Origin of the sequence: Sulfurimonas sp. HSL3-1, from assembly GCF_039645995.1 — a bacterium.
GTDB classification, from domain to species: Bacteria; Campylobacterota; Campylobacteria; order Campylobacterales; family Sulfurimonadaceae; genus Thiomicrolovo; species Thiomicrolovo diazotrophicus.
In genome coordinates, this window is record NZ_CP147920.1 from 1,802,746 (window position 1) to 1,860,416 (window position 57,671).

At 56.3% G+C, this 57,671-nt stretch carries 51 protein-coding genes, 2 tRNA genes and 3 rRNA genes (2 of these 56 only partly in view); 24 read left to right on the top strand and 32 right to left on the bottom strand.

Annotated features, from left to right (window positions below):
- Positions 1 to 151, top strand: the final stretch of a protein-coding gene (gene tpx / locus WCY31_RS09300; RefSeq protein WP_345972172.1) for a thiol peroxidase. It extends 410 nt beyond the left edge of the window; the window shows 151 of its 561 coding nt (coding positions 411–561); the start codon falls outside the window, past its left edge; the stop codon is at positions 149 to 151.
- A gap of 201 nt (positions 152 to 352) precedes the next feature.
- Here tpx and acs read toward each other — a convergent pair whose 3' ends face one another.
- The 8 genes from acs to WCY31_RS09340 all read right to left on the bottom strand — a co-directional run bounded on the left by acs (position 353) and on the right by WCY31_RS09340 (position 10,726).
- Positions 353 to 2,326, bottom strand: coding sequence for an acetate--CoA ligase (acs, locus tag WCY31_RS09305; RefSeq protein ID WP_345969523.1), 1,974 nt, complete (start codon positions 2,324 to 2,326; stop codon positions 353 to 355).
- Positions 2,323 to 2,952, bottom strand: coding sequence for a 3'-5' exonuclease (locus WCY31_RS09310; protein ID WP_345972174.1), 630 nt, complete (start codon positions 2,950 to 2,952; stop codon positions 2,323 to 2,325). Before WCY31_RS09310 ends, acs begins: the two co-directional genes overlap by 4 nt.
- A complete protein-coding gene (locus WCY31_RS09315; RefSeq protein ID WP_345972175.1) occupies positions 2,952 to 4,769 on the bottom strand; it encodes a putative nucleotidyltransferase substrate binding domain-containing protein in 1,818 nt (605 codons plus the stop codon). The genes WCY31_RS09310 and WCY31_RS09315 overlap by 1 nt, the downstream gene beginning before the upstream one ends.
- A 154-nt stretch (positions 4,770 to 4,923) precedes the next feature.
- Positions 4,924 to 6,573 (bottom strand): cation acetate symporter, encoded by a 1,650-nt coding sequence (locus WCY31_RS09320; RefSeq protein WP_345972176.1) that lies wholly within the window; start codon positions 6,571 to 6,573, stop codon positions 4,924 to 4,926.
- Positions 6,570 to 6,902, bottom strand: a complete 333-nt coding sequence (locus WCY31_RS09325; RefSeq protein ID WP_345969527.1) for a DUF485 domain-containing protein — start codon at positions 6,900 to 6,902, stop codon at positions 6,570 to 6,572. Before WCY31_RS09325 ends, WCY31_RS09320 begins: the two co-directional genes overlap by 4 nt.
- A gap of 13 nt (positions 6,903 to 6,915) precedes the next feature.
- Positions 6,916 to 8,319, bottom strand: a complete 1,404-nt coding sequence (locus tag WCY31_RS09330; RefSeq protein ID WP_345972177.1) for an OprD family outer membrane porin — start codon at positions 8,317 to 8,319, stop codon at positions 6,916 to 6,918.
- A gap of 138 nt (positions 8,320 to 8,457) precedes the next feature.
- Positions 8,458 to 9,117, bottom strand: coding sequence for a response regulator transcription factor (locus tag WCY31_RS09335; protein ID WP_345972178.1), 660 nt, complete (start codon positions 9,115 to 9,117; stop codon positions 8,458 to 8,460).
- Positions 9,098 to 10,726, bottom strand: a complete 1,629-nt coding sequence (locus WCY31_RS09340; protein ID WP_345972179.1) for a cache domain-containing protein — start codon at positions 10,724 to 10,726, stop codon at positions 9,098 to 9,100. The genes WCY31_RS09335 and WCY31_RS09340 overlap by 20 nt, the downstream gene beginning before the upstream one ends.
- Positions 10,727 to 10,985: 259 nt before the next feature.
- Here WCY31_RS09340 and WCY31_RS09345 point away from each other — a divergent pair, with 259 nt between their 5' ends.
- From WCY31_RS09345 to WCY31_RS09420, 16 genes are all read left to right on the top strand, one after another.
- Complete coding sequence (locus tag WCY31_RS09345; RefSeq protein ID WP_345972180.1) at positions 10,986 to 12,569, top strand: hypothetical protein; 1,584 nt, start codon at positions 10,986 to 10,988, stop codon at positions 12,567 to 12,569.
- 113 nt (positions 12,570 to 12,682) lie between these two features.
- Complete coding sequence (locus WCY31_RS09350) at positions 12,683 to 13,195, top strand: peptidylprolyl isomerase (protein ID WP_345969532.1); 513 nt, start codon at positions 12,683 to 12,685, stop codon at positions 13,193 to 13,195.
- 9 nt (positions 13,196 to 13,204) lie between these two features.
- Positions 13,205 to 14,287, top strand: coding sequence for an epoxyqueuosine reductase QueH (locus WCY31_RS09355; protein WP_345972181.1), 1,083 nt, complete (start codon positions 13,205 to 13,207; stop codon positions 14,285 to 14,287).
- Positions 14,288 to 14,537: 250 nt separating this feature from the next.
- Positions 14,538 to 15,047: a YfiR family protein gene (locus tag WCY31_RS09360; RefSeq protein ID WP_345969534.1), complete on the top strand. Its 510-nt coding sequence runs from the start codon at positions 14,538 to 14,540 to the stop codon at positions 15,045 to 15,047.
- Positions 15,047 to 17,350: a TonB-dependent receptor plug domain-containing protein gene (locus WCY31_RS09365; protein ID WP_345972182.1), complete on the top strand. Its 2,304-nt coding sequence runs from the start codon at positions 15,047 to 15,049 to the stop codon at positions 17,348 to 17,350. Before WCY31_RS09360 ends, WCY31_RS09365 begins: the two co-directional genes overlap by 1 nt.
- A gap of 10 nt (positions 17,351 to 17,360) precedes the next feature.
- Positions 17,361 to 19,250: an ATP-binding protein gene (locus WCY31_RS09370; RefSeq protein ID WP_345972183.1), complete on the top strand. Its 1,890-nt coding sequence runs from the start codon at positions 17,361 to 17,363 to the stop codon at positions 19,248 to 19,250.
- A gap of 159 nt (positions 19,251 to 19,409) precedes the next feature.
- Positions 19,410 to 19,853 carry a 3-hydroxyacyl-ACP dehydratase FabZ gene (gene fabZ, locus WCY31_RS09375; RefSeq protein WP_231018798.1) on the top strand — a complete coding sequence of 148 codons (444 nt, stop codon included), beginning with the start codon at positions 19,410 to 19,412 and terminating at the stop codon, positions 19,851 to 19,853.
- A gap of 10 nt (positions 19,854 to 19,863) precedes the next feature.
- A complete protein-coding gene (gene lpxA / locus WCY31_RS09380; RefSeq protein ID WP_345973776.1) occupies positions 19,864 to 20,649 on the top strand; it encodes an acyl-ACP--UDP-N-acetylglucosamine O-acyltransferase in 786 nt (261 codons plus the stop codon).
- Positions 20,646 to 21,884: an ATP-dependent Clp protease ATP-binding subunit ClpX gene (gene clpX, locus WCY31_RS09385; RefSeq protein ID WP_231018801.1), complete on the top strand. Its 1,239-nt coding sequence runs from the start codon at positions 20,646 to 20,648 to the stop codon at positions 21,882 to 21,884. The genes lpxA and clpX overlap by 4 nt, the downstream gene beginning before the upstream one ends.
- A 9-nt stretch (positions 21,885 to 21,893) precedes the next feature.
- A complete protein-coding gene (locus tag WCY31_RS09390; protein ID WP_345969537.1) occupies positions 21,894 to 22,931 on the top strand; it encodes a rod shape-determining protein in 1,038 nt (345 codons plus the stop codon).
- Positions 22,924 to 23,682: a rod shape-determining protein MreC gene (gene mreC / locus WCY31_RS09395; protein WP_345972184.1), complete on the top strand. Its 759-nt coding sequence runs from the start codon at positions 22,924 to 22,926 to the stop codon at positions 23,680 to 23,682. The genes WCY31_RS09390 and mreC overlap by 8 nt, the downstream gene beginning before the upstream one ends.
- Positions 23,679 to 24,494 carry a MipA/OmpV family protein gene (locus WCY31_RS09400; RefSeq protein WP_345969539.1) on the top strand — a complete coding sequence of 272 codons (816 nt, stop codon included), beginning with the start codon at positions 23,679 to 23,681 and terminating at the stop codon, positions 24,492 to 24,494. The genes mreC and WCY31_RS09400 overlap by 4 nt, the downstream gene beginning before the upstream one ends.
- Positions 24,495 to 24,590: 96 nt before the next feature.
- Positions 24,591 to 27,848 carry a carbamoyl-phosphate synthase large subunit gene (carB, locus tag WCY31_RS09405; RefSeq protein ID WP_345972185.1) on the top strand — a complete coding sequence of 1,086 codons (3,258 nt, stop codon included), beginning with the start codon at positions 24,591 to 24,593 and terminating at the stop codon, positions 27,846 to 27,848.
- The gene (locus WCY31_RS09410) at positions 27,809 to 28,276 is read left to right on the top strand and encodes a hypothetical protein (protein ID WP_345972186.1); all 468 of its coding nucleotides are present in this window, start codon (positions 27,809 to 27,811) and stop codon (positions 28,274 to 28,276) included. The genes carB and WCY31_RS09410 overlap by 40 nt, the downstream gene beginning before the upstream one ends.
- Positions 28,277 to 28,278: 2 nt before the next feature.
- Entirely contained in the window at positions 28,279 to 28,836 is a 558-nt protein-coding gene (locus WCY31_RS09415; protein WP_345972187.1) for a hypothetical protein, read from the top strand.
- Between the two features lie 3 nt (positions 28,837 to 28,839).
- A complete protein-coding gene (locus WCY31_RS09420; protein WP_345972188.1) occupies positions 28,840 to 30,018 on the top strand; it encodes a glutathionylspermidine synthase family protein in 1,179 nt (392 codons plus the stop codon).
- Between the two features lie 41 nt (positions 30,019 to 30,059).
- On the opposite strand, the gene WCY31_RS09425 is transcribed toward WCY31_RS09420, so the two are convergent.
- On the bottom strand, positions 30,060 to 30,323 hold the full coding sequence (locus WCY31_RS09425; protein ID WP_345972190.1) for a hypothetical protein: 264 nt from the start codon (positions 30,321 to 30,323) through the stop codon (positions 30,060 to 30,062).
- Between the two features lie 329 nt (positions 30,324 to 30,652).
- On the opposite strand from WCY31_RS09425, the gene WCY31_RS09430 reads away from it, so the two are divergent.
- Genes WCY31_RS09430 through WCY31_RS09440 form a run of 3 tightly spaced genes read left to right on the top strand, consistent with a single transcriptional unit; the run spans position 30,653 to position 32,187 of the window.
- Positions 30,653 to 31,129 (top strand): copper chaperone PCu(A)C, encoded by a 477-nt coding sequence (locus tag WCY31_RS09430; RefSeq protein WP_345972191.1) that lies wholly within the window; start codon positions 30,653 to 30,655, stop codon positions 31,127 to 31,129.
- 3 nt (positions 31,130 to 31,132) lie between these two features.
- Positions 31,133 to 31,606 carry a hypothetical protein gene (locus tag WCY31_RS09435; protein WP_345972192.1) on the top strand — a complete coding sequence of 158 codons (474 nt, stop codon included), beginning with the start codon at positions 31,133 to 31,135 and terminating at the stop codon, positions 31,604 to 31,606.
- A gap of 2 nt (positions 31,607 to 31,608) precedes the next feature.
- On the top strand, positions 31,609 to 32,187 hold the full coding sequence (locus tag WCY31_RS09440) for an SCO family protein (RefSeq protein WP_345972193.1): 579 nt from the start codon (positions 31,609 to 31,611) through the stop codon (positions 32,185 to 32,187).
- A gap of 140 nt (positions 32,188 to 32,327) precedes the next feature.
- Here the strand turns inward: WCY31_RS09440 and WCY31_RS09445 are convergent, their stop codons facing one another.
- The 23 genes from WCY31_RS09445 to nadA all read right to left on the bottom strand — a co-directional run bounded on the left by WCY31_RS09445 (position 32,328) and on the right by nadA (position 55,376).
- A complete protein-coding gene (locus tag WCY31_RS09445; RefSeq protein ID WP_345972194.1) occupies positions 32,328 to 33,371 on the bottom strand; it encodes an AI-2E family transporter in 1,044 nt (347 codons plus the stop codon).
- A 3-nt stretch (positions 33,372 to 33,374) separates the two neighbouring features.
- Positions 33,375 to 34,187: an ABC transporter permease gene (locus tag WCY31_RS09450; RefSeq protein ID WP_428837504.1), complete on the bottom strand. Its 813-nt coding sequence runs from the start codon at positions 34,185 to 34,187 to the stop codon at positions 33,375 to 33,377.
- Positions 34,180 to 34,863, bottom strand: coding sequence for a uracil-DNA glycosylase (gene ung / locus WCY31_RS09455; protein ID WP_345972197.1), 684 nt, complete (start codon positions 34,861 to 34,863; stop codon positions 34,180 to 34,182). Before ung ends, WCY31_RS09450 begins: the two co-directional genes overlap by 8 nt.
- Before the next feature lie 114 nt (positions 34,864 to 34,977).
- Positions 34,978 to 36,351, bottom strand: coding sequence for an OmpP1/FadL family transporter (locus tag WCY31_RS09460; protein ID WP_345972198.1), 1,374 nt, complete (start codon positions 36,349 to 36,351; stop codon positions 34,978 to 34,980).
- A gap of 514 nt (positions 36,352 to 36,865) precedes the next feature.
- Positions 36,866 to 36,981: ribosomal RNA gene (gene rrf / locus WCY31_RS09465) — 5S ribosomal RNA — on the bottom strand.
- A gap of 133 nt (positions 36,982 to 37,114) precedes the next feature.
- A 23S ribosomal RNA gene (locus WCY31_RS09470) occupies positions 37,115 to 39,981 on the bottom strand.
- Between the two features lie 193 nt (positions 39,982 to 40,174).
- A tRNA-Ala gene (locus WCY31_RS09475) sits at positions 40,175 to 40,250 on the bottom strand.
- 12 nt (positions 40,251 to 40,262) lie between these two features.
- A tRNA-Ile gene (locus WCY31_RS09480) sits at positions 40,263 to 40,339 on the bottom strand.
- A gap of 127 nt (positions 40,340 to 40,466) precedes the next feature.
- Positions 40,467 to 41,970 (bottom strand): 16S ribosomal RNA (locus tag WCY31_RS09485).
- Together the 16S, 23S and 5S rRNA genes with 2 tRNA genes alongside form the textbook arrangement of a ribosomal RNA operon.
- 347 nt (positions 41,971 to 42,317) lie before the next feature.
- On the bottom strand, positions 42,318 to 43,583 hold the full coding sequence (gene xseA, locus WCY31_RS09490; protein WP_345969552.1) for an exodeoxyribonuclease VII large subunit: 1,266 nt from the start codon (positions 43,581 to 43,583) through the stop codon (positions 42,318 to 42,320).
- Positions 43,584 to 43,586: 3 nt separating this feature from the next.
- Positions 43,587 to 44,297, bottom strand: coding sequence for a bifunctional demethylmenaquinone methyltransferase/2-methoxy-6-polyprenyl-1,4-benzoquinol methylase UbiE (gene ubiE, locus WCY31_RS09495; protein WP_345969553.1), 711 nt, complete (start codon positions 44,295 to 44,297; stop codon positions 43,587 to 43,589).
- Positions 44,290 to 45,300, bottom strand: a complete 1,011-nt coding sequence (ribD, locus tag WCY31_RS09500) for a bifunctional diaminohydroxyphosphoribosylaminopyrimidine deaminase/5-amino-6-(5-phosphoribosylamino)uracil reductase RibD (protein ID WP_345972199.1) — start codon at positions 45,298 to 45,300, stop codon at positions 44,290 to 44,292. Before ribD ends, ubiE begins: the two co-directional genes overlap by 8 nt.
- Positions 45,294 to 45,725: a ribosome maturation factor RimP gene (locus WCY31_RS09505; RefSeq protein ID WP_345972200.1), complete on the bottom strand. Its 432-nt coding sequence runs from the start codon at positions 45,723 to 45,725 to the stop codon at positions 45,294 to 45,296. The genes ribD and WCY31_RS09505 overlap by 7 nt, the downstream gene beginning before the upstream one ends.
- Positions 45,715 to 46,080, bottom strand: a complete 366-nt coding sequence (rbfA, locus tag WCY31_RS09510) for a 30S ribosome-binding factor RbfA (protein WP_345969556.1) — start codon at positions 46,078 to 46,080, stop codon at positions 45,715 to 45,717. Before rbfA ends, WCY31_RS09505 begins: the two co-directional genes overlap by 11 nt.
- A complete protein-coding gene (gene infB / locus WCY31_RS09515) occupies positions 46,077 to 48,698 on the bottom strand; it encodes a translation initiation factor IF-2 (RefSeq protein ID WP_345972201.1) in 2,622 nt (873 codons plus the stop codon). The genes rbfA and infB overlap by 4 nt, the downstream gene beginning before the upstream one ends.
- Positions 48,688 to 48,942, bottom strand: coding sequence for a DUF448 domain-containing protein (locus WCY31_RS09520; protein WP_345969558.1), 255 nt, complete (start codon positions 48,940 to 48,942; stop codon positions 48,688 to 48,690). The genes infB and WCY31_RS09520 overlap by 11 nt, the downstream gene beginning before the upstream one ends.
- Before the next feature lie 29 nt (positions 48,943 to 48,971).
- Positions 48,972 to 49,853, bottom strand: a complete 882-nt coding sequence (gene thrB, locus WCY31_RS09525; protein WP_345972202.1) for a homoserine kinase — start codon at positions 49,851 to 49,853, stop codon at positions 48,972 to 48,974.
- Between the two features lie 9 nt (positions 49,854 to 49,862).
- Positions 49,863 to 50,315, bottom strand: a complete 453-nt coding sequence (locus WCY31_RS09530; protein WP_345972203.1) for a hypothetical protein — start codon at positions 50,313 to 50,315, stop codon at positions 49,863 to 49,865.
- Complete coding sequence (gene lpxC / locus WCY31_RS09535; RefSeq protein WP_345969561.1) at positions 50,308 to 51,192, bottom strand: UDP-3-O-acyl-N-acetylglucosamine deacetylase; 885 nt, start codon at positions 51,190 to 51,192, stop codon at positions 50,308 to 50,310. Before lpxC ends, WCY31_RS09530 begins: the two co-directional genes overlap by 8 nt.
- 74 nt (positions 51,193 to 51,266) lie before the next feature.
- A complete protein-coding gene (locus WCY31_RS09540; RefSeq protein ID WP_345969562.1) occupies positions 51,267 to 52,637 on the bottom strand; it encodes a M23 family metallopeptidase in 1,371 nt (456 codons plus the stop codon).
- The gene (locus tag WCY31_RS09545; protein WP_345969563.1) at positions 52,634 to 53,563 is read right to left on the bottom strand and encodes a DHH family phosphoesterase; all 930 of its coding nucleotides are present in this window, start codon (positions 53,561 to 53,563) and stop codon (positions 52,634 to 52,636) included. The genes WCY31_RS09540 and WCY31_RS09545 overlap by 4 nt, the downstream gene beginning before the upstream one ends.
- Positions 53,563 to 54,351 carry a carboxylating nicotinate-nucleotide diphosphorylase gene (nadC, locus tag WCY31_RS09550; RefSeq protein WP_428837505.1) on the bottom strand — a complete coding sequence of 263 codons (789 nt, stop codon included), beginning with the start codon at positions 54,349 to 54,351 and terminating at the stop codon, positions 53,563 to 53,565. Before nadC ends, WCY31_RS09545 begins: the two co-directional genes overlap by 1 nt.
- A gap of 26 nt (positions 54,352 to 54,377) precedes the next feature.
- Complete coding sequence (gene nadA, locus WCY31_RS09555; RefSeq protein WP_345969565.1) at positions 54,378 to 55,376, bottom strand: quinolinate synthase NadA; 999 nt, start codon at positions 55,374 to 55,376, stop codon at positions 54,378 to 54,380.
- 131 nt (positions 55,377 to 55,507) lie between these two features.
- Here nadA and plsY point away from each other — a divergent pair, with 131 nt between their 5' ends.
- From plsY to WCY31_RS09575, 4 genes are all read left to right on the top strand, one after another.
- Positions 55,508 to 56,122 (top strand): glycerol-3-phosphate 1-O-acyltransferase PlsY, encoded by a 615-nt coding sequence (gene plsY / locus WCY31_RS09560; protein ID WP_345972205.1) that lies wholly within the window; start codon positions 55,508 to 55,510, stop codon positions 56,120 to 56,122.
- Positions 56,122 to 56,448 (top strand): dihydroneopterin aldolase, encoded by a 327-nt coding sequence (locus WCY31_RS09565; protein ID WP_345969567.1) that lies wholly within the window; start codon positions 56,122 to 56,124, stop codon positions 56,446 to 56,448. Before plsY ends, WCY31_RS09565 begins: the two co-directional genes overlap by 1 nt.
- Before the next feature lie 80 nt (positions 56,449 to 56,528).
- On the top strand, positions 56,529 to 57,200 hold the full coding sequence (hsrA, locus tag WCY31_RS09570) for a homeostatic response regulator transcription factor HsrA (RefSeq protein WP_231018853.1): 672 nt from the start codon (positions 56,529 to 56,531) through the stop codon (positions 57,198 to 57,200).
- Positions 57,179 to 57,671 carry the 5' end (the start) of a HAMP domain-containing sensor histidine kinase gene (locus tag WCY31_RS09575; RefSeq protein ID WP_345969568.1) on the top strand. The gene runs 815 nt beyond the window's last position, so 493 of the gene's 1,308 nt are visible here — the first part of the coding sequence; it begins with the start codon at positions 57,179 to 57,181; its stop codon lies beyond the right edge, outside the window. Before hsrA ends, WCY31_RS09575 begins: the two co-directional genes overlap by 22 nt.

Below are 57,671 nucleotides of genomic sequence, written 5' to 3' on the forward strand. Positions count from 1 at the left end.
CATCGGCGAACCGCTCCTCAAAGACCTCTTTACCCGTGCCGTCTTCGTCGTCAACAAAGAGGGCGTCATCACCTACAGACAGCTCGTACCCGAAATTGCCAGCGAACCCGACTATAGCGCAGTTATCAAAGCGGTCAACAAACTGAACTGAAGTTTTTCAGGCGCAGCTGCGCCGGCCGGGAGCGCTCTGCTCCCATCCTTCTGATCTTTCCAATATGCATCATCGCAAATCATCCATCCGTGCAGAGGTACAGACCATATAAAAAAAGCGGGTATCGGTAAAAAGTATACGGAGGGGTAAAGAGAAAAGCAGCAGCGCGCCGAAGCGCGGCTGTTCAAATGCAGTAGTGACTTAGACGCGGCAGGCGTTAACGACTTCCTGGATCTTTTCGACGACACTGGGGTCTTCGAGTGTCGACGTATCCTGCGTGATCGCCTCGCCCTTGGCGATGGAGCGCAGGATGCGGCGCATGATCTTGCCTGAACGGGTCTTCGGCAGGCCCGGGACAAAGGCGATGTCGTCGCAGACAGCGATGTTGCCGATCTCCTGCTTGATGACATTGTTGATCTCCTTGGACATCTCGACGTCTTCGGCCATGCTCTCTTCGCCCTTGAGGACGACATAGGCGAAGATCCCCTCACCTTTGAGCTCGTGCGGCTTGCCGACGACGGCGACTTCCGCAACGTTCGGGTGCTTCTTGCACGCCGCTTCGACCTCGGCCGTCCCCATACGGTGGCCGGAAACATTGATGACGTCGTCGGTACGGCCCGTAATGGTGATGTAGCCGTCGTCGTCATAGTTCGCGCCGTCACCGGTAAAGTAGACCGGCTGACCGTCTTTTTTGACGTCGCCGAAGTAGGACTTCACGAAACGCTCCGGATCGCCCCAGACGCCGCGGATCATGGACGGCCACGGCTTGGTGACACACATGTAGCCGCTCTCGCCCGCACCGACTTTCTTGCCCGTTTCCGGGTCGAGGATCTCGCCCATGATGCCCGGCAGCGGGAAGGTGGCGCAGGCCGGTTTGATCGGGGTCGCACCCGGCAGCGGCGTGACCATGTGGCCGCCCGTTTCCGTCTGCCAGTAGGTGTCGACGATGGCGCATTTGCCGCCGCCGATCTCCTCGTAATACCATTTCCATGCCGGCGGGTCGATCGGCTCGCCGACGGTCCCGAGGACCTTGAGGCTGGAGAGGTCGTACTTCGCAGGCTCCTCCGCCCCTGTTTTGTGCAGAACGCGGATCGCCGTCGGCGCCGTGTAGAACTGGTTGATTTTGTACTCTTCGACCATCTTCCACGGGCGTCCGGCGTCCGGATAGGTCGGGACCCCTTCAAACATCAGCGTCGTCGCACCCATCGCGAGCGGGCCGTAGACGATGTAGGTGTGGCCGGTGATCCAGCCGATGTCGGCCGTACACCAGTAGGTGTCGTTCTCCTTGACGTCGAAGACCCACTCCATCGTCATCTGTGCCCAGAGGATGTAGCCCGCCGTGTTGTGCTGTACCCCCTTCGGTTTGCCGGTGGAACCGGAGGTGTAGAGCAGGAACATCGGGTCTTCTGAATCCATCGGTTCGCTTTCGCAGACGGCGGACTGCTGCTCGATCATCTCGTTGTAGGAGTAGTCGCGGCCCGCTTTCCAGTCGACATCCTCGCCGTTACGCTGGACGACAAGTACCTTGTTGACGCAGTCGCACCCCTCTTCGAGGGCTTTGTCGACAACAGGCTTGAGCATGTACGGCTTGTCCTTTCTAAACGCACCGTCGGCCGTGATGACAAGTTTCGCCTCCGCGTCAATGATGCGGTCGCGCAGCGCTTCCGCGGAGAAACCGCCGAAGACGATGGAGTGGATCGCACCGATACGTGTACACGCGAGCATCGCATAGGCCGCTTCCAGGATCATCGGCATGTAGATGACGACGCGGTCGCCCTTCTTGATGCCGAACTCGTTCTTGAGGAGGTTCGCCATCTTGTTGACGTTGTAGTAGAGCTCCAGGTAGGTGACGATCTTCTTGTCGCCGCGGTCCCCTTCGAAGATGATCGCCGCCTTGTTCTTGCGGGAGTCGAGGTGGCGGTCGATACACTGGTGCGCCACGTTCAGCTTGCCGCCTTCGAACCATTTGGCAAACGGCATGTTGCTGTCGTCGAGTACCTTGCCATAGGGCTCGAACCAGTCAATTTTCTCCTTCGCGAAGTGGTCCCAGAACCCTTCGTAATCCTCCTCGGCCCATGTTGCCAGTTCCTTGTATTCACACATGTTCTTGATGCGTGCCGTTTTGGCGAATTCGCGGTTGGGCTGGAAAACCGGTTTGACTGTTGTATCACTCATGTTCTCTCTCCTGTTTTGAGTTTAATCGTATTGTTCAATTTGATAAAGATCATTGCCGTCATGATCGCGTCGTTGACGGCGTTGTGCCGCCCCATAGGGGGCACTCCCAGGTTGGCAAGGATTGTATCGAAGCGTAAATCAATGTTTCCTTGCGGTATACCGAAATTTTTTTTGTCAAAGTAAAGGCCCGAGACCTCTGTTTTCGGGTTGGGAAGTTCCACCCCGAGCCAGGGTTTGATGTAGCGGTTGATCATCGCCACGTCAAACTCCAGGTAATACCCTGCCAGCGGCCGCGGGCCGATGAAATGCAGGAACTTCTCAATCCCCTCCGGCGGGGAGAGCGCATACTCGAGATCACAGGGCCTTATGCCGTGTACCTCGATGCTCTCCGCCGGAATGGGACGGGACGTTTTCAGGTAGACCTCGAAGGTCTCCGAGGTGAGGATCCGGTTGCCTTTCACCTTCACCGCGCCGATGGAGACGATCTCGTCCGTTTTGGGGTCGAGCCCCGTCGTCTCCGTATCGAAAACGACGACCTCGTCGCCGTCATAGGGTTCAAACAAAAAGGCGTACGCCTCATCCTTCAGCCGTTTGCGGTTCCGCTGCTTTCGCCACGCCTTGAACATCACATCACCATGTTCAGGTGGAAGTGGTAGGTCAGCAGCTTTTTAAGGGCGTTGACGACCTTGAAGCTGTCCTTGAGCAGGTCCCGCTCCAGTTTGTCCAGCCCGCCCGGGGCGATATCGTTGAGCATCCACCCCTCCGCGGCGTGTGCCAAACGGGCCCGTAGTCTTATCGAGAGCAGCGTGTCGTAGGCCTCCATCAGCTCCGTCGAAAAGGTCTTGTCGAAGACCCCCGCATTGTTGAGCTGTTTGATCCGTTCGAAAGTATTCGTCTCCCGGATCTTCTTCTGGAGCGCCAGGACGCGTATGCCGTGCACGATGGGGAAGATACCGCCCTTTTTCAGGTTCAGCGTGTTCCCGTGGCTGCGCTCGACCACCAGTCCCGAAAAGAGGCTCAGCGGCGTCTCGAAGCTGAGCGCCGCCTTCGCCATATGCGCCAGCACGTCGTCGCGCCCTTCAAACCGGCCGTAGAGGTACTGCTCCGCCCGCTCCAGCAGCTCGGCGTTCCCGGCAACGCAGCGGGCATCCAGGAAGATATCGAGGTTCTGCAGCGCCGCCTCGTCCATCGAGCCGACCCAGCCGTCGATGTCGGTCTGGTAATCGGCGAGGGGACGACGCCACCACGGATTGGTCACCATCACGTTGCCCGGGCAGTCCGGGAACCCGAGCTGGCGCAGGGCGGCGTTCATCGCCGCCATCTCGTCGGCGAAATCCTTCCCGCAGCCGTCGCGGATGATCAAGCCGTTATCCTGGTCGGTCCGCAGAATCTGCTCGCCGCGTCCCTCGCTGCCCATCACGATCAGCGCGCAGTCCCCACGGTGTTCCGGCGCGACGCAAAACTCGAACACCTTGCGGTAGATCTTCGCATTGAGGGCATTGACCAGTTTGGTGATGTAGCGAACCTTGACCCCCTTGGTGTGCAGGGAGCGGATCAGGTTGACCATCTCCTCCCCGATGCGCTGAAGCGCCTCGATGCTGTCGGCCTTCTCGACCTGCATCGCCACCAGGTAGGAGTGGCTGGCGAAGAAACTGAGCAGGTCGAGCTGCTCGAGGATCCCGACGACCTTCCCGCCGTCGGTGACGGCGACGCGCTTGATATGGTGCGCGGTGAACAGCAGCAGCGCGTTGAAAAGGAAATCCTGTTTCTCTATCGTCACCAGGGGACGGGAAGCGATGGTGCCGATGGCGCCGGAAGCCTCGACCGCCCCCATCAGGACGTTGCGGCGCAGGTCCGAATCGGTCACGATGCCGTAGCCCTCTTCCCCCTCGACGAGGATCGCCGGGCTCTTCATCGCCTCCATCTGCCGCACCGCCTCCGCAATCGGGGTCTCCGCCGCGACGATGCAGGGCGTATGCAGGTAGATATCGCCGATGCGCGCCACCATAAACGGCGTCAGGTCGTTTTGCTGCTTGAGCATTTTGAGCTGTTCGTGCTTGGTGACAAAGTCTTCGAGGTAAAAATGTTTGAAGGCGTCATGGTCCTGGATCAGGTCGAGGAAAATCTGTTTGGGGAGTTCGTAGCAGATGAGTTCTTCGTCCACGACGAAGCGTTTGTCCGTTTGGCCGTAGATGAGGGCGTCGGCATCGAAACTGTCCATCGCCCCGTAGGCGTCGGTCAGCTCCTCACCCAGCCACTCATGCACGCTGCCTTTGATGATGATGTAGAGGCACTCCGCGGGGACGTTGGGCGAGACCAGTACCGTCTCCCGGGGGTAGTAGGCAATGTCCATCTGTGCCATGACGTTGTCCAGCGCCCGCGATGACAACAGGTCAAAGGGGTGCATCGACGCCAAAAGCTGCTTCTGGTCGAATATGCTCATGGATTTAGCACGCCATCCGGGCCAAACAAGGGATACCGCTTGCAAAAGCGATGTTTCCTCGAAAAGCCCGGATGCCTACACTGGCCCCTGACGGGTCAGATAAATTTGTTCCGACTTCGGCCGGAATCAACTCATGTTCCAACGATCTTGCTCCTTAGTGACTGACGGCGCCTTCGGCACCGATACCGGTCTGTGAACGGATGTTCTGGGCCTCGAAGGCTTCGCGTTCATTCTCGCCCTCCGCGCTTTTGTCGGTAATGGAGAAGAACCAGATACCGGCGAAGGCGACCGTGACGGAGAAGAGCGCCGGGTACTTGTACGGGAAGACCGCTTCCGCGTTACCGAGGATCTGGACCCAGACGATCGGCCCCAGGATCACCAGCAGTACCGCCGTAGCGAGTCCCAGCGAACCGCCGATGACGGCACCGCGCGTGGTCAGTCTTTTCCAGAACATGGAGAGGAAGAGCACCGGGAAGTTCGCGGAAGCGGCGATGGCGAAAGCCAGACCGACCATGAACGCGATGTTCTGCTTCTCAAACGCAATCCCCAGCAGGATCGCGACGATCCCCATGACGACGACGGCGATCTTGGAGATACGCATCTCCTGCATCTCGTCGACCTGCCCGCGGCGGAAGACGTTGGCGTAGAGGTCGTGGCTGATCGCCGAAGCGCCCGCCAGTGTCAGACCGGAGACGACCGCGAGGATCGTCGCGAAGGCCACCGCCGAGATGAAGCCGAGGAAGAAGTTCCCGCCGACCGCGTGGCTGAGGTGGATCGCCGCCATGTTGTTGCCGCCAAGCAGTGTGCCCGCCGCATCAAGGTAGTGCGGGTTGGTCGCCACCATGACAATCGCCCCGAACCCGATGATGAAGGTCAGGATATAGAAGTATCCGATGAAACCGGTCGCATAGAAGACCGATTTGCGCGCCTCTTTTGCGTCGCTGACGGTAAAGAAGCGCATCAGGATGTGCGGCAGACCCGCCGTACCGAACATCAGCGCGATACCGAGGCTGATCGCGGAGACCGGGTCGCTGACAAGACCGCCCGGGCTCATGATGGCGTCATGGGTGCTGTGGACCTCGACCGCCTTGGCAAAGAGCGCTTCGAAGCTGAAGCCGAAGTGCGCCATAACGGCGATGGCCATAAAGGTCGCACCGGAGAGCAGCAGCCCCGCCTTGATGATCTGGACCCACGTCGTCGCCAGCATCCCGCCGAAGGTGACGTAGAGGATCATCAGGACACCGACCAGGATGACCGCGACCTCGTACGGCAGACCGAAGAGGATCTGGATCAGCTTGCCCGAACCGACCATCTGCGCGATCAGGTAGAGCGTGACGGTCGCAATGGAGCCGAAGGCCGCCAAGGTACGGATCGGTGTCTGTCTCAGACGGAAGGAGGCGACGTCGGCAAAGGTGTACTTGCCGAGGTTGCGCAGGCGCTCCGCCACGAGGAACAGGATCAGCGGCCAGCCGACCAGGAAACCGATGGAGTAGATCAGCCCGTCATACCCTTTGAGGAAGACGAGGCCGGAGATCCCCAGGAACGATGCGGCGGACATGTAGTCGCCGGCAATCGCCATCCCGTTCTGGAAGCCCGTGATGCCGCCTCCAGCGGTATAGAAGTCCTTGGCCGTTTTCGTGCGTTTTGCCGCCCAGTAGGTAATACCCAGCGTCGCACCGACGAAGACGAGGAACATCACGATCGCGGAGACGTTCAGCGGCTGTTTATCCACGGCACCCTCAATGGCGCCCGATGCCATCAGCGTGGACGCTGTGGCCGTCAGAAGCAGGAGAAGACGTTTCATTCAGCCCCCTTTGCCATGTCGCGCTCGAGTTCGGCACGCACCTCGCGGTTAAGATCGTCGAACTCGCCGTTGGCGCGCTTGACGTAGAGCCCCGTCAGGACGAAGGCGATGAAGATGATGGCGACACCGACCGGGATACCGACCGTCGTGACCCCCGTCTCACTCAGCGGCGTGCCGAGCAGCGACGGGTCAAAAGCGATGGTAAGGATGAAGGTGAAATAGACCACCAGCATTACGATCGAAAGCTTCCAGGCAAAGGCGCTGCGCGTCTTCACCAACTCCTGGTACTTCGGATTGTTCTTAATATGTTCAACCATTTCGTTCGTCATGATCGTCCTTTAGTTAAAAGTTATAGTTTACAATAAACCGGTATTCGTCCCAATTGACGGTTTTCGCCGCACTGTCGTAGAACTTGTCGGGGAAGTTCCCGCGCAGTCTCAGCTGCAGGTTCTTCACCGCCTCGGGGTAGTACTGGATGTCAAAGCCCGGTTCCGCCGCCGTCCAGGCGTAGCCCCCGGTAACGGTTCCGTTGACGTCTTTGACAACGGAATAGCCGTTGTTTTTGTCCATGTCGAATGCGACGTAGTAGGCCGCCACGCTCAGGTTGACGCCCTGCTCTTTAAAGGAGTAGGCCACCGCCCCTTTATAGGCTTTGGTCCCCGCCATGAACTGGTGGCGCGTCACCATCCCCTGCGTATATGCCGGCATCCCGCCCCAGGGCGTGATCACAGCATTGGCATAGGACTGGGTGCCGGTGATATCGGCATCGCTGTTCGCTGTTGTCTGCGAATAGGCGGCATAGGCGCTGAAACCGTGGTACTTTGCCCCGAGCTTCACCGCACCGTAGAGGCTGTCAATCTTGCCGTCGCCGCCGAGGTTCTGAAGCAGGTTGTCGCCGACGTTGTTCTCTTTGATCAGCTGGGCGCTGAAGAAGGGTTTCACCTCCGGGTTGAGCAGACATTTCCAGCTCACGCTCCCCTCGGCGTAAAAGGCGTTGAGGATGTCCCAGGCGTAGTAATCCCACGCCTGGAGGCTCAGATACTCATCTTTATAGACCGCCGCTAGCGTCGTGATGCCGGCAGTCGTCTCGCCGACGGCCCAGCTCCCCACATTGGCGAAGTCGCCGCCGTATTTGGGGTAGTTGGCCGCAATCGGCGAATACCCCGACGTGGCGCCGAGAATTCCGCCCCCCGTGTAGATGTTCGAGAAGCTGCCCGGGGCAAACTTCGTAATGTGCGCCGCGACGAGACTCGTGTTGGCCAGGCTGCCGTTCGTATAGACGTACGCCTCGAAGAAACTCGGAAGCATCCGCGCGTCATCGGCGGCGGCCATCGGCGTATTGAGGGACTGGCGTCCCAGCTTCAGGTTGCTCGCCCCCATCTTCAGGTTGACATAGGCCTCGCCGAAGATGCTGTAGCTCTTGTAGCCGTTGCCGAACAGGGAGGGGTCAACCTTCCCCTCGGACGTGGAACCGTATTCGAGCCCCTGGAAGATCCGGTTCGTCGTATAGGCCGATGCCCCGAGGCTCACGCCTGCGAGCGCATCCGTCTCATACCCCAGGTGCCCGCCCAGCGCCGTCGCGTTACGATGCGGTGCCCCGTCGTAGCCGGAGTAGTCCCGGTCGACGTAGAAGGCGCGGATCTGCCCGCTCGTTGTGCCGTTCGCAAACATCGCGGCGATATCGTCAGCCGCGTTGGCGGTAAGGAACGCAGCGGCGATGCCGGACAAAAGTAACGTTTTTCTCATACTCTCTCCTTGTACTCTCAGCACATTAAGAGAGGAACGTAGCGCGAACATAGCAATGGGATTCTGACGGAAAAAAATGCGGATTTTCAGCGAAAGGTGGAAAAAAAGTAACACTAATTCGGCCGTGACGGCCGGGGGTCAGCGCGAGGTGATCATATAGCCCATCGCCCGGATGTTCTGGATGAAATCCTCTTTGAGCCCCTTCTTCAGGCGGTTTACCTCGGCACGGATCGTCGCATTGTCGATGATCGCCTCGTCCCAGACGTAGATGCGGAATGTTTCGAAATCGACCACCCGGTTCATATTGCGCGCAAGCAGGTCGATAATCTGGTGCTGGCGGCGGGTCAGCGTCTGCGGTTCGTTGTCAAAAAGCAGGGTCTCGTTGAGCATATCGTAGCTGTAGCGTGTGGAGAGGCGCAGATGTTTGCGCTGGTCCGGCGGGACGTCGCGCATGACCCGGTTGATGTGCAGGAGAAGCTCCTGCAGGTGAAAGGGCTTTTTGAGGTAGTCGAAACAGCCCAGCTCGTACGCCTTCGAGATCTCGGCGATGTCGGTCTGCGCACTCGTAAAGATCGCAGGCACGGCGACCTTCGCCGCATTGAGGCGTTCAAGCAGGCTCAGACCGTCAATAGAAGGGACGTTGATGTCGAGGATCAGCAGGTCGTACCCGCCCTTCATAATGGCCTCCAGGGCCTCCGCCCCGTCGACGAAGGCATCGACCCTGTGGTTATGCATCTGCAGGTACTCGCTCACGGCGCCTTGCAGCATCACCTCATCTTCAAGCAACAGAATTCTCATCGCACCCCCCTTTCGCAATAATATAGGTAAAGGCCGTCACCCCCGCCTCGGAGCTGATCTCCGTCTCGATGCCGTACTTGTTGCAGATCGATTTGACCAGGTGCAGCCCCAACCCGAAACCGCTCAGCTCGTCCGCTTCCCGGTAGAAGGCTTCGAAGACCTTCTCCGGGTGGTCGATCGGGTTCGAGCGCGTCGTGAAACGCATCCGGGCCGTCTGTGCCACCACCTCCAGCTCGACGTCGACGGTGCTGTCGGGATAGGCGTACTTGATGGCGTTGGAGAGGTTGTTGTCGACGAGGCGCCGCAGCTCCTCCTCGTTGATACAGACCGGGACCGCCTCCGCGATCCTTGCCGCCACTTTCAGGCGGTTCGCCGCCATGACACTCTCGAAAAATACAAGCCGCCTCTGCAAAAAAGCTCCCAGGTCGATCGTGTCGGAGGGGTAGTCGATCCGCTCTTTTTTCACCATGTAGCGCAGGTCGTCGAAGATCGTATGGAGCATCTTTGCCGCCGCTTCGATATGGCCGAGGTAGCGGTCCTCGCCGTGCATGTGGCGGTAGAGGTCGATCTGCGTCATAATCACCGCCAGCGGGGTGTTGACCTCGTGGATGGACTGCTTGATAAAAGCGTCCTGCGACTGCACGAGCTGGTCGCTGAAGGCCTTCTCCTTCTGCAGTTTGGCCGTTTTGTCCCGCACCTTCTGCTCCAGTGAGGCGTTGAGGTCGGAGAGCTCGAGGTTGCGGCTGTGGATCGTATCGACCATGGCGTTGACGTGTTCGACGAGGGTCTGGAACTCCGCGATCCGTATCTGTTCGCGCTCGATGACGACGTAGCGCGACGCGGCAAGGGAGAAGAAGTCGCTGAAGGTACGGATCTCGTCGCGCAGTACCTTGTTGATCAGTTTGATCCCGCTCAGCGCCAGGGCGAAGAGAATGGCGCTGAGGGTGAGGATCTCCATCACGTACTTGATAAGCTGGTCGCGCTTTTGAAGCTTCTTCTCTGCGATCAGGGCATCGATATCGTCAAGGTAGACCCCCGTACCAATCAGCCACTGCCAGGGTTCGAAGGCCACCGCCGTCGCAATCTTCGGGGAGAGCTTGCCCGTCGTCGGTTTCTCCCAGACGTAGCGGACAAATCCCCCGGTGCCTGCCGCCGCGATCAGTTCGCGCAGGATCTTCACACCGTCCACATCCTCGATGTCCAGCATATCCTTGCCGTAGTTTTCCGGCTTGTTCGGGTCGTTGATGTTGATGCCCTCAAGGGTATAGACAAAGATATACTTGCTGCCGTCGCCCCGGTCGTAGAGGGCGTTGATCGCGTCGATAATGTTGCGCTGGAGCACCGCCTCGTCGAGCTGCCCGTGCCAGCGTGCGTACTCGTGCTCGACGAAACTGAGCGCGCGTTGCGTCTCCTCCCGGATCAACTCTTCTTGCTGCTGCAGGTAGGTCGCGCGCATCTGGGCCGCATCCCGGTCAAAATCCCGGTACTCTTCGAAAATGACCAGCAGCGTAAAGAGCATCGCAAAGCAGAAGAGTGCCACAATGGCCAGGAAGTTGATCTTCTCCAGGCTGATCGTATGCCACAGGCCGTGCGATGCTTTTCTTTTCAATGTCTCATATCCCGTTTTCCCATTAACTGAAATGAAGTTTATCCTAAATCTCATGCGGAACAAATCACAGCAGAAAACATATCGGCAGGATTCTTTCCAGGCGCTACAGCATTCTGCGACGCTCCCGGTGTTATAATGTGAATCAAACACGCCGGCCTGAAGCTCCTATTTTGTCACTGATCATTGACGGAACAGCCCTCATCGCGACGGAGGCAAACTCGCCGACACCCAAATTTATCCAGAGAAAAAGATGCGCCCTTTGCCACTGCCTGCCGCTTCCCAAACGTTGAAAAGCGTCCAACCCCTGCTGCTGACCTTCCTCGCATCGCTGGCGACGCTGCTTGCATCGGATCTCCCGCAGCAGCCGCTTTCCGAAGCGGACGGCACCCTCGTTGCACAGCACGAACCGTATACCGAGCACGGGTTGATCGTCGCCGACTACCAGGTGATCCCCCTTACGGGCGGCGGCACGATCGACCTGCTCGGGATGCGTTACCTCCAGCAGCTCAATCACTGGCTCTATTACGGCGTCGGCTTCCATGCACCGCTGATCGAGGGGGATTACGGCGGCTTTATGACCCTCGATGCCACGCTCCACGCCCAGTACCCCCTCTACGAAGGACTCTTCATCGACGCGGGGGCGACTGTCGGCGGCGGGGGCGGCGGTTCCAGCATCGCGCAGAGCAAAGAGCTCTCCGGGACGGGGGGATTCGGCATCGGCTACATCGGCTTGGGCTATACCTTCGGCAACGGCTTCTCGGCGGGGGTCAACTACGCCCGTATCAAGTTCCAGGATTCCCAGATCGACAGCTCTCAGGTCAATTTCTTTATCGAGAAATCCGTCGATTACACCGCCGGTTCCTATGCCGATGCCGGCAAGATCGTTCCGGCTTTTTACGACCTGCTCTCTTCGCATGAGAACATCCTGACCTTCGAAATGAACAACATCTTTCAGATCGACCCGCAAGGCACGAACCGAAAAACCATCAACACGATCGCGCTGCAGTACTCCCATTTTCTCGATGACGCCAACTACCTCTTCATCGAAGCGGAAGTCGGTTACAGGGGGCGCCCGCTCTACAATCAGGTCCTTCCCGGTGCCGGCCACCGTTTTGCGTTTACTCCGCACCTGCACCTCTACGGCCAGGTCGGCGTCGGGTCCGGGGGCTACTCGCCCGAGCTCATCGATACCGGCTCCGGGCTGCTCGTCTATCCCAAAGCCGCGTTGGAGTACCGGCTGAACGACGGCGTCGGCCTGGCCATCACCGGGGGCTACCTGGCCGCGCCGACGGGCAGCTCGAGAAACTATACGGTCGGCGCCGCCCTCGACTACCATCTCTCGGCCGGACGGAAAAAGACGCAGGGGGTTGATACGGCAACAGCCCCGCGCTACAAGGGGTTCCGCCTCAGTATCTTTCCCCAGAGCGACCTCAACGTCAAGGTCGCCCACGCGGATCACCACGACGTCCATATGCTCTCGGGGCAGCTCGACGTGCTCTTGCATCAGAACTGGTACGTTGCGACCCAGGCTAGCATCGCCTACAACGACTTCAGGGAGTACCCGGGATACGGGGAGATCCTGGCGGGCTTCGGGGTCCAGAACCGCTACACCCCTTCCACACTGTTTCAGAGTTTCTTCCAATTACTGCTCGGCACAAACGTCGATGGCGTCATCTTCAAACCCTCCGTCGGGACAAGCTACACCCTCAGCGACAGGGTTGCGCTCTATGCGCAGGTGGGCCAGATCATGTCCGTCAACAGTGCGGGCCTCTACCGCGAGGAGAGGCCGTTCAGCGCAACCTCTGTCGGTGCGGGTCTGAGCTACCGCTTTTCGCTTCCGTAAGCACGGCGCAACCCTTGGCCTATGCCGTTATCCGCGAGTAACCCACTTTAGAAACCGCCCGTTAAGTTTTTCCCAAATATAATGCGGATTAAATATAGACAGGAGTACTACCTATGTTCGGTTTCGGAAAACAAGAACTCAAGACCTACGACTACAGCGCCGAGGAGATGGCATCGTTCCAATGGGCAAAAATGACTACCAGCAAGGGTGTCATGTGGCTTAAACTCTACAACGAGGAGACGCCTAATACTGTCGCGAACTTCGCCTTCCTGGCCAAAGACGGCTACTACGACGGCCTCAATTTCCACCGCGTCATCCCGGGCTTCATGGCCCAGGGCGGCTGCCCGCACGGTACGGGTACCGGCGGTCCGGGCTGGAGCATTGCCTGCGAAACGGCCAACAACGTTCACAAGCACGTTAAAGGCACCCTCTCCATGGCCCACGCAGGCCCGAACACCGGCGGCAGCCAGTTCTTCATCTGCTTCGTCCCCTGCCCGCACCTCGACGGCGTCCACACCGTCTTCGGCGGCATTGAAGCCGGTGACGCAGACTCCATGGCCGTGCTCGACAGCATTGCCGGCCAGGACAAGATCGAGAAAGTCGAGATCCTCGCCGAAAAGGCGTAAATTACCGCCATGTTGGTCCATATCTGCTGCAGCGTCGACTCCCACTTCTTCCTGGAGAAGCTGCAGCGCGACTACCCCGAGGAGAAGCTGACCGGCTTCTTCTACGACCCCAATATCCACCCCTACTCCGAATACCGCCTGCGCTACCTTGACGTCCAGCGTTCATGCAAAAAACTCGGTATCGACCTGCTTGAAGGCGAGTATGACTTCGAGACGTGGATGGACGCCGTGCGGGGGTTGGAAAAGGAGCCGGAAAAAGGGGCGCGCTGCGAGGTCTGTTTCGACCGCCGCTTCGAGGTAAGCGCGCACAAAGCCCTGGAGCTGGGCGAAAAGCGGATGACGACGACCCTTTTGGTCAGTCCTCTCAAATCCCAGGAGCAGCTCAAACGCGTCGGCGACGCCTTCCACAGGGAGCACGGCGTCGAGTTCATCGCCGTCGACTACCGCGCCGGCGGCGGCACCCAGGATCAGAGCCGGGTCACCAAGGAGCAGCAGCTTTACCGTCAAGACTACTGCGGCTGCCTCTTCGGTCTCTCGATGCAGCGCGAGCACCAGGATCGCCTGATGGACGAGATGTTCTCCCCCATTTCAGGCCAGGTCCTCCCCACTTCCATCGAGGAGCGGCTCGCCATGTACGAACAGCGGATGGCCCTCGAGGACGCGGGGAATAGCTACAGAATCGTCAAACAGAAGTTCCTCAACTACCGCCAGTTCGCCTGTCGTCTGACGAAAGGGAAGGCACAGAGCGTCCCGGCCTACGCCCTGCACTACTCCACCCTGCCGCGCCAACGCGCCAATGGAAAAATCGAGTATGAACAACACGGCATCCACTACCTCAACCGCGATGACATCCGTTTCATTACGATAGATGCGTTCAACAAAAGAATGGCAACGTCGTACAAAAGCGTGACTGAACTCATCTTCAACCCGCCAGCACTCGAAGACGAACTGGCATTGCGCCAGCAGCTTTGCGAAACACCGTTCGACCTCACCCCGGTTATCGTCACGGACGAAAAACCCGACGGTAAATACGCCCTTTTCCTTGACGCCAAGGTCTACGAGGACACCAAAGAACGGTTGATCATCGACTGAACCCGCCCGGTTCAATTCAACATTGAACCGCACAGTCACCGCAAATCACATCACACACGTAGGAGAGCTTTCTCACGATAGTCCGCCATACAGCCTTCAGCTTTTATATCAACTCCGTATAATGTGAAACAGCACACGCTTATGCATCTACGCCCTGTATCACAAAAACATTTTTTGACCGTTAAACATAAATTAACTCTATTTTTTAAACACTTGTGAGATAATGGCGCGACAAAAGGGGTGGGGCTGCATGCAGATCGTTAGAATCGCGTTTTTTATTCTTCTCGTTCTAAACGCGCATGCCTATGAATCGGAGGCGAAACTCCAAAGCGCCATTATCGGGAAAATCGCAGAGTATATCACCTGGCCGAATGACCGGCGGAGCTCCTTTACGATCACAATCCTCAAAAACCAGATGGGGACACATTTTGAAGATTTCTACAAGAACAATACCATTAAGGGAAAACCGGTCCGGATTGTTCTACGAGATGACGTTGCACGCGCAAAAAACCCAGAGGTACTCTATGTATCCGGGAAAAACGCGAGACAACTGCCGACCATCCTCAACACCCTGAAAAACCAGCCCGTACTGACCGTCAGCGACATGCGCGGATTCGCCGAAAAAGGCGGGATGGTGCAGATCTATTTCACCGGCCAGCGCATGCGGCTGAAAGTCAACCTCGATGCGCTCGAAGCTCATGGGCTCAAAGCCTCACCCCATCTGCTTCGCTTCGTCGATATCGTCAAGGAGCACAACTGATGACAAAACTCGGAATCCTCCTCGCCTGCAACCTGTTGACGCTTCCCATCCTGTCGGCGGAGGACAATCTTTATACCAAAAGCATGGAGAGTATTCTCTCCACAGAGTCCGAGCTGAAAGCCCAGGTCGGCTCGCGCACGAATGCCGTCAACTACCTGGAATCCAACACGCCGATCGATGTCATCACCCAAGAACAGATCGCCCGAAGCGGCATGACATCGCTCCCGGATATCCTGCGCTATTTCGTCGCAGGGTTCAATGCACCTGAAACCTCAATCGCCGACGGCAGCGATCATGTTCGCACCATCACGCTCCGGGGGATGAGTCCCGATCAGATCCTCGTGCTCATCAACGGCAAACGCCTGCACACCTCTTCACTGTTGCATGTCAACGGGACGATTGGACGCGGATCGAGCCATGCCGACCTTGATACGATCCCGCTGGCCATGATCGAGAAGATCGAAATCATGCGCGACGGTGCATCGGCGCAATACGGCTCGGACGCGATCTCCGCCGTGATCAATATCATCTTCAAAGGGATCGGGAACGATACAAAAGCAGGTCTCTTATACGGCGGACGGAAGGCGGGCGACGGTCACCAGATTGCAGGAAACGCGTTTGCCACCATTGCGCTTCCATACGATGGATTTGTCAACTTCTCCATCGATGCCAAAGGGCAGGAACAGACACAGCGCGCAGGTCTGGACCGCCGTGTCTCACCTCCTGCGGCCACCACCCATGTCGGCATACCCGATAGCGACAGCCTCACCATGGGGCTGAACGCGGAAGTGGCAGGCGCAGAGACGACATCATTCTACCTTGACGGATTCCTGCACCACCGCAATAGCCGGGCGGGGGCATTTTACCGTCCTGAAATCACCGCTGAAGGTTTTCCCGGCTTTCTGCCGATCATCAACGCGGACATTCTGGACTATGCTGTGACCGCCGGCGTCAAGGGGGTCAGCGACGCCGACATCACCTGGGACCTGAGCAATACGTACGGCCTCAACCGTATACACTACACGGTTGAAGACAGCCTCAACTATACCCAGGGCGATCCGCAGCTTCGCAGTTTCGACAACGGCAGTCTGCAGTTCACGCAAAATACGGTCAACTTCGATATCACCCAGCGCCGATCGAATTATAAGTTCTCCGCCGGCGCCGAGTACCGTTACGAAAACTACAAGATTCTTGCGGGTGAACAGGCTTCCTACGCAGACTACGGCGTGGTCAGCGGCGTGACTGCCGGGACACAGGGCTTCGCCGGATACTCTCCTTACAATGCGGTCAATGAAAGTCGCAGCAGCTATGCTCTGTACGCAGACAGCGTCTTCGATCTGGATGAACGGTTCAATGTGGAGATCCTCGTGCGCTATGAAGAGTACTCGGATTTCGGCGAGAGCACCAATGCCAAAGTGGCCCTGACGTATCAGGTTTCGCCGTCGCTGATGCTGCGCAGCTCCGGCAGTACCGGATTCAGGGCCCCCTCGCTGTCGCAGTCTTACTATTCCCAGACCTCATCGTTTGCCGGCGCAAACGGCATCGACACCCAGGGAACCTTCCGCGTTGACGACCCGATCGCGGAGGCACTGGGAGCCAAGCCGCTGAAATCCGAGCGCTCCAAAAATATCACTTTGGGCGGTGTCTATCAGCACGACAGCGACACGGCACTCACCGTCGATTTCTTTTACGTGGAAGTCAACGACCGTATTATGCTCAGTGACGACATCAACAATACCTCCGCCCTTTGGCCGAACGTTTCCAAGGTGCGTTTTTTCATCAACGCGGCCCATACCTCCACCCACGGCGTCGATATCAAGTTCAATAAGAGCTATCCCTTTGAGCGATTCGGCATGTTCAAAACCGGTCTCTGGTACAACTACAATATCAACAAAATTTCCGGTAACGGATCGGACAACTCAAGCGCCGATGATGCGACACAGAAGATACGAATCGAAAAAGGTCAGCCTAGACACGCCTTGCGTTGGCTGAACAACTACAGTTACCGCGGCCTGGATGCTACGGCGAACATCAGCTACTTCGGTAGTTACTCCCAGATGGTCGATGCCAAGGAGTACGTTTTTGACCCGATGTGGACACTCGATGCCGACATCGCCTACCGATTCGACTCCGGATTGACGATCGCCGTCGGCGGGCATAATCTTTTTGATGCCGTCCCGAACAAATGGGACGGCCTTTCGGGGACCCTCTACGGCTACGACGGCATCAAGCCGTATTCGCGTTACTCCCCCAACGGCTACAGCGGCACTTTTTACTATCTCCGCGCCGAAATGACGTTCTAAAGTCCGTGCGATGAAAAAACTGTTTGCGCATCTCAAAGCGGCTTATATCTTTCTCGCCATCGCCCTGGGAATCTTCATCGTTGCGACCCTGCTCTCATTCAAATACCAGGACACGCGCAATGAGATTTTCCAGATCAACAAGGCCCTGAATCTGCAATACGTGCAGGGACTCGCACAAAACCTCAGCGAAGATATTCTGCGCATCGTCGACAAAAATTTTCATGATGAGCTTATGACGAACGCCCTGCTGCATGATTACGTCGAAGCCGACCTAAAGCTGTTTATCACCACCAAGTTCAAGGATATCCGTCTGCTGGTAAAGCCTGCCGATACGCAAACGTGTATGATCGCAGCGGACGGGAATGCGTCACCCAGCAGACCCTGCAGCGAAAACGAACAGCTCATCTTTTCGGAGATTCATGACACCGGGGAACCCAGATATGTCGTCGACTCCTCCGAAGCAGACGTCTGGGCGACCTATTATGCCCCTATCATCAGTCACAACAAAGTTCAGGCCGTCATCGTCATCAAGTTTTCAATGTTCGAGCAGCGGAGCATTTTGGGCGAACTTGCCAAATTGGGGAATCTGATCGAGTCGATTTTCATCTTTTTTGTCGTGATCGTCCTGCTGATCCTCTGGTTCGCCTATTTCGATTTCAAGCGCGAGGGAGACAAGAACAGACTGTTGCAGAAACTGGAAACGTCCAATCAGGAGCTGAGTGAAAAGACGAAACAGCTTGCGTTCAAGACCCAAAAAGCCCATGAGCTTTTTGTACAGGCCAGCCAGAATCTGGCGACGCTGAATGAAGCGCAGAGAATCGCCAAGATCGGGAGTTTCGATGACTATCTGGATCAGGACCATTTGATCTTTTCGGAAGAAAACTACCGTATCTGGGAAATCGAACCCGGGCAGGCGATCACACAAAAATCGCTTCTCACACGCGTCCATCCCGAAGATATGGGAACCCTTGCTCAGCACATCAATACCACGAAGGAACCACACGCGGACGGCATGTACGCATTCAGGATCATGACGCCAGACGGCGGAGCAAAACATATCCTGGCACGTGAGAGCGCCATCTTTGACGACGACGGGGTATTCATCGGTATCAGGGGAACCCATCAGGATATCAGCGAAAAAGTGAAGGCTGAGGAGAAAGAGCAGAAACAGAACCTGCTGATCATGCACCAAAACCGCCTGGCGATGCAGGGCGAAATGCTTGAGATGATCGCGCACCAGTGGCGACAGCCGCTCAATACGCTTTCGCTGACACTCTTCTCCCTGTATGTAAAAATCGCTGCCATCCCGGGGGTCCCTGATGACGTCAATGCCCTGCATGAGAAAGCGGATCACGCCATACAGTATCTTTCCAGAACTATAGACGACTTCAAGAGTTTCTTCGCCGAGGACAAATCGACCCAACGGTTCTCGCCTGCCGTGCTCCTCGATGAAACCCTCGGCATCATCGACAACCGGCTGGAACAGTACCGTATCGACGTGAACAAAAACTATGACGCCGTTGCCTCCATGCAGATCGAATCTCTGCCATCGGAACTGGGCCAGGTCCTTCTTGCCATTATCAACAATGCCATTGATGCACTGAAAGAAGTGCAGATCGACCGTCAGATCTTTATCGACATCATCCCCTTCGGCGATCATGGTGTGCACATTGAAATCGTCGATAATGCTGGTGGGATTCCCCACGACGTGATACCATATATCTTCGAGCCCTATTTTTCAACCAAAAAAGACAAAAACGGCACCGGACTCGGGCTGTATATGGCCAAGATGATCATGGAGGAGTCCCTCGGTGGCAGTATTGCTGCCCGGACGGAAAACGATCGGGCCATTTTCACCCTCATACTCCCGGGATCGAAGCCTCAGCACCCCCTCGCCTAGCGACATCATCGGCATTGCCGGACGGATACCGGTGGCCTTTTTGCCCCGCGCGTTTCAGTCCATAATGCATCCTTAACGACAATTTCGCTAAAATCACTCACTTTTCCCCGGACAAAACATGCCGGGCAACCTATACAGAAAAAGGAAGATCCACCCACTATGATCGATGTTGTCGAAATTCAGAAAATTCTGCCGCACCGCTTCCCGTTCCTCCTCGTAGACCGCGTCACCGAACTCAACCCGAACGAGTCCCTCACCGGTTACAAGAACGTGACCATCGGCGAACAGATCTTCGAAGGCCACTTCCCGGGCCACCCCATCTACCCGGGCGTTATGATCCTCGAGGGGATGGCGCAGGCCGGCGGTATCCTTGCGTTTAAAAGCATGGATATGAGCGAAGAGGAAGCGGCGAACAAAGTCGTCTACTTCATGAGCATCGACGGTGCAAAATTCCGCAACCCGGTCCGTCCGGGCGACCGCCTGGAGTACCGCATGAAAGTCGTCAAGCACAAAGGCGCCATCTGGATCCTCGAGGGCAAAGCCTATGTGGACGACAAGCTCGTCTCCGAAGCCGAGCTCAAAGCGATGATCGTCGACAAGTAAGGCAGGGATGATGAGCAAAATCTCACCGCAGGCGATCATCGAAGCGGGCGCCGTCATCGGCAACGACGTCGAAATCGGCCCCTTCTGTTTCATCTCCTCCGAAGCGACCATCGGCGACGGCACCACGATCGCGCAGGGCGCCTGCATCTACGGGAAAACGACCATCGGCAAGCATAATGAGATCTTCTCCTATGCCGTCCTCGGCTCCATCCCGCAGGATCTGAAATTCGGCGGCGAAGACGTGGAACTCATTATCGGCGATCATAACAAGATCCGCGAGTTCACCCTCTTCAATCCGGGCACCAAAGGCGGCGGCGGCAAAACGATCATCGGCAGCCACAACCTCTTTATGGGCTACGTCCATATCGGGCACGACGTCGTGATCGGCAACCACTGCATCCTGGCCAATGCCGCGACGCTTGCGGGCCACGTCGAGATGGGCGATTACGCCGTCATCGGAGGGATGACCCCGATCCACCAGTTCGTCAAAATCGGCGACTTCGCGATGATCGCCGGTGCGTCGGCACTGTCGCAGGACGTTCCGCCCTACTGCATGGCCGAAGGGAACCGTGCCGTTATCCGGGGCCTCAACCTTACCGGCCTGCGCCGCCACAGCGAGCGCAACGACATCGATGCCCTCAAATCCGCCTACCGCGACCTTTTCGAATCGGGTCAGCCGCTCAAAGAGACGGCGGCGGAGCTGGTGGAGAGCAGCGACAACCACTACGTACACAACCTGTGTAACTTTATCCTGAAAACCAAACGGGGAATCCCCTTTGAGAGGAAAACAGCATGAAACAGCGCCACTGCAGCTTCTGCGGGACCCATGAGAGCGAGGCGAACCCCCTGATCGCAGGGAACGACGCCTATATTTGCAAGAACTGCGTCTTCTCCGCCTACAAGATCATGTTCGGCGACGAGGAGGCCCTCAGCGAAGCGGACAAGCATCTTGTCGAATATGTCGGCGATCTGATGACGCCCAAGGAGATCAACGCGTTCCTGGGCGAGTACATCATCGGGCAGGAGCGTGCGCGCAAGCTGCTCTCCGTCGCCGTCTACAACCACTACAAGCGGATCTTCAAACAGCACGACCTCGACGACGATACGGAGATCGCCAAATCGAACGTGCTGCTGATCGGACCGACGGGCAGCGGGAAGACCCTGATGGCCCAGACGATCGCCCGCATTCTCAACGTGCCCCTGGCGATCGCAGACGCCACCAGTCTCACCGAGGCGGGCTACGTCGGCGAGGACGTCGAAAACATCCTCACCAAGCTGCTGCAGGCGGCCGACGGCGACGTCGAACGGGCCCAGCAGGGGATCCTCTTCATCGACGAGATCGACAAGATCGCCCGCATGAGTGAAAACCGCTCCATCACCCGCGACGTCTCCGGCGAAGGGGTGCAGCAGGCGCTGCTCAAGATCATCGAAGGCTCCGTCGTCAATATCCCGCCCAAAGGGGGCAGAAAGCATCCCAACCAGGACTTCATCGCGATGGATACCTCCAATATCCTCTTCATCTGCGGCGGGGCCTTCGACGGTATGCAGGAGATCCTCAAGCGCAAAGCGGGCAAGAACGTTCTCGGCTTCGGCCACGAGCAGAAAAGTACCGCCGAACAGGAGGTCACCATGGAGAGCGTCGAGCCCGATGACCTCGTGCACTACGGCCTGATCCCCGAACTGATCGGCCGCCTGCCGGTCATTGCGTCGCTCAACGAGATCAGCGAGGAAGACATGATCCGCATTCTCACCGAGCCGAAGAACTCGCTGATCCGCCAGTACGCCAAGCTCTTCGCCATCGACAACGTCAAACTGACCTTCGAAGACGACGCCCTTCGCGCCATCGCCGCCAAGGCCAAATCCCGCAAGACCGGGGCCCGCGGCCTGCGCTCGATTCTCGAAGAGACGATGATCGACATCATGTACGAACTGCCCGACTACAGCGGCTACGAGGTCGTCATCACGGCCGAATGTATCACCGAGGGGGAGAAACCCCTCTACATCAAAACAGACGACAAGAAAAGCGCTTAAAGGAACACGATGCTTCTGAACAAACTGATTGGACTCTTTTCCAACGACCTCTCCATCGACCTGGGGACGGCCAATACCCTCGTCATCGCCAAGGGACACGGCATCATCATCAACGAGCCCTCCGTCGTCGCCGTGAAGATGGAAAAATTCGGCCAGCAGCGCGTCCTTGCCGTCGGCCACGAAGCCAAGGAGATGGTCGGAAAGACCCCGGGCAACATCCGCGCCATCCGCCCGATGAGAGACGGGGTCATCGCCGACTTCGACATGACCGAGAAGATGATCCGCAAGTTCATCGAGAAGGCCCACGGCCGCTCGGCGCTGATCAGCCCGCGCATTATCATCTGTGTGCCCTACGGCCTGACACAGGTCGAACGTAAAGCCGTCCGCGAATCGGCCCTCTCCGCCGGCGCGCGGGAGGTCTTCCTCATCGAGGAACCGATGGCCGCCGCCATCGGTGCTGGCGTGGACATCCGCGAACCCCAGGGGAACCTCGTCGTCGATATCGGGGGCGGTACGACGGAAATCGGCGTCGTCAGTCTCGGTGGCCTCGTGCTCTCCAAGTCCATCCGTACCGCCGGCGACAAGATCGACAAGGCGATCATCGACTACGTTAAACGCAAATACAACCTCCTGATCGGCGACCGTACCGCCGAAGAGATCAAGATCGAGATCGGCACGGCCCTGCCGCTGGAAAAACGCCTGACAAAGGTCGCGACGGGCCGCGACCAGGTCGAAGGGATGCTCAGCACCATCGAGCTCACCAGCGACGACGCCTACGAAGCGATGAAAGAGCCGCTCAAAGAGATCGCCGAAGCGCTCAGAGACGTCCTCGAGAAGATGCCGCCCGATCTCGCCGGCGATATTGTCGACCACGGCATTATCCTTACGGGCGGCGGCGCGCTGATCCGCCAGCTCGACAAGTTCCTGGCCGACATCATCCGCATCCCGGTCTTCGTCGCCGACGAACCGCTCCTGGCCGTCGCCAAGGGAACGGGACGCGCCCTGGAGGAGATCGACCTGCTCCAGGAACTCTTCGAAAATGAGTAAACGCGCCTCTGCGCTCCTCTTCCTGCTTCTGCTGTTCGCGGGGGCCGTCTACTTTTCGACGACCCTGCAATCCCCCCTGCTCTCCGTCCTGCAATCGATCAACCGCTCCTGGAACACCTTTAGCACCGGTATCGGCAATCTGATCGAGGAAAACTTCGAACAGAAAGAGACCATCGAGGCGCTGCGCAAAGAAGCCGAACTCTACCGACAGTCGCACCTGCTCCTGCACGAGATGGCCACCGAGTTCAACGCCCTGCTGGCCGAGAACAACTCCACCTTCCGCTACGAGCCGCGCGTCGCCCTCGTGCGGACCATCGCCTATGCCAACTTTGCCGACATGACCAAGCTCTGGCTTCAGATGGAAGATTTCAACGCCTCGCGCCTCTACGGCCTCATCTACAACGAGACGGCCGCCGGGATCGTCACGGCGCGCGACGGCAGACCGCTGGCCCTGCTCAACGGCGATTACCAGTGCACCTATGCCGTCTTCGTCGGACCCAACAAGGCCCCGGGGATCGTCCGCGGGCGCAACAGCGATACCATGCTCGTACAGTACATCCCCACCTGGGTCGCCATCACCGTCGGCGACGAGGTCGTCACCTCCGGCCTGGACAACCTCTTCTTTGCCGGGGTCAAGGTCGGTACGGTCAAATCCATCGAACTCACCGGCGGCTACCAGAACGCCGTCATCGAACCCTACTACAAAGGAAACGATCCGGATTATTTCCACGTGATCACCGACATCAGATGAAACGATTCCTCCTTTTACTGCTCCTGCCCCTGTTTCTGGGAGCCAAAGATGATATCTTCCTCGGGGCCGGCCCCTATTTCCAGACCCTTCCCTACAAGGATGCCGACCCTGTTGTGCTCGGCACGCCCGTCATCTTCTTTGACAACTCCCTCTTCTACATCCGATGGACCCGGGTCGGGATGTACTTCTACGGCGAAAGCGGCGAGACGCAGAGCTGGGGGCTCTCCTTCACCGCGCAGCCCCAGATTATCGGCTACTACGAGCGCCGCGCGCTGACCCAGCTCAACAGCCGCTCCAAAACGCCTATTTTGCAGGGAATGCGTGAGCGCGACAGCGGTTGGGAGGGGGGCATCTCCGCCAGCTATGCCTACGGCGATTTTTTCGCGGAGTTCGTTGCGCTCCAGGACATTACCGATACGAACAACGGTACGAAACTGCGGCTGGAAGCAGGCCAGAGCTTCAGCGTCGGGGATTGGTACTTCGTGCCCAGCGTCCTGGCCGTCTGGCTCTCACAGCCCTTTGCAAATTACTATTTCGGCGTTAAAAACAGCGAAGAGGACCTGCTGATCGGCCGGCCCGCCTACCGCAGCGACGCGACGCTGAATTTTGCCGTCCAGACCTATGTGAAGTACAACATCAACGCACATTGGCACTTGCTCGGCAATCTCCGCGCCGACCGCTTCGGCGACCCCGTCGCCGACAGCCCCCTGACGGAGACCAGATACATGTACAGCGGCATGCTCTCCCTGCTCTACTCCTTCAACCTTTTCGGCGAAGAAAAAGCCGTCCTTAACCCGCCGGAAAAACGGTGACGCCGGCGGGGAGCCTTTTCCCGCCTTTCACCCCTTTTTAAGGGCCTCCCGACTATAATATCCTTCTGAAATTTTCATCTTTTTTGAAGGGTATAAATGCCAAAACGCGATGACATCAAAACGATTCTGCTCATCGGCTCCGGCCCGATCGTAATCGGTCAGGCCTGCGAATTCGACTACTCCGGCACCCAGGCGGTCAAAACGCTCAAAGAGCTCGGCTACCGTGTCGTCCTGATCAACTCCAACCCGGCGACGATCATGACGGACCCGGAGTTTGCCGACCGTACTTACATTGAGCCGATCAAAGAAGAGATCATCGCCCAGATCATTGCAAAAGAGAACGTCGATGCGATCCTGCCGACCATGGGCGGGCAGACGGCGCTGAATGCCGCCATGAGCATGTACGAAAAAGGGATGCTCGACGGCATCGAGTTCCTCGGCGCCAATCCCGAAGCGATTAAAAAAGGCGAGGACCGCCAAGCCTTCAAGGAAGCGATGATCAAGCTCGGCATGGACCTGCCGCATTCGCGCTACGCCTACAACATGGACGAAGCGCTCGCGGCGGCCGAAGAGATCGGGTTCCCCATTATCATCCGCGCTTCCTTTACCCTCGCCGGCGGCGGCTCGGGCGTTGCCTACAACATCGACGAGTACAAACTGCTTGCCCAGCGCGGTCTGGATGAGAGCCCGATCACCGAGATCCTCGTCGAAGAGTCCCTGCTGGGCTGGAAAGAGTACGAGATGGAAGTTATCCGCGACCGCGCCGACAACTGCATCATCGTCTGTTCCATCGAGAACTTCGACCCGATGGGCGTCCATACCGGCGACTCCATCACGATCGCCCCGGCATTGACGCTGACCGACAAAGAGTATCAGCGCATGCGCGATGCTTCCTTCGAGATTCTGCGCGAGATCGGCGTCGATACCGGCGGTTCCAACGTCCAGTTCTCCGTCGATCCGAAAACGGGACGCATGATCGTCATCGAGATGAACCCCCGCGTCTCCCGCTCCTCGGCACTGGCGTCTAAGGCGACGGGCTACCCTATCGCCAAAGTCGCGACCCTGCTCGCCGTCGGCTTTACCCTCGACGAGATCACCAACGATATCACCGGGACGCCGGCCTCCTTCGAACCGGTCATCGACTACATCGTCACCAAGACGCCGCGCTTCACCTTCGAGAAGTTCCCTGAAGCCGAAAGCACCCTGACGACGGGAATGAAATCCGTCGGCGAGGCGATGGCCGTCGGCCGCACCTTCAAAGAATCCATGCAGAAAGCACTCTGTTCACTGGAAACGGGCCTCTGCGGCTTTGACGAGATGGCGGGCGACATGGATCACATCCGCCACGAGATCCGCCGGCCGAACGCCGAGCGGATGCTCTACGTCGCCGAAGGCTTCCGCCGCGGTATGGGCGTGGAAGAGCTCTTTGAACTCTCCAAAATCGACCCGTGGTTCCTCTACCAGATCGAAGAGATCGTCGCCGAAGAGCAGACGGTCGACCTTGACATCCTCAACGACGCCGTCCGCCTGCGCAAGGCCAAAGCCAACGGCTTCAGCGACAAGAAGATCGCCCAGCTGATCGCCAAACAGGGTGCGGGCGACATCCGCGAGAGCGACGTCTACAATGCGCGCAAACGCATGGGTATCCACCTCGAGTACAACGAGGTCGATACCTGTGCGGCCGAGTTCGAGGCACTGACGCCCTACCTCTACTCCACGACGAACATCACGACCCTGCCCGAACAGCCGACGCGCGCCTCGGACAAGAAAAAGGTGATGATCCTCGGCGGCGGGCCGAACCGCATCGGCCAGGGGATCGAGTTCGACTACTGCTGCGTCCACGCGGCATTCGCCCTCGAGGAAATGGGGATCGAGACGATCATGTACAACTGTAACCCCGAGACCGTCTCCACCGACTACGACACCTCGGACGTCCTCTACTTCGAGCCGATCGACCTCGAGCACGTGCGCGAAGTGATCGAGTACGAAAAGCCCAACGGTATCATCGTCCACTTCGGCGGCCAGACCCCGCTGAAGCTCGCAAACCCGCTCACGGCCATCGGCGCGCAGATCGCGGGGACCCCGGCGAAGGTGATCGACCTGGCCGAAGACCGCGAAAAATTCTCCGACTTCGTGACCAAGCACGACCTTAAACAGCCAGAAAACGGCATCGCCACGACCAAAGAGGAGGCGATCAGCGTCGCTTCGCGTCTGGGCTACCCTGTTCTCGTGCGCCCCTCCTTCGTCCTCGGCGGCCGCGCTATGCGCATCGTCTACAAAGAGGAGGAGCTTCGCCAGTACATGGACGAAGCCGTTTCCGTCTCCAACGACGCCCCGGTCCTCGTCGACAAGTTCCTCGACCAGGCGGTCGAGCTCGACGTCGACGCCATCTGTGACGGCAGCGAGGTCTATATCGGTTCGGTCATGCAGCACATCGAAGAGGCCGGCATCCACTCCGGCGACTCCGCCTGTTCGCTGCCGCCGCTCAACCTCAGCGATGCGCTGCTCGCACAGGTCGAACAGCAGACGAAAACGATCGCGCTCGGCCTCGGCGTCATCGGCCTGCTGAACATCCAGTACGCCATCTACCAGAACGAGGTCTACCTCATCGAGGTCAATCCGCGCGCATCGCGTACCGTCCCCTTCGTCTCCAAGGCGACAGGGATGCCGCTCGCGAAGGTTGCGACCCGCGTTATGATGGGCGACACCCTGCGCAACGCACTGGCCTTCTACGACAACTACGATATCGTCATCGAAGGCGACGGGCTGCTCAAACCACGCCTGCGTGACCACATCGCCCTCAAAGAGGCCGTCTTCCCGTTCAACAAACTCTACGGCGCCGACCTGGTCCTGAGCCCGGAGATGAAATCGACCGGCGAAGTCATGGGGATCAGCTCCAGCTTCGGCGTCAGCTTCGCCAAGTCGCAGATGGCTGCGGGCAACCGCATCCCGACTTCGGGAACCTGCTTCCTCTCCTTCATCACGATGGACAAACCGGCCGGCGTCGAGATCGCCCGCGGACTGCATGAACACGGCTTCAAGCTCGTCGCCACCCGCGGCACCCAGAAGGTGATCGAAGAGGCGGGTATCCCCTGCGAACCCGTCCTCAAGATCTCCGAAGGACGCCCGAACATCGAAGACATGATGAAAAACGGCGACATCACCATGGCGATCAACACCTCCGACAACAATACGTCGAAAAAAGACGCCATCGTCATCCGCCAGATCGTCCTGCGGATGAACATCCCCTATTTCACGACGCTCAGTGCCGCGCGCGCCGCGATCGATGCGCTCGGCCACATGAAGGACGATGCTTGGACCGCCCCGCAAGCCCTTCAAGACTACCTGGCCTGACACGGCTTCTGCTGGTCCAGACCGACACGACCGTCGGTTTTGTCTCGCAGAATGCGGAGCTCCTCGCACGCGCGAAAAGCCGGCCCCCGTCCAAACCCTTTCTCAAGACCTTTGCCTCGATGAGAGCCTACAAGCAGACGGGGCGTATCCCCGGACGCTTCAAGCGCGAAGTGCGTCGCAGCGCAAAGACGACCTACCTTTTCGGGGGGCAGGCCTTCCGCATCGTCCCCCAGGGAAGCTACCATCAGCTGCTGCGCCCCTACGGCTGGCTCTACTCCACCTCCGCCAACGCGGCGGGGGGACGATATGAGCCCGCCTATGCCGCTGAGACGGCCGACGTCGTCATCGAGGATGCGCGGGGGCTCTATGAAGACACACCCTCGACAATCTATCAACTGAACCATTGCAAGAAACGGAGAATCAGATAAGTATGAAACATGTCAAGTCCATCGCTTCGGGCCTCTACCTCGGTACCGCGGGCATCACCATGATGAGCGTCCTCTCCGGATGCGTCCAGGAGCAGCAGGAGCCCCAGAACCGCTACCTCATCGTCCAGCAGCAGCCCGGCGGCAAATACGTCGTCGTTGAGGAGATGCCGACCGAGGGTCCCAACCGCGCCATCATCCGTGAGTATGATGCCAACGGTACCATGACCGAGCGCTTCATGAACGAAGCGGAGATGAAGGCGCTGGCCCAGCAGGAGTATGACAAAATGCAGGCCGGCCAGAGCGAACTGAACCAACCGCCCCAGGGCGAAGGAATGGGACTGGCCGGGACGATCCTTGCCGTCGCCGCCGGCTCCCTGCTGGGAAACATGATCGGCAACGCGCTGATGAACAACGCCAACTACCGCCAGCATGCCGACCGCGTGAACAAAAGTGCCTACCACGCCACGCAGAAGGCGAAAGCATCCAGCAGCAAGAAAAGCTTTTTCGGCGGCACCAAGACGGGCAGTTCTTCGACCTCTTCCACGACGTACGGAGGCTAACAGATGGTCCGACTCGACACCGTTTCGGCACTGCCGAACGACGCCCTGGACGCCCTCGGCTTTACCTGGCACACTGACAGTGACGGTACCCGCTATGTTGCCGACGAACTGGTCCTCGTCAGTGATGCCGAAGCCGAGGCCTACTACGAAGCGGCCAATACCCTCTATGACATGTACGTTCAGGCGGCGGAGTATGTCATTGAAAACGACCTTTTTTTCGATCTCGGCATCCCTTTCAACCTGATCGATCCGATCAAAAAGAGTTGGGAGAACGACGTCCACTGGCACGTCTACGGACGGTTCGACCTTGCCGGGGGGATCGACGGGGCGCCGATCAAGCTGATCGAGTTCAACGCCGACACGCCGACGGGGCTCTACGAGAGCGCCGTGCTGCAGTGGGCGCTGCTGAAGCACAATGGACTCGATGAAGCGCGCCAGTTCAACAACATCTACGAAGCTTTACTCCAAAACTTCCGCCGCCTCATCACCCTCTTTGACGACCCGGACGATTTCGAGAAGTTCTACGACGGCTGGAAGATCCTTTTCAGCAGCGTCGAGGGCAATGACGAGGAGGAGGTGACGACGAAGCTGCTGCGCCAGATCGCGACCGACGCGGGCTTCGCCACGGGCTTCGAGTTCCTTCAGAACGTCCGCTTCGATGACGAAGGGATCTTTGATGCTGATGACAGCCCCTACGAATACTGGTTCAAGCTCTACCCCTGGGAAGACATCGCCACGGACGAACCGGAACTCGCGGTCCTGCTCGGCGCGATCATGGCCAACCGGAAGGCGATCATTCTCAACCCCGCCTACACCCTGCTCTTCCAGTCCAAGGGGATGCTCAAGATCCTCTGCGACCTCTTCCCGGACTCCCCCTACCTGCTCAAAACGTCATTCGAGCCGCTTTCGGGCGTGAAGCAGGTGGAAAAGCGGATGTTCGGTCGTGAAGGGGCCAATACGCAGATCATGGACGCCGACGGCAGCGTCCTGTACTCAACGGAGGGGCCTTACGGCAACTATCGCCCGCTCTACCAGGAATATGTCCCCTTCTCGCAGGACCGCAACGGCAACCGCTACCAGGCGGGCATCTTCTTCGCCTACGAGGCGTGCGGGCTCGGTTTCCGCCGCGGCGGCGAGATACTGGACAATATGAGCAAGTTTGTGGGGCATATGCTTTCGTAGAAAGTAGTGAGGACATCCCGGACACTGTCCGGGGAAACGCTTCATTCCAGAAAATAGATATCCGGCCGGTCGATGACGCCGACCTCCTGCATCTTCTGCTTAAGATCCTCGGATGCGGCAAAGGCGCGGGCTTTTTCAAGATCGGCGGCTTCAAACAGCGCGATGACCTCCCGGGGGTCGTCCGCGTTTTGAAGCAGATAGACCTCTTTCAGCCCTGCATCGTCCCTTGCCGGCTTATGCCCGTCATACCCGGGCTTCCATGCGTTAAAATCCCTGACTTTGTGTCGTACCATCATATAAGCCATCTCGTCTCCCTTGGTTGGATTATCATTCGGAGTACCGCCCGAAGGCGGCAGCCTTCATACTTTTTTCAGTATGAAGCACCTTCGGTAGATTCCGACTTAATAATTACAATCAAAATCTCCGTTTTAGGAGAGAGGCGGACGGGAGATGCGAAGGGTGTCAGTCGATATTGTAACGTCAGGAGGGGGCTTTCACCCCGTTTTGGTGTATATTTAACACTTCTGTTATAGAGTTTCACTATACTCTATAGATATGCCGCAATACGTCAGAACAACGGGAACGTGATCTGAGGAAATTGCAGGAATGTTTATTATCATCTCCAAGGAACATCATGACCCTTTTGCATCGCGCACTGATCACAGCACTCCTCTTTGTCGCCGGCCTCTCCGCCCAGTCTGTCGAAGTCTCCGGCATCTATGTTCGCGAAGTCCCGCCGAATATGCCCAACAGCGCCGCATTTATGGAGTTGACGAACTCCACCGACAAGCCGGTCGCGCTGGTAAGCGCCGCTTCGACGGCGGCCAAGACGGTTGAACTCCACGAACATGCGAATGTCAACGGCATGATGCAGATGCGCCAGATCCCGAAGATCGACGTTCCGGCCGGCGGGACGACGATGCTTCAGCCGGGCGGCCTGCATGTCATGCTCATCGGCCTGACACAGAAACTCAAGGCGGGTGAAACCGTCACGATTACATTGAACTTCTCCGACGGTGAAAGCATTACACTTGAAGCGCCTGTCAAAAAGGTGGCCGGCATGATGATGCAGCCAAAAATGAAATGCGGCAGCGGCAAGTGCGGAAAGTGACGGGTGAGTTTCAAAAAACTTTTTAAGATCCTCGGCATCCAGCTCGGCATCGCCCTGCTGCTCGTTTTTGCCTATCTCGCCTACGATGCCGACGTCATCTACAAATGGCTTAGCGGCGACGTGCAGTTCGGCACGACGGCGAAAGAGTGCGACCTTCAAACAGGTGCCTGTACCGCGACAATGGGCGACGGCACGCCCGTGACCTTCGCCATAACACCGCGTCCCATCCCGGTCATGCAGAAGATACAGCTGCACCTTTCGACCCCCCATGCCTACAAGACACTCAAGGTGGAAATCTACGGTCTGAACATGAACATGGGCCGATACAGCTATACTCTGACGCGCACGAACGATGGCAATTACAGCGGCGAAGGAATGATCCCCACCTGCACCGGGCGGATGGATTGGCGCGCTAACATCATTGCCGAAGAACCGACAAAGCGCATCGGTGCCTATTTTACCTTTTCGACGGAGTAACCATGGTCCAACGTCTGATCCTGATTCTTTTCCCGATTTTGCTGGCCGCCGTGGCCTATTTCTTTGTGATTCCCGCCGTGGAACGCTCTCACTACGCCTTTACGCTTGAGAGTGCCGACGGTCCGGTCAGCCTCAGCGATTTCCGGGGCAAAAAGGCCGTCGCCGTCTATTTCGGCTACACCTACTGCCCCGACATCTGCCCGACGACCTTCTCCAATCTCACGGGGGCGATGAAACTTCTTCCGCCCGAAGCGGCTGAAGAGATGCAGGTGATCTTTGTCAGCGTGGACACCAACCGCGATACGCCGAAGAGCCTCAAGGAGTATGTCGAATACTTCTACCCCACCTACATCGGCGTGACCGGGACGAAGGAGGAGATCGACGAGGTCGTCTCACGCTTTGACGGGACGGAATACACGATTCTCGAGGGGGGCAGCAAGGCGATGGGCTACACCGTCGGCCACACCTCCTACGTCTACTTTTTTGACAAACAGGGCAACTTCAGCTCACGCCTGAACCACAGCATCGACCCCCGCGAAACATTGACGCATATGGAAAAAGCGCTCGGCATCTCCCACTAACTATACGGCACCCGGGCAAAACAAGGGTACCGCTCGCACAGCGATGTTTCCTCGAAAGCCCGGATGCCTACGCTAATCCCCCACGGGGACTTCTTTCAGGGCGCACACCATGCAATTTATCCCCGTATGAAGCGCTGACGTTACGCCTCTTCCGTCTGGCCGTTACCACCCGTGCCGAGCAGCACGGCGATCCAGCGGGTCGACTCTTCCGAATCAAAAACGATCTTCACCATGATTGTCAAAGGGATCGAGAGCAGCATACCGACGGGCCCCAGCAGCCATCCCCAGAAGATCAACGACAAAAAGACGACCAAAGTCGAAAGGTCGAGCCCTCTGCCCATCACCTTCGGTTCGATGATTGAACCCACCAGCACGTTGATGGCGACATACCCGGCCGCAATCCAGAACGCCGAAGCCGGGTCAAGCTGGATGAGTGCCAGCAAAACAGCGGGTACGGCGGCCATAATCGATCCGATATTGGGAATAAAGTTCAGCAAGAAAGCTACGACACCCCACAGTACAGGGTAATCCAGGCCGAAGATGAGCAGCAGCAGATAGACGAGCACACCCGTACCGGCGCTGATCAGCGCTTTGAGCGCCATATAGTGGTTGATCTTCGCCAGGATTTCGTTGAGATGCTTCTGGCCCTCAGAGTGGTTCCGGCGGTAGATATAGGCGATCTTGTTACGGTAGGCCACCCCCTCCAGTAGCATGAATACCGTCGTCAGTAGAATCACAAACCCGTTTGTCAGGATCGATCCGAACCCCTTGAGGGCCCCGGTCATATAGGCAAACACCGCGCTGGGATCGAGCAGCGTCTGCAGGTTCTTTTCCGGCAGGGTTATCCCCTGCCCGGTCAACCATGCCGCCACCCCGCCGAGGCGGTTTCTCAGATCGGCTTCATAACCGGGGAGATTGCCGATGAAGTCATTCGTGGCATGGCCGACGATCACGCCGAAAAGCACAAAGAAGAGCAGGAGCAGACCGATGAGCATCAGCATGGCCAGCGCCATCGGGATTTTTCGATCCATCAGAAAGTGCAGCAGCGGCATCAGGATGATCGCAAGGAAAAGCGACAGCAAAAAAGGAATAATGATCGCAGATGCCGCTTTAACACCGGCAAAGACAATGACAACGGCGGCGAGGATAATAAAAACGTTCCCGAAACGGTTTGTCTGCTCCATAGCCTACGCTCCTGCCTGGATTTTTTTCTTATTGGTGCGCTGCTGCAGATAGTTGGCAAGATTCATCAGACTGAGCGTTACGAGAAAGATCATCAGTCCCGGGAAGAAACTGACCCACCATGCGATGTCTATCACTTCCTTCCCGTTGCTCAGGATCGTCCCCCAGCTCATCTGAGGTGCGACGATCCCAAGTCCCAGGAAGCTCAGACCCGATTCGGAAAGAATGGCACCGCCGACGCCGAAGGTAAAGCTGACAAAGAAAATCGGGGCGAGCAGAGGGGCATAGTATTTGAGTAGGATTTTCGCCCGAGACACCCCGGCAATATTGAGGATTTTGATAAAGGGCTGAGACGTCACGGCGAAACTTTCCGAACGCACCAGCCGCGCCGTCGTCATCCAGCCCGTCACTGAGATGATAAGGATCAATACCAGCGCCGAGGCGTTGACATAGCTCACCAAGGCCAGCAGCAGGAAAAAGGTCGGGAAGGTCAGAAAGAGATCCACGACAATGACAAACCCTTTGTCGACGACTCCCCTAGCATACCCGGCGATCGCACCGAGTATAAACCCGAGAAACGTCCCTATCAAGGCACTTCCGACCCCAATAACAAGCGAGATCTTCCCCCCCTCGATAATGCGCGCGAGAAGGTCCCGCCCGAGGCGGTCGGTACCGAACGGATGGGCAAATGAGGGTGCAGCGAGGATCGCGTCGCTGTTCAACATATAGGGGTCAGCCGAATAGAAGAAACCGCCTGCAAAAGTCACCAGGACGATCACTGCCAGCAAGAAGAGTGTTTTGCGCGGAAGATCATGCATCATTCAGGCACCAGTCGATCGGAGCGATCCCCGCGCTTTGCAGGTAGGCATTGGTCCACGAAAAGGGTTTCGAACCGAAAAAACCGCGGTAGGCGGAGAGCGGAGAGGGGTGCGGGGAGGTGATGATATGGTGGCGGGAGGCGTCGATGAGCGACGCTTTCATCTGGGCCGGCCGCCCCCAGAGAATAAAGACGAGCTTCTCCCGGCCGTCGCTGAGTGCTTTGATGGTTGCATCGGTAAAACGCTCCCACCCCTGTTCCTTATGCGAATGCGCCTGACCTTCACGGACCGTCAGGACCGTATTGAGCAGAAAGACCCCCTGCTGCGCCCACGCCTCCAGCGTCCCATGCTGCGGGACCGCACAGCCGATGTCCTCTCTTAACTCCTTGAAGATATTCTGAAGGGAGGGCGGATGTGCAATCCCCCGCTGGACGGAAAATGCCAGCCCGTGCGCCTGATTCGGGCCATGGTAGGGGTCCTGACCGAGTATCACGACTTTGACCTTCTCATAGGGTGTCAGATTGTATGCAGCGAAAATGTCGGCACCTTTGGGATAGATGATAAAAGCAGCTTTTTCACCGAGAAGAAATCGCTTCAACTCCTGAAAATAGGGCTGCTCGAATTCCGAGGAAAGCACACGCTTCCACGAGGGGTCGATCTTGGGGTCAATCTGCATGGCACCGTCCGTATATAGAGTCGACGTAGTATACAAAAGAATGTGTTTGGGATGCGTAAAACGGAAGGAGTCCGCCCGAAGGCGGAGGAATGAAGTTGTTAGTGCACGGTGCGCTTAGAACGCATAGTTCAGCTGTACCGTAACACCTGTCTGGGAGTGTTTGACGTCCGCTGAAGAGTTCGCAGTTGCACCGGCTGCGTTAGCAGCATCTGTCGGCGTACCGCCGTTTTGGAGTACCATGTTGTATGCCAGTCCCTGTCCCATTGCACTTGTGTCATAGGAGAAGCTGACTTCGGGAGCATAAACGAAGGCCGCGTCGACAGAAAGCATTTTGGTGAAGCTGTATGTACCACCCGCCGTAACATGAGACTCAACGACTGCCGGGAAGCCCGCAAGGTTAAAGAAGTTTTTGACGGCGCCGTCATACTCGCCCGGTGCCATCATACTTGCACCGGCCTGCTCCTGGATCGGATTCTCGGCAAAGTTGTATCCTAGGCGGACAGCCCAGTTGTTGCGCGTGTATTCGTAACCAACGGAGAAAACATTCTGGTTATCCCACTCGAAATCCTTATACCCCTTCGCATCCGCCCAGCGGATCTGCTTGTAATCGAATGCGATCGTGTTGCCGCTTCCGAGGATATCATAGCTGATACCGACACCGATCTCTGCCGGTTGTTCAAGGTGATCATCAATACCGGTCAGTCCAAAGGCTTGAGATGTTACTTCAAGCGTATGGTCATATGTCATATCGATAGCAGACTGGTATTTAGCACCGAAAGTCAGACCGGTAATACCGACTGCACCTGCATCGTAAGCGACACCGATTTCATAGCCGAAACCGAAATCTTCGGAAACACCGGAACCCTGCGGGTCAATACCACCTGTAGCCAACGGCATTGCGTATGCAATGTTCAGTGATCCGTATTGAAGCATCGGAGCCACACCGACACTGAAACCGGAATTGCTGTAAGAGACCGGAACGGCGAAACGCATCAGTTGCAGGTTTGTACGCATACCGAAAGATCCGTTGCTGCTGACACCTGTATTACCGTCAAGCGTATCACGGTAGTCTGTACCCATACCGGCGACACCGAACATGCCGATACCGACGACGACGTTTTCATTGATACGGGATGCAAGTGCAACCTCAGGGATCATACTCATATCAGCTTTACTAGTATCAGAGCTGACCGGCATAACAGGAGTAGCTGTTGCTGCTGAATATGCTTCTGCGAATGCATTGGATTCAAAGTCAACCTTCGGCATGAAAAGCGTACCGCCGAAAGAGATCTCATTGCTTTTAACAGCAGAAAGAAGCGCGGGGTTCGCCAGACCGCTTTCAGCACCGAACGCAGTGGCAATGCCTACGCCACCCATACCGCGTGCTTTCGCACCAAGACCCATCAGGTTGTCGCCGTTCGTTGCAAACGCCGAAGTTGCTGTCAGAGCCATTGCGGCAGCCATTGCCAGTTTGATTGTACGTGTCATCTATTCTCCTACGAATAAAAATCAAATGAAAGCATTCGCTTCCGATTTCGATCATTATATGCCCTGGAAAATAAACCGAATCTAAAGCCGAACATCCCTATTTAAGGAGTATTAATAATAATTTTAAGCAAAAAGAGGAAATTGAAAGAAATAAAATATTTTTATATACTGTAGTTATGATACTAGGCATTTTTATTCATTTTCTGTTATTTTTTATACAGATATTACATTTTGATAGAAATGTGTCAAATATTTGACATAAATGTGAGAATGTTACTTTATGAAACATTTATAGACTGCTATACAATTTTATACGAGCAAGTCTACTTCTCCTGATGACATTTTAGAACACAAGCAAAGGCACGGGTACTAGGCATTTAATCATCCAAAGTGATCACAACTATTGAAATACGTTTTGACGATGAAGACAATAAAGTCAGTGTTGAGTTAAAGGTTAGAAAAAAAAAGGGTTTTAGTGATTGTGATTGATGTTGTAAAGGAGGTAAATCCGAGAACCAGGCGGCGACCTACGTTCCCAACCCTGAAAGGGTCAGTATTATCAGCGATGAGAGGCTTAGCTTCCGGGTTCGGAATGGGGCCGGGCGTTTCCCTCTCTCTATAGCCACCTGGACAATCGGATCTAAAGGCTCCGGAGAGCGCTTAGATCCGACTGTGTCGGTATTAAGATTGTTAAAGTCAACGGGTGCAACTACTTTGATTACAGCCTCTCATATTCAGTAAGGCAGTAAGACACTAATTTTAGGGAAAAAAGACGAACGGACTATTAGTACTGGTCAGCTAAACAGATTGCTCTGCGTACACACCCAGCCTATCAAGCATGTAGTCTTCATGCGTCCTTCAGGGAGAGTTCATCTTGGAGTTGGCTTCCCGCTTAGATGCTTTCAGCGGTTATCACATCCGAACGTAGCTACCCGGCGGTGCCCTTGGCAGGACAACCGGTGCACCAGTGGTTCGTCCAACCCGGTCCTCTCGTACTAGGGTCAGCTCTCCTCAACTCTCCTACGCCCACGGAAGATAGGGACCGAACTGTCTCACGACGTTCTGAACCCAGCTCGCGTACCGCTTTAAATGGCGAACAGCCATACCCTTGGGACCTGCTCCAGCCCCAGGATGCGATGAGCCGACATCGAGGTGCCAAACCTCCCCGTCGATGTGAGCTCTTGGGGGAGATCAGCCTGTTATCCCCGGCGTACCTTTTATCCTTTGAGCGATGGCCCTTCCACACAGAACCACCGGATCACTATGACCGTCTTTCGACTCTGCTCGACATGTACGTCTCACAGTCAGGCTGGCTTATGCCATTATACTCTGCGATGGATTTCCAACCCATCTGAGCCAACCTTTGTAAGCCTCCGTTACTTTTTAGGAGGCGACCGCCCCAGTCAAACTACCCACCAGACATTGTCCTGACAGAGGATAACTCTGCGCAGTTAGCTATCAGAATATTCAAGGGTGGTATCTCAAGGGTGCCTCATATACAACTGGCGTCATATAATCAACGGCTCCCACCTATCCTGCACATGAATATCCCAATAGCAGTGTCAAGCTATAGTAAAGGTGCACGGGGTCTTTCCGTCTTTCCGCGGGTAGGAGGAATTTTCACCTCCACTACAATTTCACTGGATCCCTGGTTGAGACAGCTCCCATCTCGTTACGCCATTCATGCAGGTCGGTATTTAACCGACAAGGAATTTCGCTACCTTAGGACCGTTATAGTTACGGCCGCCGTTTACTCGTGCTTCAATTCACCGCTTCGCAAAGCTAACGGATCCTTTTAACATTCGAGCACCGGGCAGGCGTCACACCCTATACATCCACTTACGTGTTGGCAGAGTGCTGTGTTTTTGGTAAACAGTCGGGAGGGACTCTTTGCTGCGACCCGCTTCTGCTCCACCCGCAGGGGTTTCACATACAACGGGCACACCTTATTCCGAAGTTACGGTGCTAGTTTGCAGAGTTCCTTAACCAGGGTTCTTCCACGCGCCTTAGAATACTCATCTCACCCACCTGTGTCGGTTTACGGTACGGGCGACTGTAGATATGCTTAGAAACTTTTCTCGGCACGACGGCATCAACGATTCTGTTTCTGCTCCGAAGAGCGTCGACAGCCTGTCAGATCTCGGTCTAGTGTGAAGCGGATTTGCCTACTTCACAACCTACATCCTTCGAGCCACTATTCCATCAGTGACCTCGTTTAGCCCTATGCGTCCTTCCATCACGCTCTACAGTCGGTATCGGAATATTAACCGATTTGCCATCGTCTACCCCTTTCGGACTCGACTTAGGTCCCGACTAACCCTACGATGACGAGCATCGCGTAGGAAACCTTGGGTTTACGGCGAAGCAGATTCTCACTGCTTTTATCGCTACTCATGCCTGCATGCTCACTTCCATCCGCTCCAGCACTCCTTGCCGGTATACCTTCAACGCTGAATGGAACGCTCTCCTACCACTTAGTAAAACTAAGTCTAGAGCTTCGGTGTACATCTTAGCCCCGTTATATTTTCGGCGCAGAATCGCTAGACCAGTGAGCTGTTACGCTTTCTTTAAAGGATGGCTGCTTCTAAGCCAACCTCCTGGTTGTTTCAGCAACTCCACATCCTTTTCCACTTAGATGTAACTTAGGGACCTTAGCTGCTAGTCTGGGTTGTTCCCCTCTCGACGATTGATTTTATCACCCACCGCCTGACTCCCGAGGTTAGGCATACAGTATTCGGAGTTTGATAGGGTTTGGTACCGCGGTGAGCAGCCCTAGCCCTGTCAGTGCTCTACCCCTGTATGCTAATAACTCGAGGCTATACCTAAATATATTTCGGAGAGAACCAGCTATCACTGAGTTTGATTGGCCTTTCACCCCTATCCACAAGTCATCCGGAGGCTTTTCAACGCCTATCGGTTCGGTCCTCCACCGGCTCTTACACCGGCTTCAACCTGCTCATGGATAGATCACTCAGTTTCGGGTCTGCAGCATCTGACTAATCGCCCTATTAAGACTCGCTTTCGCTACGGCTTCGCGTTCGCTTAACCTTGCCAGATACCACAACTCGCAGGCTCATTATGCAAAAGGCAGTCCGTCACCCCTCATAAAGAATGGGGCTCCGAATGATTGTAAGCTATAGGTTTCAGGTTCTATTTCACTCCGTTCACCACGGTTCTTTTCACCTTTCCCTCACGGTACTGGTTCGCTATCGGTCTGGTAGTAGTATTTAGCCTTGGAGGGTGGTCCCCCCATGTTCAGTCAAGATAACACGTGTCCCGACCTACTCGAATAACATGTAGATAGTTTTCGCTTACAGGGCTATCACCTTCTATGGCTCCTCTTTCCAAAGGATTCTGCTAACACACTACACGCTTTAGGGCTAGTCCCATTTCGCTCGCCGCTACTCTGGGAATCTCGGTTGATTTCTTTTCCTCAAGGTACTGAGATGTTTCACTTCCCTTGGTTCGCCCCCCGAAGGGTGACACGATTCGCACCGTGCCGGGTTGCCCCATTCGGAAATCCCCGGATCAAAGCTTCTTGGCAGCTCCCCGAGGCTTATCGCAGCCTAGTACGTCCTTCATCGCCTCTACCAGCCTAGGCATCCACCTATAGCTCTTAATATCTTTATTCTAATTAGCGCTTACTGCCTTACTCAATATGAATAAGACTGTAATATTTAATTGTAGTTGCAATACTCATGAATTTTACTTCATAAATATTTGTTGACTTTAACAATGATAATTCAATGAACGATTTAGACTCTTAGACACTAAGAAGTCTAATATGAATACTTCATCAAGTACTCGTATTAGGCTTCGTCCGTGGTGGAGAATAGCGGGATCGAACCGCTGACCTCCTGCGTGCAAAGCAGGCGCTCTCCCAGCTGAGCTAATTCCCCACATAGTGATCCTGGTGGGCCTAGGAGGACTTGAACCTCCGACCTCACCCTTATCAGGGGTGCACTCTAACCAGCTGAGCTATAGGCCCCTTCTCGGCATTTCTAATTCAATAGAACACAGATCACTGAAAACTAAGCAAGTAAGCGGACAGACACAATCTGAAATGTGAGATTTTCTCTTCGGGCCCTCAAACGAATGAGGCCCGGTTACTCTAGAAAGGAGGTGATCCAACCGCAGGTTCTCCTACGGTTACCTTGTTACGACTTCACCCCAGTCGCTGATTCCACCGTAAGCGGTAGCCAGTTTGGCATCCCGATTTCGGGTGAAATCAACTCCCATGGTGTGACGGGCGGTGAGTACAAGACCCGGGAACGTATTCACCGTAGCTTAGCTGATCTACGATTACTAGTGATTCCAGCTTCATGCACTCGAGTTGCAGAGTACAATCCGAACTGAGAGACGCTTTATGAGATTGGCTCCACCTCGCGGTATCGCAACTCTCTGTACGTCCCATTGTAGCACGTGTGTAGCCCTGGCCGTAAGGGCCATGATGACTTGACGTCGTCCTCACCTTCCTCCTCCTTGCGAAGGCAGTCTCCTTAGAGTGCCCAGCCGAACTGCTGGCAACTAAGGACGAGGGTTGCGCTCGTTGCGGGACTTAACCCAACATCTCACGACACGAGCTGACGACAGCCGTGCAGCACCTGTTTTCAAGCTCCAGTAAACTGGCACTACCGTATCTCTACAGTATTCTATCAATGTCAAGGCCAGGTAAGGTTCTTCGTGTATCTTCGAATTAAACCACATGCTCCACCACTTGTGCGGGTCCCCGTCTATTCCTTTGAGTTTTAATCTTGCGACCGTACTCCCCAGGCGGAATGCTTAATCTGTTAAGTGCATCACCGAAACTACAAGAGCCCCGACGACTAGCATTCATCGTTTAGGGCGTGGACTACCAGGGTATCTAATCCTGTTTGCTCCCCACGCTTTCACGCCTCAGCGTCAGTTATGTCCCAGCAGATCGCCTTCGCTTTCGGTATTCCTAGTGATATCTACGGATTTTACCCCTACACCACTAATTCCATCTGCCCCTTCCATACTCTAGGTTCCCAGTTTCAAGTGCAGTTCAATGGTTGAGCCATTGGATTTCACACCTGACTTAAAAACCCGCCTACGCGTCCTTTACGCCCAGTGATTCCGAGTAACGCTTGCTCCCTCCGTATTACCGCGGCTGCTGGCACGGAGTTAGCCGGAGCTTATTCATTAGGTACCGTCATTTTCTTCCCTAATAAAAGGAGTTTACACACCGAAATGCGTCATCCTCCACGCGGCGTTGCTGCATCAGGGTTTCCCCCATTGTGCAATATTCCTCACTGCTGCCTCCCGTAGGAGTCTGGTCCGTGTCTCAGTACCAGTGTGGCGGATCATCCTCTCAAACCCGCTATGTGTCATCGCCTTGGTGAGCTCTTACCTCACCAACTAGCTGATACAATATAGGCCGATCCCTCAGCGAAAAACCTTTCCCTGCGAACAGGAGTATCCGGTATTAATCACCGTTTCCAGTGGCTATCCCAGACTGAGGGGCACGTAACCTATACATTACTCACCCGTGCGCCACTCGTCAGCAAAGAAGCAAGCTTCTCCCTGTTACCGTTCGACTTGCATGTGTTAAGCACGCCGCCAGCGTTCACTCTGAGCCAGGATCAAACTCTCCATAATTGAAAAGACGCTCCATAAATGAAGCGATTACTGATCCAGCCCAAGATATAAAATCATTGGCTGTATAGTGTCTATACTTTGTCTCCAAAGTTATAGACGGTTATGTATTGTGTCTTATCTAAGTAAGACTTCCAGACCTTGTCTGTCCATCCCACTTGCTTAGTTTTCAATGATCTCAAACTCTCGCGATCTTCAACCCGAAGTACCGCTAGATCGGCTTCTTTCGATGCCTCTCATCGTTTGTGGACGGGAATTATAGGGGATTCCTAAAGCAATGTCAAGAGGTTTCTGCGCAAATTTTCGAATTTCGCGAAATTTCTTTGAATTTGCTAATTTATGTAAATTTGTTACTTGTTATTTGCGCTGTTTTCGTGGACAGATTTGACCTCAGCGACCGCCGTAAAGCGGCTGTCCATCAAACTGATTTCATCCCCTTCTCTTACATTATAAAGGGAAACGGGGCGCCCCTCTTTGACAACCTGGGCAAATCCCTTTTTATCCTTGAGCTTCGGATCCTGGGATTCAATGTTTCGCTGCAACGCATTCAGCAGCGACTGCTTCTGATTCAGCAGGAGCACTTCGCCCTGGTCCAAGCGGGTATACATCGGTTCCAGCATTGATGCCGCCTGCTGCAGCCGGTAAGCAATGCTTTGATCGAAGCGCTGTTGCAGCTGCAGCAGCAGTTCGCCCTGCTCTTTGATCTTCTGTTCGACCGAATGCTGGCGGTATCGTTCATACAGATGGGCCACCGTCTGCATGTCCGCCTGCAGTTTTTCGCTGGCGCGGCGGTCCAGTTGTTCCTGGAGCGCATCGAGATTCATCATCATTTCATACTGATCCGGCAGGATCATCTGCATTGCGGCGGAAGGGGTCGGTGCCCGCAGGTCGGCGACGAAGTCCGTGATCACCCAGTCGATCTCGTGTCCGACGGCGGAGACGACCGGGGTTGCTGCTGCTGCAACCGCCCTTGCCAACGCTTCGTCGTTGAAACCCCACAGGTCTTCAAGGCTTCCCCCGCCCCGGCTCAGCACGATGACGTCATATCCCGCCTCATCAGCCGCTTTCAGTGCCGCCGTCAGTGAAAAAGGCGCCTGTGCTCCCTGGACGATGCTGTCATAGACGAAAAGTTCCGTCAGGGGCCAGCGATGCGCCGCCACCCGCTTCATATCCTGAAGTGCCGCCCCCGTCGCGGAAGTGATCAGGGCGATTTTTTTCGGGTAACGCGGCAGCGGCTTTTTCCGTTCACTTTCAAAAAGCCCCTCTTCCGAGAGCTGTTTTTTCAGCTGTTCGTAGGCCAGGGCCAATGCCCCCTGCCCCGCAGGTTCAATCATCTGGGCATTGATCTGGTACGTGCCGCGGGGTTTGTAGAGCGTGATCCCGCCGCGGACGACAACTTTGAGACCCTCTTCGAGCCGGAAACGCAAATGGGCCGCGTTTCCGCGGAACATGACGCCGCTGACGGCCGAACCGCTGTCTTTGAGGGTGAAATAGATGTGACCGCTGTTATGATAGGTAATTCGGGAGAGTTCACCTTCGACGGCGACCTGGACAAAAGTCGTCTCGAGAAGGTTCTTGATTTGTTCGTTGAGGGCCGATACGGAGACCGCCTGCACCGGTTACGCCTTTTTGGCGATGATCAGCGTGGAGATATCCATGGAGAAACTCTGGATAAAGAGGGGCTCAAAACCGGCGGCTTCCAGTTCGCCCCGCATCCCTTCCACCGTCAAGAATCCCTCGATGGAGTTGGGCAGGTACTCATACGCCTCTTTGTTCTTCGAAATAAAACCGCCAATTTTCGGCAGAACTTTTGTCATATAGAAGTCGCGGATCATTCCCAGGATCGATGGGTGCTCATTTTTCATGAACTCCAGGATGACGACCATCCCACCGGGTTTGAGCACGCGGTTAAACTCCCGCAGCGCTTCTTCACGCTCGACGACGTTGCGGATGCCGTAGGAGATGCTGAGCATATCCGCCGTATTCGCTTCAACAGGAAGCTCCGTCGCCTTGGAGATGGCAAAATCGAAATCGGGGAACTTCTGCCGGCCAACACCGACCATCCCTTCGGAGGGGTCGACGCCAAGGATCTTTTTGACGCTGATATTCTTGACAGCGGCGCGCTGACGCCAATAATCCATCATATCCCCCGTCCCACAGGCGACATCGACGATCAGATCGAGCTCCGGCTTGTTATAGAAACCAAAGGCTTTGTCGCAGCCTTTGCGGCGCCAGCTGCGGTCGACTCCCATACTCATAACGCGGTTCGCCTTGTCATAGGTCGGCGCAATCTCGTCGAACATCGATACGATTTTTTCCTGTCTATCCATTCACCATCCATTGTTTGACATCCTTTCCCGAACGGGAGAGGTGCCTGATTTCAAATTGTTTTCGCTTTTGCAGAAAGCGTATTGTACCACCGCTTGAGGGCGCAACAAAACAGAGATACATATCGCACCGCGACTGCAATGATTCAAACATTCCCGGACCGCCCTCGACAAGAATATTACGGTACCGGTCCATTGCAGTAAGATCCGACGCGATCATCACCTTCCGGCCGGGAACGTTGAAGAGCGGGATCGTCCGATCGAAGTCATCCCGCTTGGAGAGAATAAGGATATCCGGTGCCTTGCCCTCCACCATCCTCGCATCCAGTGTCGGACGGTCGGTACGGACGGTATTGCCTCCGATCACGAGCAGGTCCGCCGCGTCGCGCATCGCATGTACAAAACACCGCGATTCACTCCCGCTGATGATCCCGCCGTCTATCGTTCCGTCAAGCCGCTGGGCCCATTTGAAGGTCACAAAGGGTTTCGTCTGCCACTGAACGAAGGGGAAAATCAGATCATCCGCTGCTTTGGAAGGTTGGTGTTCGACACGAATACCCGCTTCACTGAGAATGGATGCTCCGCCGGCCGCTTCCGCGTTCGGATCCGCCGCCGCATAGACGACCCGACCCATTCGCACGCCTGCCAAAAGACGGGCGCATGAGGGGGTTTTACCGTGATGGGAACATGGTTCAAGAGAAACATGGATCGCACAGGAGGCAAAACAGCCGTTGTGATGGGCGAGAAGATAGTCGTGGATCGCGCCGGAATCCACAAGAGCCAGGATGGCAGTGTCAGACGTGAGGAGTGCAAAGGCATGCTGCAGCGCTAACACTTCCGCGTGGGGACCGCCCGCTTTTTCATGCGCGGCGACAGCAAGGATACCGCCCGATGCATCGGTGACGGCGGCGCCGACGGCCGGGTTCGGGAAAGTACATCCCTGGAAAGCCCACGCCGCTTCGACGGCCAGCGCCATCGGATCAGGCCCGGCCATCTGTGTTACCACTCGAAGTAGGTTGCGGCCTTGACAACGCTGTCAAAGGGGACCGCTTCGGTTCCCGCCTCGGTTTCGACGGCCAACATACCGTCATCGCTTACGCTTTTGAGTTCGCCGCGCAGTTTCGTTTTATCCTGCAGTGTCAGCTTTACCTTTTCGCCGACGGAAAAACGGAAATGCTCCAAGGTTTTGAGCTTGCGCTCCACGCCCGGAGAGCTCACCTCGAGACGGTATTCGCCCTGAACCGGGGGAGTAACATCGAGCATCGGAGAGATCAGCTTCGTCGCTTCGACGCACTGGTCCATCGTCGTCCCGCCTTCGCCGATGACGTTGACGCGGTAGATCGTCTCGCCGTTTTCAGTGACGACAGACGTATCATAAAGGTGCAGGTCGATCGATTCGACCAGGTTCTTGATATCGCTCTCAAGACTCATCGTGCTTCTCCCCTTCGATCTGTTTGAAAAGTGCTTCGATCTGCTGTGTTTTCTGGAGCTGATCATCAAATATGAATGCCAGTTTCGGGCAGCGGTACCACCCCTGGTCTTTCATGCAGTAATCTTCGATGACCGGACGCGCTTTGCGCAGCTGCTTCAAAAATGCATTGCGCTCGGCTTCGCTGTAGTCGTGGGGATCGAGGTAGACCTTGGCGTCGCTGCGCCCCTTGGCACAGCGGACTTCGATGACGTCGAGTTCATGCAGGCGGGCATCCCCCAGTTGCGAAATCGCTTCGGGGATCAGCTCCTGCAGGATCGCGTCGGTGCGCTTCAGCTTGATCTCTGCGGGTGTCACAGCTCTACTTTCTGCTCCACACGGGTGAAGGTCTCGATGACGTCACCGACCTGGACATCGTCATAGCCGTTAAGAACAACCCCACACTCGTAGCCGTTACCGACCTCTTTGACGTCATCTTTGAAGCGCTTGAGCGATGTCAGCTCGCCTTCATGGATAACGACACCGTCGCGGATAACACGGACCGGGCCGCCGCGGACAAGCTTGCCGTCAACGACGAGACAACCGGCAACCATCCCTTTCGGGATCTTGAAGACTTCGCGGACATCGGCCTGGCCGCTGTGCTCTTCGCTGAACTTCGGTGCCATCATACCCGTCAGCATGCCTGTAATATCATCGAGGAGCTGATAAATGATGGTATAGGTACGGATATCGACACCACGCTGTTTCGCCAGCGCCTTGACCGCACCCGTCGGACGGACGTTGAAACCGAGCAAAACAGAGTTTTCCGAGCTGTTCGCCAGTTCGACGTCGTTTTCGGTAATCCCGCCGACGCCGGAGGAGATGATATCGACCTTGACCTCGTCGTTGCGCAGGGCGAGCAGCGACGTGCGAATCGCTTCAAGCGAACCGTGTACGTCGGTTTTCAGGATCACCTTGAGGGATTTCAGTTTCCCTTCCGCAATCAGGGCCGTCAGTTCATCCAGAGAGGTCTTCGTACTGGCGGAGAGCTCTTTCTGGCGCTCGTACTCGGCACGTTTCTGTGCATACTCGCGCGCCTCTTTGTCGCTTTCCATCGCGATCATGATGTCACCGGCTGCCGGGACTTCGTTCAAGCCGACAACCACTGCGGTTTCACTCGGTCCGAGGACCTTGATCTGTTGGCCCTGATCGTTAATGAGGGAGCGGACGCGGCCGAATGCCTTGCCGCAGACGACGTTGTCGCCGACGCTGAGCGTACCATTCTGGACAATGACCGTTCCGACAGGGCCGCGACCCTTCTCAACGGAGCTCTCAACGACAACCGCTTTGGCCGCTGCTTCCGGATTGGCCGTCAGCTCCATCACTTCCGCTGTCAGCAGAATGTTATCAAGCAGATCATCGATCCCTTCGCCTGTTTTGGCGGAAACCGGTACGAATTCGACGTCCCCACCCCAATCGATCGGAGAGACCTCATGTTCTGCCATCTGTCCTTTAACCAGATCGGGGTTCGCGCCCTCTTTGTCCATCTTGTTAACCGCGACGATGATCGGCGCTTTGGAGGCCTTGGCGTGCTTGATCGCTTCGATTGTTTGCGGCTTGACGCCGTCGTCCGCTGCGACGACGATGATCACGATATCGGTCGCCTGGGCACCGCGTTCGCGCATCGCGCTGAAGGCGGCGTGGCCCGGGGTGTCGATGAAGGTGATCTTTTTATCGCGCTGCTCAACCGTATATGCACCAATATGCTGGGTGATGCCGCCGGCCTCGCCGTGGGCGACGCGGGCATTGCGGATCGCGTCGAGCAGAGAGGTCTTACCGTGGTCGACGTGACCCATGATCGTAATGACCGGCGGACGCTCTTCGAGGTGTTCTTCAGATTCTGCCTCGACGTACTCCTCTTCGTAGTTGAAGGCGTTGGTCGGGTCGATCGTCGTGACTTCGACCTCGAACTCTTCCGCGAGGATCTCGATCTCGTCTTTGCCCAGGAAGTCGTTCTTCGTCACCATCATGCCGAGGTTGAAAAGTACTTTGATGACGTCGGAAATCGGGTGGTTGATCTTCTCGGCGAACTCGTAGACGCGGATATCTTCCGGGATCTCAACGTGGGTAATAACTTCCTCCACACCCTTCTCTTTCGTGTACTTCCTGCGTTTTTTACGGGCGACCTGGCGCGGACGGTTGCCGCCGGGCTTTTTCTGACCGCCGCCGCGGCCGACGGGTTTCTTATCGCGAGATCTCGGCTGCTCTTCGGGCAGTTTCGGTTTATCCTGCGTTGCTTCGCTCAAGTCGAGCAGTACGACTTCGTCGTCATCGTAGTCCATGGAAACATCCGACATGGAACCACCGAAGATGTCCAGAGAGGTGCCGCTGGTTTTGCGCTGTGTCGGTGTACCTTTGGAGGCTTTCTTGGCTTTTTTCTTCTGTGCGAGCTCTTCAAGAACGTCCGCATTGAGCTTCCCGTAGCTGGAAAGTTTCGTCGTTTCTTTGGAAACCTGAGCCGTTTCCTGAGCGGACGGGCGGTTTTTCTTTTTGATCCGCAGGCCGCTGCGCTTGATCGGCGTCACCTGCTTCAGGGCCGGTTCCGTCTGCTGAACCACTGCCCCGGAAACCGGCTTCGGTTTCTTCTCAACGGCAGCTTCTTCCGATTTCGCTTCTGCTTCCGCCTCGGCAGCCGCCGGCGTTTCCGCTTTTTCCGCTGTGACTTCGGCCGCTGCCGCTTCTTTGGCTTCAGCAGGCGTTGCCGCTTCTTCCTGGGTTTTCGCCGCTTTCTTCACGACACGGACTTTCGGTTCCGGCGCCGCTGGCGTCGTACCGCTCATGATAAAGTTAGCGATCTTCTCCGCCTCTTCCATCGAAACGGAGTTTGAAGCCGTTTTTACGTGGCCAAGCCCCATTGCCTGGGCTTTTTCGACGACCTCTTTTGATGCGATACCCAATTCTTTGGCAATCTCGCTTACTCTAACTTTATCTGACATCCGTGATGATCTCCTTTAACTCGTTCAGCAGGCGCTCGATCTCCCCGCTTTTGCATTGCCGGGCGAGCGCTTTGGCAGTCTGTTTTGCAGTGAAACACTCCGGGCACAGATAAAAGCTCCGTCCCGTCCCGCTATAGCGGCGCAGGGAACGCTCGGCGCATTGCAATCTCAACAGTTGATTCTGTGCTTCCCGTTTCCGACAGCTGACGCACATGCGAACGGGGCCCGAATAATTTTGGCGCATTATATCCAAAGTTTCCTTGAATGAGCGTTTTAGCGTTCGACCGTCAGGCCGTGGTTGTCCAGGTTGAGAATTTTGACCGCAAACTGGGGAAAGCGCTGTTCAAGCCTCGCCGCAAGCCCTGCGGCGTCTTCGTCGTAGCACAGGGAGAAGAATGTGGACCCGCTTCCAGAGAGCGTACTCATCAGTGCACCCTGCTCATACGCCGTCTTCTGGATCGTAAAGAGCTCCGGCATCATTTTCATCCGCGCTTTCTGGTGAAAACGGTCCTGAGTCGCGATCTTGAGCATTTCCCAATCCTCGTTGAAGAACGCCGCCACCGTCAACGCCGCATGCGAGACGTTGAAGACGGCGTTTTCCTTGCTGTAGGACTTGGGTAGCGTCGTGCGCGACTTCGCCGTCGAAATCGGCTTGTCGGGAATGACCACGACCGCCCTCAGGTAATCGGGGAGGTGCTTTTTTTGCGAAAAGACCTTGTTCTTCTCCACCGTAGCGACGTTGAAGCCGCCCATGACCGCCGGCGTAATATTGTCCGGATGCGACTCATACACAAGGGCGTGGTTCAGGATCCGACGTTTGGAAACGCGTACTCCCGCCGCTTCATGCGCCGTGGCGATGGCACTGACGATCACGGCCGAAGAGCTGCCGAGTCCCCGGGAGAGGGGGATGCTGTTGTAAAACTGGAATTTGAAATTCTGTTTTTTGTGCGTCAGGCGCTGATAGTGCTCGTTGAAGATGCTAACGAACATGTTGTTTCCCTTCAGACGGGGGTTGCTTTCCCCTTCGCCCTTGATGGAAACGCTGAAAAAACGCGACGGTTTGAATTCGACCCGATTGCGAAGGTCGACGGAAAGACCGAGGGTGTCAAAACCCGGTCCGAGGTTGGCGCTGGTCGCCGGAACGCTGATAATCAATCGTGCTCCTTAACCGACGGCTCCGATCCCGTAGTACGGCAGGGCATCGTCGGAAAAATCATTTAGATTCAGGTGGGACGGAAGGCTGAAATCCGCCTCAACCGGCGTTTCGAACTTTTGCGTCTTGATTGTGTCCGCCATTTTAACGAAATAGAGCTTCCCAACGGCTTTGAGCGGACGGTTCCCGTTGAAGTAAAATGCATCGGCCGCAAGCAGGCGTGAACCCAGAACAATACTGAGGGTTTTGAGGTAAAGGTAAGCGATCTTGATGGCCATAAAACTGCCGGGCCCCTTGGCATAGACGAGATTGCCGAGCGTGTACTTTTTCAGAATCGTCTCGAAGAGTTCCGGGAGGGAATCGGAGCTCTGCTTCGCACTCTCGTAACGCTCGACAAGTTCCCCGTCCTTGTAGATCCCAACGACGATCGGGGTGGTCAGCGCAATGACGACGGCATCATGCATATGCTTTGGCCATCGCCTTCGCTTCCGCCGTTGCGATCTCGACAACCTCGTAGTTCGCGGGGTCTTTGAGCAGTTCCAGCGTCAGTTTGTGGTTGAGGTCATGGCTTCCGGCGAAGGCCTCGTACTCCCCGATAAAGTTGATACCGATCAGCGACATGTCTCCGATGGCATCGAGAATTTTGTGGCGGACGAATTCGTTGCTGTAGCGCAGCCCTTCGGGGTTGAGCACCTTTTTCTCGTCCAAGACGACGGCGTTCTCCAGGCTGCCGCCCAGAGCCAACCCCTTGGAGCGAAGGTACTGAACCTCGTGCAGGAAACCGAAGGTACGGGCACGCGCGATCTCCGCTTTGTAGGTTTCGCGGCTGAAATCGAGGTCAAAATGCTGTTCGGAGATGACCGGATGCTTGAAGCGGATGGTGAAGTGGTAGCGCAAGTCGTTCGAGGGCATCAGTTTGACGTACTTGTCACCCTCTTTGATTGTCACTTCCTTCTTGATACGCATAATGCGCTTCGGAGCGTCCTGTTCAACCGTTTCCGCTTCATCCAGCAGGAGGCAGAAACTCGCGCTGGAGCCATCCATAACGGGGACTTCGTCGGCGTCGACGATGATACGGAGGTTGTCGATACCGTAAGCGTAAATAGCTGAGAGAAGATGCTCGATCGTCGAGATGACGTAGCCGTCTTTTCCGATTACCGTCGCCATCTGCGTGTCGACGACGTTTTCGGGCTTGAGGGGGATGGAGACGCCGACGTCCTTGCGGACGAAGACGATCCCGCTGTCCGCCTCCAGGGGTTCAAGCCGGAGGCGTACCGGAGAACCTTTGTGTAAGCCGATTCCCACCAGTTCCACCGGTTTTGCGATCGTCGTCTGTTTCATGCATCCCCCTTACAGGCTCGTTATTGGCGTTATTATAGCCTAAAAACGTGAATAAATTGTGATAACTCCGCCTGTTAGCGGCGGCGGTCGATCACCTTTTTTGCCTCTTTGATGACATCGCTGACATTGAGACGGATCCACTGCTTATCCATCCACTCTTCCGGTCTTACTTCCACGCCCTGGACCAGAACGCCGAAGTGGAGGTGGTCTCCCATGGCATAACCCGTCATCCCCGTATTGGCGATGTGCGTTCCCGCATCGACGTGTTCGCCCTGGGTGACGTTCAGATTCGAACAGTGCCCGTAAAGGGTATAGAGCCCCAGACCGTGCGCCAGGATCGGCATATTACCGTAGATGCCGTTCTCGTCGGCGAAGACGATATCCGCGGGGTTCTGGATCTTGATCTTGCCCATTTTCACGCTGGCGAGGTCGAGCCCGAGGTGGTAGGATTCACTGACCTTCGCGCCGTTGTAGTAGTAAAGACGATGATCGCCGAAACTTGCGACGACCTGTCCGTTTCGCAGCGGATAGAACGGCTGCTGCTCAAACCGGTCGATCTGGGCATCCCCGACTTTCGCCGTAATGTTGTGGATCAGCTCTTCGTTCTGCGCGCGCATGGTTTCATTCACATAGCGGAAACGCTCAATCATATCGGCATTGGCGGGGGCGCCGTACATCTGCGCGAGATCGGAAACCTTTCCGTTGAGAAAGTGGTCGCTGAGTTTGATCTTCGAAACGCGGTACTGCTTCTCCTGGAGGTGCAGCGGGATGTAGGCTTTCGCCCGGTTGCCCGCGACGTCATCGGCGATGACGTAGGCCCGGAAACGCTCGGCGGTCACCGGCCATGCGATCAGCGCGACATAGTAATTGGACGCATAGAAGGGGACAGCTTTGAAGCGACGCCCGAAGCTCGTCTCGATGTAGAGCTCTTCGAGGTTCTCGTCCTCGGCTTCAAACACCACGAGGGCCGAACCGCCCTTCGTGATCTTGTAGGAGTTGGCGATAATGCCCACTTTCGGTCGACGGGCGTCGATCTTCAGGGTGACACGTTTGACCGCGCGGTTCCCGGCAAAGAAGTTCCAGCGACTGGCATCGCGCGCCTCGACTTCGAGGGTAACGACATCGGTCTGCTTGCCAATCGTGCGGGCCGGGACCTGCAGCTCAAACTGCTTCGATTTCTCCGGTGCAGGCGATTTCGCCTCGGAGAGGATCGTCTGGTTACTGCCGCTCATAAGGGTGATCTTGTACTCCACGATGCCGCTCTGGTCGTCGATGGAGACCTTGAGCGGGGCTTCGCCGTTCCAGTAACCGCTGTTTTCGATGCGGATATCCGGTACGTCACGCTCGAACGCATCCGAGGTGTACAGGTAGACCGCACCTCCGATTGCGGCGAGCAGGATGCTCAAAAACATCACGCCGCCATATCCCTTTTTTCGTCGTCTCATTCCAACTCCTTTTCAATAATGTCGATCATTTTTTCTGACAGACGCTTCAGCGCCGTCCCCGTTGCCGTGAATCCAGATGCGAAGTGGTGCCCTCCGCCGCCGAAGGCCTCCGCGATCACCCCGACGTCAATCCCGTCGTCGGTACGCAGCGACACTTTGAGCGCACCCGCTTCACGCTCGCAAAGCATCACGGCCACGCGGACCGTCGGCAGGCCCAGCACTTCCTGCAAGACATCGTCGCAGACCGTATCGTCCGCCCCGCTCTGCTCCATCATCGCCCGGGTCACCTCCAACAAAGCGATGCGTGCATCGCTGCGCAGGGCAAGGCTTGAGAGCATCAAGGCCTTAAGGCGCAGTGCCGAGAGCGGACGTCGCAGGAAAAGCGCGTGATTCACCGATGCGATCTCCGCCCGAGCCCCGGCCAGTTCTGCGGCCATCTCGAAAACCGCCGCGTCCGTCCGGCGGCTCATAAATCCCAGAGAGTCTTCGGCAATCCCGGCGTAGAGCGCCGTCGCCATTTTGGCGTTGATTTTGATCGCTTCGGTCTTGAACCATGTCAAAAGGACAGCGGTGGTACTGACCGCTTCCTTGTCAATGAGCTTGATATGCCCGAAGCCGTCGTTACTGCCGTGGTGGTCGACATTGATCAGCGTACATTTCGGCACAATGCCCAGTCGCGCCGAATCACCGCAGTCGAACGCGATGGCCAGGTCCGCCGTTTCATCCCAGCGCGATGTGATCTTATCCGCCCATGGCAAACAGAACAACCGTTCATCGATGGTTTCGCTTGCACAAAAAAGCGTCACGCGCTTTTGCAACCGAAGCAGGTGGGCATACATGGCGCATGCGCTGCCCAGCGAATCCGCATCCGGATGCACGTGGGCAATCAGCGCAATGTGTTCCGCGGCTTCGATCGCTTCGCGCATCAGTCCATTTTCATGGAGAGATCGATCCAGTTCGCCTGATGGATCAATGAACCCGTGCTGATCGCGTCGACCCCCGTGGCCGCATACGATTCGATCGTCTCTAGGGAGATATTCCCGCTCGCTTCAAGCTTGATGTAGGGATAGTTCGTGTTTTTGTAGACGACCACTTCGCGCAGCTGCACGGGGGTCATGTTGTCGCACATAACGATGTCCGCCCGCACGTCCATCGCCTTCTTCGCCATCTCAAAGGTCTCCGCCTCGATCTCGATCTTGGCGGTATAGGGAATCCTTTTGCGCGCGTCGGCCATGAATACGTCAAGGTCCTTGATCGTGCGCAGGTGGGTATCTTTGAGCATCAGGCAGTCATCCAGCCCCATGCGGTGGTTGACCGCCCCGCCGATGCGCGTCGCATACTTTTCGAAGTTGCGGAGCATCGGACGTGTTTTACGCGTATCGAGCAATTTGGTGCCGTAGGGTTCGATAAGGTCGACATACCGGCGGGTCAGCGTCGCGATCGAACTAGCATGCAGCATCATATTGAGGATCGTGCGTTCGCAGCGCAGCAGGGTATGCGAATCCCCGCTGAAATGGGCGATGACATCCCCTTTGGCAAAGCGCTCTCCCTCTTTCACGAACCATTTGACGTAGATGCTCTCCATCTTTGCCAGGGCATCAACGTACAAAACGCCTGCCAGGACACCGTCGCTCTTGGCATAGATCTTGGCCGAAGCTTCTACCGCCTCCGACACCCGTGCGTAGAGGTCCCCGCGGCCGACATCCTCTGCCATCGCCGCTTCGATAAAGTGTTCGATATTCACAGCGCCATCATCCGATCAAGGGCGACCTTGGCCCATTTGCGCGTCTCTTCGTCCACATGGATCTCGTTGATCGGTTCGCCCTCGTCGATCGATTTGAGGGTATTGTAGAGGTCTTCGAGGGTCGTTTCGTTCATCGTCGGGCACTCCGGCTTCGTCGACGAGAGGACGTAGGTGTTCTTGGGACGCAGGCGGTTGACGAGATTGAACTCGGTGCCGACGGCGACTTTCTGATCCTCCGGGAGTTCGGCGATATACTTGATCAGCTGCGAGGTCGAGCCCGTGAAGTCGGCTTCGGCGACGATCGCGGGGTCGCATTCGGGGTGGACGGCGATGAGGATCCCCGGGTACTTCTTGCGGTAGAAGCGGATGTCGTCGACGCTGAAGAGCTGGTGGACCGAACAGAAGCCGTCGTAACAGATGATGTCGGCGTCTGAGAGGTTGTCGTCAATCCCGATGACGGCGGATTTGAGCCCCATCATGTTGGCGATGTTCTGCCCCAGGCAGCGGTCGGGAACGAAGAGGATCTTCTTGCCCTCTTCCAACGCCGTTTCGATAATCGTTTTCGCATTGGAGCTCGTACAGACCATCCCGCCCATCTTGCCGACCTTGGCTTTGACGTCTGCGTTGGAGTTGATATAGGTGATCGGCAGAATGTTCGTTTCGGCGATGCCCGCCTCTTCCATTTTTTTGACCGATTCGTCGAAGTAGAGGCTGTCGATCATCCGGGCCATGGCACAACAGGCGATCTTCGGCATAACGACCCGTTTTTCGGGGCTGAGCACCTTAACGCTCTGTCCCATAAAACCGACACCGCAGAAGACGACAAACTCGCTGTCGTCCGCCATCGTCTTCTTGGCCAGTTCCAGCGAATCGCCGGTGATGTCGCCCATGTCAAAGACTTCGTCGCGCTGGTAGAAGTGTGCAACGACCGTCACGCTCAGCTTCTCCTTGAGCGCACGGATCTTTGCTTTGAGTTCTTCGGTGTTATCCGTCAAATCATCTCCCCTGTCTGTCTGGTATCGGGCCGCCGCCAGCGGTGCGCCGCCCGGAATATTAATGGAATTATAACCAAAGCGTCGTTACCATATCCCTTATAATTCATATCTACTCTCAAGGCCCTGTTTTTATGGACTTCCTCTTCAATCCCAATGTACAGTTCTACCTGTTGGCTTACTTTGTAGGCGGTATCCCCTTCGGACTCGTCCTGGCCAAGCTGTTCGCCGGCGTCAATGTCAAAGAGGGCGGCTCGAAAAGCATCGGCGCGACGAACGTGCTGCGCGTCGTCAAAGAGACCAACCCCGCGCTCGCGAAAAAACTCGGCATCGCGACCCTCCTTCTCGACGCCCTCAAAGGGGTGGTCGTCCTGCTGATCGCGAAAGCCTTCGGGATGAGCGAAGCGGCGCAGTGGGGCGTGGCCGTCCTGGCCGTCGCCGGCCACTGTTTCAGCCCCTACCTCTGGTTTGAAGGGGGCAAAGGGATCGCGACGGGCATGGGCGTCATGCTCGTCATGCTGCCGCTGGAGACGCTGATCGCTCTCGCCGTCTGGGGGATCCTGGCCAAAACGGTCCGTATCTCCTCCGTCTCGTCACTGAGCGGCGTCTTGGCCCTGCTCGTGGCCAGCTTCTTCCTCCACCCGGAGATGGCGCACGCGCCGGTCATCCTGATCGTCGTGCTCCTTTTTTACAAACATATCCCCAACATCGTCCGCCTCGTCAGGGGCGAGGAGAAACGCGTCGTCTGATGACCATCGAGATCCGCGCCCTCACCTTTGACTGCATCATCGGCATCCTCGATTTCGAGCGGGTCACCCCGCAGCGCGTCATTGTCGACGCGGTCATCGACTACGACTATGAGGCAGGGCATTTCATCGACTACGCCGCCGTCGCCGACCATATCAGAACACAGATGCGGCAGGAAAAGTTCGCCCTCGTCGAAGAGGCCCTCGAAGCGCTATCTACGACACTGAAAGAAGCGTTTCCGGGCATAAAAAGCCTCTCGCTCACCGTCGCCAAACCGGACATCCTCCCCGACTGCCGGGTCTCTGTCACAAAAAAATCCAATTTTTAAAGAAAATTGAAAAAAAGTTTAAAATTTTCTAAAACTGTGCTATACTTCGCGAAAATTTTCAACAATTAGAGGATTAATGCATGCGCATTTTGATCATTGAAGATGAGATCACACTCAATAAAACTCTGGCCGAAGGGCTCAAAGAGTTTGGATACCAGAGCGACGTCGTCGAAACCCTCAAAGACGGTGAATACTACCTCGATATCCGCAACTATGACCTGATTCTGATGGACTGGATGCTCCCTGACGGCAACAGCATCGACATTATTCCCGACATCAAGGCCAACACACCGAAAACGGCCGTCGTCGTCCTCTCCGCCCGCGACGACAACGAGAGCGAGATCGCCGCGCTGCGTGCCGGTGCGGACGACTTCATCCGCAAACCGTTCGACTTCGACGTCCTCGTCGCACGCCTGGAAGCCCGCCTGCGCTTCGGCGGCAGCAACATCATCGAGATCGAAGACCTGATCATCAACCCTGAAGAAGAGAAGATCATCTACAAAGAGAAAGAGATAGAACTCAAGGGCAAACCGTTCGAGGTCCTGACGCACCTGGCGCGCCACCGCGACCAGATCGTTTCCAAAGAGCAGCTGCTTGACGCTATCTGGGAAGAGCCCGAACTCGTCACCCCGAACGTCATCGAGGTCGCGATCAACCAGATCCGCCAGAAGATGGACAAACCCCTTAACATCACAACCATCGAGACCGTACGCCGCCGCGGATACCGTTTTTGTTTTCCGAAAGAAGCATAAGGAACCGTTTCCTCATTCAGCTGATCGTCGCTTCGGCGGCGCTGCTGATCATCTTCTCCTCCATTCTCTACTTCTATATCCGACAGAACATCTACGACGAGAAACAGCATGAGATGCTGCAGTTCGCCAAGAACATCACCGAGTTCCAATCCCTCTCCGATACGATGAGCAATGACACCGACGCCCTGCTGGGCGTCAGCGTGGAGCTGATCTTCTACGATGCTTCCGGCGACGAACCGCACTTTTTTGACGACAGCAGCAACGGCCGCGACTACCTGGTCCTCCTCTACCCCTTCGAGCAGGCGCAGAAAACCTATCTCAAGGTCTCCAAAGACATCAGCACGATGAAGAAGCTGCTCAAAAAGATCCTGCGTTCGATCTTTATCATCAACGCTATCGGCTTCTTCATCATCGTCCTGTACGCCATCGCCCTCTCCAAGATGCTCACCATCCCCATCCGGCAGCTCAGCC

Coding starts and splice junctions, on each gene's coding strand:
- acs (WP_345969523.1), bottom strand. CDS start 2,326: ATGAGTGATACAACAGTCAAACCGGTTTTCCAGCCCAACCGCGAATTC.
- WCY31_RS09310 (WP_345972174.1), bottom strand. CDS start 2,952: ATGTTCAAGGCGTGGCGAAAGCAGCGGAACCGCAAACGGCTGAAGGAT.
- WCY31_RS09315 (WP_345972175.1), bottom strand. CDS start 4,769: ATGAGCATATTCGACCAGAAGCAGCTTTTGGCGTCGATGCACCCCTTT.
- WCY31_RS09320 (WP_345972176.1), bottom strand. CDS start 6,573: ATGAAACGTCTTCTCCTGCTTCTGACGGCCACAGCGTCCACGCTGATG.
- WCY31_RS09325 (WP_345969527.1), bottom strand. CDS start 6,902: ATGACGAACGAAATGGTTGAACATATTAAGAACAATCCGAAGTACCAG.
- WCY31_RS09330 (WP_345972177.1), bottom strand. CDS start 8,319: ATGAGAAAAACGTTACTTTTGTCCGGCATCGCCGCTGCGTTCCTTACC.
- WCY31_RS09335 (WP_345972178.1), bottom strand. CDS start 9,117: ATGAGAATTCTGTTGCTTGAAGATGAGGTGATGCTGCAAGGCGCCGTG.
- WCY31_RS09350 (WP_345969532.1), top strand. CDS start 12,683: ATGTTCGGTTTCGGAAAACAAGAACTCAAGACCTACGACTACAGCGCC.
- WCY31_RS09355 (WP_345972181.1), top strand. CDS start 13,205: ATGTTGGTCCATATCTGCTGCAGCGTCGACTCCCACTTCTTCCTGGAG.
- WCY31_RS09360 (WP_345969534.1), top strand. CDS start 14,538: ATGCAGATCGTTAGAATCGCGTTTTTTATTCTTCTCGTTCTAAACGCG.
- WCY31_RS09365 (WP_345972182.1), top strand. CDS start 15,047: ATGACAAAACTCGGAATCCTCCTCGCCTGCAACCTGTTGACGCTTCCC.
- WCY31_RS09370 (WP_345972183.1), top strand. CDS start 17,361: ATGAAAAAACTGTTTGCGCATCTCAAAGCGGCTTATATCTTTCTCGCC.
- fabZ (WP_231018798.1), top strand. CDS start 19,410: ATGATCGATGTTGTCGAAATTCAGAAAATTCTGCCGCACCGCTTCCCG.
- lpxA (WP_345973776.1), top strand. CDS start 19,864: ATGAGCAAAATCTCACCGCAGGCGATCATCGAAGCGGGCGCCGTCATC.
- clpX (WP_231018801.1), top strand. CDS start 20,646: ATGAAACAGCGCCACTGCAGCTTCTGCGGGACCCATGAGAGCGAGGCG.
- WCY31_RS09390 (WP_345969537.1), top strand. CDS start 21,894: ATGCTTCTGAACAAACTGATTGGACTCTTTTCCAACGACCTCTCCATC.
- mreC (WP_345972184.1), top strand. CDS start 22,924: ATGAGTAAACGCGCCTCTGCGCTCCTCTTCCTGCTTCTGCTGTTCGCG.
- WCY31_RS09400 (WP_345969539.1), top strand. CDS start 23,679: ATGAAACGATTCCTCCTTTTACTGCTCCTGCCCCTGTTTCTGGGAGCC.
- carB (WP_345972185.1), top strand. CDS start 24,591: ATGCCAAAACGCGATGACATCAAAACGATTCTGCTCATCGGCTCCGGC.
- WCY31_RS09415 (WP_345972187.1), top strand. CDS start 28,279: ATGAAACATGTCAAGTCCATCGCTTCGGGCCTCTACCTCGGTACCGCG.
- WCY31_RS09420 (WP_345972188.1), top strand. CDS start 28,840: ATGGTCCGACTCGACACCGTTTCGGCACTGCCGAACGACGCCCTGGAC.
- WCY31_RS09425 (WP_345972190.1), bottom strand. CDS start 30,323: ATGGCTTATATGATGGTACGACACAAAGTCAGGGATTTTAACGCATGG.
- WCY31_RS09430 (WP_345972191.1), top strand. CDS start 30,653: ATGACCCTTTTGCATCGCGCACTGATCACAGCACTCCTCTTTGTCGCC.
- WCY31_RS09440 (WP_345972193.1), top strand. CDS start 31,609: ATGGTCCAACGTCTGATCCTGATTCTTTTCCCGATTTTGCTGGCCGCC.
- WCY31_RS09445 (WP_345972194.1), bottom strand. CDS start 33,371: ATGGAGCAGACAAACCGTTTCGGGAACGTTTTTATTATCCTCGCCGCC.
- WCY31_RS09450 (WP_428837504.1), bottom strand. CDS start 34,187: ATGCATGATCTTCCGCGCAAAACACTCTTCTTGCTGGCAGTGATCGTC.
- ung (WP_345972197.1), bottom strand. CDS start 34,863: ATGCAGATTGACCCCAAGATCGACCCCTCGTGGAAGCGTGTGCTTTCC.
- WCY31_RS09460 (WP_345972198.1), bottom strand. CDS start 36,351: ATGACACGTACAATCAAACTGGCAATGGCTGCCGCAATGGCTCTGACA.
- ubiE (WP_345969553.1), bottom strand. CDS start 44,297: ATGGATAGACAGGAAAAAATCGTATCGATGTTCGACGAGATTGCGCCG.
- WCY31_RS09505 (WP_345972200.1), bottom strand. CDS start 45,725: ATGAGTCTTGAGAGCGATATCAAGAACCTGGTCGAATCGATCGACCTG.
- infB (WP_345972201.1), bottom strand. CDS start 48,698: ATGTCAGATAAAGTTAGAGTAAGCGAGATTGCCAAAGAATTGGGTATC.
- WCY31_RS09520 (WP_345969558.1), bottom strand. CDS start 48,942: ATGCGCCAAAATTATTCGGGCCCCGTTCGCATGTGCGTCAGCTGTCGG.
- WCY31_RS09530 (WP_345972203.1), bottom strand. CDS start 50,315: ATGCATGATGCCGTCGTCATTGCGCTGACCACCCCGATCGTCGTTGGG.
- lpxC (WP_345969561.1), bottom strand. CDS start 51,192: ATGAAACAGACGACGATCGCAAAACCGGTGGAACTGGTGGGAATCGGC.
- WCY31_RS09540 (WP_345969562.1), bottom strand. CDS start 52,637: ATGAGACGACGAAAAAAGGGATATGGCGGCGTGATGTTTTTGAGCATC.
- WCY31_RS09545 (WP_345969563.1), bottom strand. CDS start 53,563: ATGCGCGAAGCGATCGAAGCCGCGGAACACATTGCGCTGATTGCCCAC.
- nadC (WP_428837505.1), bottom strand. CDS start 54,351: ATGGCAGAGGATGTCGGCCGCGGGGACCTCTACGCACGGGTGTCGGAG.
- plsY (WP_345972205.1), top strand. CDS start 55,508: ATGGACTTCCTCTTCAATCCCAATGTACAGTTCTACCTGTTGGCTTAC.
- WCY31_RS09565 (WP_345969567.1), top strand. CDS start 56,122: ATGACCATCGAGATCCGCGCCCTCACCTTTGACTGCATCATCGGCATC.
- hsrA (WP_231018853.1), top strand. CDS start 56,529: ATGCGCATTTTGATCATTGAAGATGAGATCACACTCAATAAAACTCTG.